57 protein-coding genes and 1 tRNA gene are annotated in these 56019 nt (G+C 61.7%); 9 read left to right on the plus strand and 49 right to left on the minus strand.

All coding sequences use genetic code 11. The features are described 5' to 3' along the window. Positions 1–328: 328 nt before the first annotated feature. From ACYCCG_RS24230 to trmJ, 21 genes are all read right to left on the minus strand, one after another. On the minus strand, positions 329–1120 hold the full coding sequence (locus ACYCCG_RS24230) for an amidohydrolase (protein ID WP_209967916.1): 792 nt from the start codon (positions 1118–1120) through the stop codon (positions 329–331). Continuing rightward, positions 1108–2256, minus strand: a complete 1149-nt coding sequence (locus ACYCCG_RS24235) for a pyridoxal phosphate-dependent aminotransferase (RefSeq protein WP_176685537.1) — start codon at positions 2254–2256, stop codon at positions 1108–1110. Before ACYCCG_RS24235 ends, ACYCCG_RS24230 begins: the two co-directional genes overlap by 13 nt. A gap of 151 nt (positions 2257–2407) precedes the next feature. Further along, positions 2408–3871 (minus strand): ribosome biogenesis GTPase Der, encoded by a 1464-nt coding sequence (der, locus tag ACYCCG_RS24240; protein ID WP_339444427.1) that lies wholly within the window; start codon positions 3869–3871, stop codon positions 2408–2410. Between the two features lie 113 nt (positions 3872–3984). Then, entirely contained in the window at positions 3985–5127 is a 1143-nt protein-coding gene (gene bamB, locus ACYCCG_RS24245) for an outer membrane protein assembly factor BamB (protein ID WP_021781779.1), read from the minus strand. Beyond that, positions 5128–5769, minus strand: coding sequence for a tetratricopeptide repeat protein (locus ACYCCG_RS24250; protein ID WP_176685535.1), 642 nt, complete (start codon positions 5767–5769; stop codon positions 5128–5130). Positions 5770–5808: 39 nt separating this feature from the next. Then, positions 5809–7098, minus strand: coding sequence for a histidine--tRNA ligase (hisS, locus tag ACYCCG_RS24255; protein ID WP_003248516.1), 1290 nt, complete (start codon positions 7096–7098; stop codon positions 5809–5811). 25 nt (positions 7099–7123) lie between these two features. Then, positions 7124–8233 carry a flavodoxin-dependent (E)-4-hydroxy-3-methylbut-2-enyl-diphosphate synthase gene (ispG, locus tag ACYCCG_RS24260; RefSeq protein ID WP_021781776.1) on the minus strand — a complete coding sequence of 370 codons (1110 nt, stop codon included), beginning with the start codon at positions 8231–8233 and terminating at the stop codon, positions 7124–7126. Positions 8234–8236: 3 nt separating this feature from the next. Continuing rightward, entirely contained in the window at positions 8237–9241 is a 1005-nt protein-coding gene (locus ACYCCG_RS24265) for a RodZ domain-containing protein (protein ID WP_459672033.1), read from the minus strand. Continuing rightward, positions 9238–9996, minus strand: a complete 759-nt coding sequence (pilW, locus tag ACYCCG_RS24270; RefSeq protein WP_176685532.1) for a type IV pilus biogenesis/stability protein PilW — start codon at positions 9994–9996, stop codon at positions 9238–9240. Before pilW ends, ACYCCG_RS24265 begins: the two co-directional genes overlap by 4 nt. A gap of 14 nt (positions 9997–10010) precedes the next feature. Beyond that, positions 10011–11156, minus strand: a complete 1146-nt coding sequence (gene rlmN, locus ACYCCG_RS24275; protein ID WP_021781773.1) for a dual-specificity RNA methyltransferase RlmN — start codon at positions 11154–11156, stop codon at positions 10011–10013. A 28-nt stretch (positions 11157–11184) separates the two neighbouring features. Further along, entirely contained in the window at positions 11185–11610 is a 426-nt protein-coding gene (ndk, locus tag ACYCCG_RS24280) for a nucleoside-diphosphate kinase (RefSeq protein WP_459672034.1), read from the minus strand. An 88-nt stretch (positions 11611–11698) separates the two neighbouring features. Continuing rightward, positions 11699–11899, minus strand: coding sequence for a Fe-S cluster assembly protein IscX (gene iscX / locus ACYCCG_RS24285; protein ID WP_003248529.1), 201 nt, complete (start codon positions 11897–11899; stop codon positions 11699–11701). 10 nt (positions 11900–11909) lie between these two features. Continuing rightward, a complete protein-coding gene (gene fdx, locus ACYCCG_RS24290) occupies positions 11910–12251 on the minus strand; it encodes an ISC system 2Fe-2S type ferredoxin (RefSeq protein WP_252459017.1) in 342 nt (113 codons plus the stop codon). Positions 12252–12254: 3 nt separating this feature from the next. Then, the gene (gene hscA / locus ACYCCG_RS24295) at positions 12255–14117 is read right to left on the minus strand and encodes a Fe-S protein assembly chaperone HscA (RefSeq protein ID WP_021781771.1); all 1863 of its coding nucleotides are present in this window, start codon (positions 14115–14117) and stop codon (positions 12255–12257) included. Between the two features lie 43 nt (positions 14118–14160). Beyond that, positions 14161–14682, minus strand: coding sequence for a co-chaperone HscB (hscB, locus tag ACYCCG_RS24300; RefSeq protein ID WP_209967925.1), 522 nt, complete (start codon positions 14680–14682; stop codon positions 14161–14163). 8 nt (positions 14683–14690) lie between these two features. Then, on the minus strand, positions 14691–15014 hold the full coding sequence (gene iscA, locus ACYCCG_RS24305) for an iron-sulfur cluster assembly protein IscA (protein ID WP_003248536.1): 324 nt from the start codon (positions 15012–15014) through the stop codon (positions 14691–14693). Between the two features lie 28 nt (positions 15015–15042). Beyond that, entirely contained in the window at positions 15043–15429 is a 387-nt protein-coding gene (iscU, locus tag ACYCCG_RS24310) for a Fe-S cluster assembly scaffold IscU (protein WP_003248539.1), read from the minus strand. Positions 15430–15475: 46 nt separating this feature from the next. After that, a complete protein-coding gene (locus tag ACYCCG_RS24315) occupies positions 15476–16690 on the minus strand; it encodes an IscS subfamily cysteine desulfurase (RefSeq protein WP_003248541.1) in 1215 nt (404 codons plus the stop codon). 45 nt (positions 16691–16735) lie between these two features. Beyond that, entirely contained in the window at positions 16736–17227 is a 492-nt protein-coding gene (iscR, locus tag ACYCCG_RS24320; protein ID WP_003248542.1) for a Fe-S cluster assembly transcriptional regulator IscR, read from the minus strand. Between the two features lie 179 nt (positions 17228–17406). Then, on the minus strand, positions 17407–18192 hold the full coding sequence (cysE, locus tag ACYCCG_RS24325) for a serine O-acetyltransferase (protein WP_209967927.1): 786 nt from the start codon (positions 18190–18192) through the stop codon (positions 17407–17409). A 3-nt stretch (positions 18193–18195) separates the two neighbouring features. Further along, the gene (gene trmJ, locus ACYCCG_RS24330; RefSeq protein WP_176685529.1) at positions 18196–18951 is read right to left on the minus strand and encodes a tRNA (cytosine(32)/uridine(32)-2'-O)-methyltransferase TrmJ; all 756 of its coding nucleotides are present in this window, start codon (positions 18949–18951) and stop codon (positions 18196–18198) included. Positions 18952–19102: 151 nt separating this feature from the next. Here trmJ and suhB point away from each other — a divergent pair, with 151 nt between their 5' ends. Further along, entirely contained in the window at positions 19103–19921 is an 819-nt protein-coding gene (gene suhB, locus ACYCCG_RS24335) for a type III secretion system regulator SuhB (RefSeq protein WP_003248548.1), read from the plus strand. A gap of 169 nt (positions 19922–20090) precedes the next feature. Here the strand turns inward: suhB and ACYCCG_RS24340 are convergent, their stop codons facing one another. The 6 genes from ACYCCG_RS24340 to queA form a co-directional block, all read right to left on the minus strand. Beyond that, complete coding sequence (locus tag ACYCCG_RS24340; protein WP_010952063.1) at positions 20091–20633, minus strand: glycine zipper 2TM domain-containing protein; 543 nt, start codon at positions 20631–20633, stop codon at positions 20091–20093. A 119-nt stretch (positions 20634–20752) separates the two neighbouring features. Next, on the minus strand, positions 20753–21661 hold the full coding sequence (secF, locus tag ACYCCG_RS24345; RefSeq protein ID WP_209967929.1) for a protein translocase subunit SecF: 909 nt from the start codon (positions 21659–21661) through the stop codon (positions 20753–20755). A 10-nt stretch (positions 21662–21671) separates the two neighbouring features. Beyond that, entirely contained in the window at positions 21672–23534 is a 1863-nt protein-coding gene (gene secD / locus ACYCCG_RS24350; RefSeq protein ID WP_209967932.1) for a protein translocase subunit SecD, read from the minus strand. Positions 23535–23597: 63 nt separating this feature from the next. After that, positions 23598–23933 (minus strand): preprotein translocase subunit YajC, encoded by a 336-nt coding sequence (yajC, locus tag ACYCCG_RS24355; RefSeq protein ID WP_003248556.1) that lies wholly within the window; start codon positions 23931–23933, stop codon positions 23598–23600. A gap of 42 nt (positions 23934–23975) precedes the next feature. Beyond that, positions 23976–25091, minus strand: coding sequence for a tRNA guanosine(34) transglycosylase Tgt (gene tgt / locus ACYCCG_RS24360; RefSeq protein WP_014589748.1), 1116 nt, complete (start codon positions 25089–25091; stop codon positions 23976–23978). A gap of 14 nt (positions 25092–25105) precedes the next feature. After that, the gene (gene queA, locus ACYCCG_RS24365) at positions 25106–26155 is read right to left on the minus strand and encodes a tRNA preQ1(34) S-adenosylmethionine ribosyltransferase-isomerase QueA (protein WP_021781763.1); all 1050 of its coding nucleotides are present in this window, start codon (positions 26153–26155) and stop codon (positions 25106–25108) included. 105 nt (positions 26156–26260) lie between these two features. Between queA and ACYCCG_RS24370 the strand changes: the two genes are divergently transcribed. The 3 genes from ACYCCG_RS24370 to ACYCCG_RS24380 all read left to right on the plus strand — a co-directional run bounded on the left by ACYCCG_RS24370 (position 26261) and on the right by ACYCCG_RS24380 (position 27904). Continuing rightward, positions 26261–26345: transfer RNA gene (locus ACYCCG_RS24370), tRNA-Leu, on the plus strand. A 261-nt stretch (positions 26346–26606) separates the two neighbouring features. Next, positions 26607–27254 (plus strand): trypsin-like peptidase domain-containing protein, encoded by a 648-nt coding sequence (locus tag ACYCCG_RS24375; protein WP_209969919.1) that lies wholly within the window; start codon positions 26607–26609, stop codon positions 27252–27254. Positions 27255–27424: 170 nt separating this feature from the next. Beyond that, complete coding sequence (locus ACYCCG_RS24380; RefSeq protein ID WP_209967934.1) at positions 27425–27904, plus strand: GNAT family N-acetyltransferase; 480 nt, start codon at positions 27425–27427, stop codon at positions 27902–27904. Positions 27905–27914: 10 nt separating this feature from the next. On the opposite strand, the gene ACYCCG_RS24385 is transcribed toward ACYCCG_RS24380, so the two are convergent. Beyond that, positions 27915–28211: an addiction module antidote protein gene (locus ACYCCG_RS24385; RefSeq protein WP_459672045.1), complete on the minus strand. Its 297-nt coding sequence runs from the start codon at positions 28209–28211 to the stop codon at positions 27915–27917. Next, positions 28196–28453, minus strand: a complete 258-nt coding sequence (locus ACYCCG_RS24390) for a type II toxin-antitoxin system RelE/ParE family toxin (RefSeq protein WP_459672047.1) — start codon at positions 28451–28453, stop codon at positions 28196–28198. Before ACYCCG_RS24390 ends, ACYCCG_RS24385 begins: the two co-directional genes overlap by 16 nt. A 270-nt stretch (positions 28454–28723) precedes the next feature. Here ACYCCG_RS24390 and ACYCCG_RS24395 point away from each other — a divergent pair, with 270 nt between their 5' ends. Then, the gene (locus tag ACYCCG_RS24395) at positions 28724–29617 is read left to right on the plus strand and encodes a bestrophin family protein (RefSeq protein ID WP_459672049.1); all 894 of its coding nucleotides are present in this window, start codon (positions 28724–28726) and stop codon (positions 29615–29617) included. 37 nt (positions 29618–29654) lie between these two features. On the opposite strand, the gene phnE is transcribed toward ACYCCG_RS24395, so the two are convergent. The 4 genes from phnE to ACYCCG_RS24415 are packed head-to-tail and all read right to left on the minus strand — an operon-like array spanning position 29655 to position 32900. Further along, on the minus strand, positions 29655–30422 hold the full coding sequence (gene phnE, locus ACYCCG_RS24400; RefSeq protein ID WP_176685523.1) for a phosphonate ABC transporter, permease protein PhnE: 768 nt from the start codon (positions 30420–30422) through the stop codon (positions 29655–29657). Then, positions 30419–31246 carry a PhnE/PtxC family ABC transporter permease gene (locus ACYCCG_RS24405; RefSeq protein WP_209967936.1) on the minus strand — a complete coding sequence of 276 codons (828 nt, stop codon included), beginning with the start codon at positions 31244–31246 and terminating at the stop codon, positions 30419–30421. The genes phnE and ACYCCG_RS24405 overlap by 4 nt, the downstream gene beginning before the upstream one ends. Beyond that, positions 31240–32049 (minus strand): phosphonate ABC transporter ATP-binding protein, encoded by an 810-nt coding sequence (locus tag ACYCCG_RS24410; protein WP_459672051.1) that lies wholly within the window; start codon positions 32047–32049, stop codon positions 31240–31242. Before ACYCCG_RS24410 ends, ACYCCG_RS24405 begins: the two co-directional genes overlap by 7 nt. Continuing rightward, positions 32046–32900 (minus strand): putative selenate ABC transporter substrate-binding protein, encoded by an 855-nt coding sequence (locus ACYCCG_RS24415; RefSeq protein WP_209967941.1) that lies wholly within the window; start codon positions 32898–32900, stop codon positions 32046–32048. Before ACYCCG_RS24415 ends, ACYCCG_RS24410 begins: the two co-directional genes overlap by 4 nt. Positions 32901–33026: 126 nt before the next feature. Here ACYCCG_RS24415 and selD point away from each other — a divergent pair, with 126 nt between their 5' ends. Together selD and mnmH are read left to right on the plus strand one after the other, a co-directional pair. Further along, positions 33027–34061: a selenide, water dikinase SelD gene (gene selD / locus ACYCCG_RS24420; RefSeq protein WP_209967943.1), complete on the plus strand. Its 1035-nt coding sequence runs from the start codon at positions 33027–33029 to the stop codon at positions 34059–34061. Continuing rightward, a complete protein-coding gene (gene mnmH, locus ACYCCG_RS24425; protein WP_339444416.1) occupies positions 34061–35173 on the plus strand; it encodes a tRNA 2-selenouridine(34) synthase MnmH in 1113 nt (370 codons plus the stop codon). Before selD ends, mnmH begins: the two co-directional genes overlap by 1 nt. A gap of 134 nt (positions 35174–35307) precedes the next feature. On the opposite strand, the gene ACYCCG_RS24430 is transcribed toward mnmH, so the two are convergent. The 16 genes from ACYCCG_RS24430 to hmpA all read right to left on the minus strand — a co-directional run bounded on the left by ACYCCG_RS24430 (position 35308) and on the right by hmpA (position 52129). Next, positions 35308–35694: a lysozyme inhibitor LprI family protein gene (locus ACYCCG_RS24430; RefSeq protein WP_209967947.1), complete on the minus strand. Its 387-nt coding sequence runs from the start codon at positions 35692–35694 to the stop codon at positions 35308–35310. A gap of 20 nt (positions 35695–35714) precedes the next feature. After that, positions 35715–36254 carry a hypothetical protein gene (locus tag ACYCCG_RS24435; protein ID WP_176685516.1) on the minus strand — a complete coding sequence of 180 codons (540 nt, stop codon included), beginning with the start codon at positions 36252–36254 and terminating at the stop codon, positions 35715–35717. Between the two features lie 67 nt (positions 36255–36321). After that, entirely contained in the window at positions 36322–38847 is a 2526-nt protein-coding gene (locus ACYCCG_RS24440; RefSeq protein ID WP_339444414.1) for a TonB-dependent siderophore receptor, read from the minus strand. Positions 38848–38923: 76 nt separating this feature from the next. After that, positions 38924–39895, minus strand: a complete 972-nt coding sequence (locus ACYCCG_RS24445; RefSeq protein ID WP_176685514.1) for a FecR domain-containing protein — start codon at positions 39893–39895, stop codon at positions 38924–38926. Further along, a complete protein-coding gene (locus ACYCCG_RS24450; RefSeq protein ID WP_012051229.1) occupies positions 39892–40419 on the minus strand; it encodes a sigma-70 family RNA polymerase sigma factor in 528 nt (175 codons plus the stop codon). Before ACYCCG_RS24450 ends, ACYCCG_RS24445 begins: the two co-directional genes overlap by 4 nt. 56 nt (positions 40420–40475) lie before the next feature. Continuing rightward, positions 40476–41039: a GNAT family N-acetyltransferase gene (locus tag ACYCCG_RS24455; RefSeq protein ID WP_176685513.1), complete on the minus strand. Its 564-nt coding sequence runs from the start codon at positions 41037–41039 to the stop codon at positions 40476–40478. Between the two features lie 267 nt (positions 41040–41306). Further along, positions 41307–41690, minus strand: coding sequence for a YkgJ family cysteine cluster protein (locus tag ACYCCG_RS24460; protein WP_016393961.1), 384 nt, complete (start codon positions 41688–41690; stop codon positions 41307–41309). Positions 41691–41850: 160 nt separating this feature from the next. Next, positions 41851–42978: a hypothetical protein gene (locus ACYCCG_RS24465; RefSeq protein WP_209967953.1), complete on the minus strand. Its 1128-nt coding sequence runs from the start codon at positions 42976–42978 to the stop codon at positions 41851–41853. Between the two features lie 113 nt (positions 42979–43091). After that, a complete protein-coding gene (gene alaC, locus ACYCCG_RS24470; RefSeq protein WP_021781745.1) occupies positions 43092–44300 on the minus strand; it encodes an alanine transaminase in 1209 nt (402 codons plus the stop codon). Between the two features lie 308 nt (positions 44301–44608). Next, positions 44609–45496 carry a heme o synthase gene (gene cyoE, locus ACYCCG_RS24475; RefSeq protein ID WP_003248596.1) on the minus strand — a complete coding sequence of 296 codons (888 nt, stop codon included), beginning with the start codon at positions 45494–45496 and terminating at the stop codon, positions 44609–44611. An 11-nt stretch (positions 45497–45507) separates the two neighbouring features. Further along, a complete protein-coding gene (gene cyoD / locus ACYCCG_RS24480) occupies positions 45508–45840 on the minus strand; it encodes a cytochrome o ubiquinol oxidase subunit IV (protein ID WP_003248599.1) in 333 nt (110 codons plus the stop codon). Beyond that, a complete protein-coding gene (gene cyoC / locus ACYCCG_RS24485) occupies positions 45840–46463 on the minus strand; it encodes a cytochrome o ubiquinol oxidase subunit III (RefSeq protein ID WP_019436939.1) in 624 nt (207 codons plus the stop codon). Before cyoC ends, cyoD begins: the two co-directional genes overlap by 1 nt. Before the next feature lie 3 nt (positions 46464–46466). Beyond that, positions 46467–48485, minus strand: a complete 2019-nt coding sequence (cyoB, locus tag ACYCCG_RS24490; RefSeq protein ID WP_003248603.1) for a cytochrome o ubiquinol oxidase subunit I — start codon at positions 48483–48485, stop codon at positions 46467–46469. A gap of 3 nt (positions 48486–48488) precedes the next feature. Then, positions 48489–49430: a ubiquinol oxidase subunit II gene (gene cyoA, locus ACYCCG_RS24495; RefSeq protein ID WP_176685511.1), complete on the minus strand. Its 942-nt coding sequence runs from the start codon at positions 49428–49430 to the stop codon at positions 48489–48491. Between the two features lie 559 nt (positions 49431–49989). Next, positions 49990–50496 (minus strand): disulfide bond formation protein B, encoded by a 507-nt coding sequence (locus ACYCCG_RS24500; protein ID WP_176685510.1) that lies wholly within the window; start codon positions 50494–50496, stop codon positions 49990–49992. Positions 50497–50950: 454 nt separating this feature from the next. Continuing rightward, complete coding sequence (gene hmpA / locus ACYCCG_RS24505; protein WP_176685509.1) at positions 50951–52129, minus strand: NO-inducible flavohemoprotein; 1179 nt, start codon at positions 52127–52129, stop codon at positions 50951–50953. A 154-nt stretch (positions 52130–52283) separates the two neighbouring features. Here hmpA and norR point away from each other — a divergent pair, with 154 nt between their 5' ends. Together norR and ACYCCG_RS24515 are read left to right on the plus strand one after the other, a co-directional pair. After that, positions 52284–53840 carry a nitric oxide reductase transcriptional regulator NorR gene (gene norR / locus ACYCCG_RS24510; protein ID WP_339444412.1) on the plus strand — a complete coding sequence of 519 codons (1557 nt, stop codon included), beginning with the start codon at positions 52284–52286 and terminating at the stop codon, positions 53838–53840. Between the two features lie 189 nt (positions 53841–54029). Further along, the coding region (locus ACYCCG_RS24515; RefSeq protein ID WP_459672061.1) for an Ig-like domain-containing protein at positions 54030–56019 on the plus strand (1990 nt) is incomplete at its 3' end.

The raw sequence follows: 56019 nt of genomic DNA on the forward strand, positions 1-56019 counted from the left end.
TCGCGGGTGAACCCGCTCCTACACGACGGCCTGAGTCCGACCCCAGATGCGTGTCCACCTCCGATCTGCGTAGGAGCGGGTTTACCCGCGAATACGGTGGCGGCGGCAACGGTGAACGGCGGGTGGAAATTGGCCAGCAGGGCCGGCCTCTTCGCGGGTGAACCCGCTCCTACACGGCCTGAGTCCGACCCCAGATGCGTGTCCACCACCGATCTGCGTAGGAGCGGGTTTACCCGCGAATACGGTGGCGGCGGCAACGGTGAAGGGCCAGGGAGATTGGCCACCAGGCCCTTTCGCGGGCAGGCCCGCGAAGAAGCCGGCGCTGCTGTCAGTGCAGCTCGAAGGTATCGGCATCCAGGTTGGCCGGGAACTTGGCCCGGTACGCCGCCAGTTCCGACGCGCTCAGTACTGCAGTAAACACCCCGTCCGCCTCCCCGGCACTGAGCAGGCTCTCACCCTGGAAATCCAGCACCTGGCTGTCACCAGAATAAGCAAAGCCTTTACCGTCCGTGCCCACCCGGTTCACCGCCGCCACATAGCACAGGTTTTCGATGCCCCGCGCCGGCAGCAGACGGTTCCAGTGCTGGCGGCGCGCGGCCGGCCAGTTGGCGGTATACAGCAGCAGGTCAGTGTCCTGGGCGTCGCGGCTCCACACCGGGAAGCGCAGGTCGTAGCAGATCAGCGGGCGAATCCGCCAGCCCTTGACCTCGAACTGCACCTGCCGCTCGCCTGGGGTGTAATGTTTGTGCTCACCGGCCATGCGGAACAGGTGGCGTTTGTCGTAGTGCAGAATCTCGCCGTCCGGCCGCGCCCACAACAGGCGGTTGCGGTGGCTGCCATCGGCCGCCTGGATGATCACACTGCCGGTAATCACCGCGTTGTGCTTCTTTGCCTGGGCCTTCAACCATTTGTAGGTCGGACCGTTCTCCGGCTCGCACAGGCTTTCCGACTGCATCGAAAAGCCGGTGGTGAACATTTCCGGCAGGATCACCAAGTCCACCTCGCCCACCTGCTCCAGCAGCACCTCGAAATGTGCGTAGTTGGCCTCGCGGTCGTGCCAGGCCAGGGTGGTTTGCACCAGGGCGACTTTCAGGTTCGGCAGTGTACTCAAATCGCGCATAGTCTTTCCGCTGCCTGACGCAGCGTCTCCTCTCGTTTGGCAAAGCACAGGCGCACCAGGCGTTGCTCGGGGATGGGTTGCTGGTAGAACACCGATACCGGGATGGTCGCCACGCCGTGCTCACGCGTCAGCCACAGCGACATGTCGACGTCGTTCAGGTCCGGGCGGATTTGCGAATAGTCCACCAGTTGGAAATAAGTGCCCGTCGTGCGGGTAAAGTTGAAACGCGAGCCTCCCAGCAAACCGCAGAACAGGTCGCGCTTGGCCTGGTAAAAGGCCGGCAACTCATCAATATGCTCGGGGTGCTCGGCCATGAAATCGGCCAAGGCACACTGCAGCGGCGTCACCCCACAGAAGTTGACGTACTGGTGCACTTTGCGCAGCTCGGCGCTCAGGGCAGGCGGTGCGATCACGTACCCGGTCTTCCAGCCGGTAACGTGGTACGTCTTGCCGAACGAACTGACCACGAAGGCACGCGAGTACAACTGCTCATGGGCCAGCACGCTGGCGTGGCGTACGCCGTCGTAGACCAGGTGCTCGTACACTTCATCGCTGACCAGGTAGATATCGCGGTCGGCAATAAGCGCGGCCAGCTGGTCGAGGTCTTCGCGAGTGATCAGCGCGCCGCTGGGGTTGTGTGGCGAGTTGAGGATGACCATGCGCGTGCGCGGGCTCAAGGCATCGCTGAATTTCTGCCAGTCGATACGGAAGGTGCCGTCGCTCAACTGCACATGAACACAGCGGCCACCGGCCAGCTCCACCGACGGCTCGTAACTGTCGTAGCAGGGGTCGAAGACGATCACTTCGTCACCGGCATGTACCACCGCCTGGATGGCACAGAAAATAGCCTCGGTGGCGCCGGGGGTGATAGTCACTTCCTGATCGGCATCCACCCTGGCCCCATACAGCCGCTCGACCTTGGCCGCTACCTGCTGGCGCAAGGCCGGCAGGCCGGTCATCGGCGAATACTGGTTATGCCCGGCAGCCACGTGCCGGCCCACTGCATCAAGCAGGGCCTGCGGGCCATTGAAGTCAGGAAAACCCTGGGACAGGTTGAGCGCGCCAGCCTGCACGGCGAGCTGGGACATGGTGGTGAAGATGGTCGTGCCGACATTCGGCAGTTTGCTGCGGATCATGGAGCCCTCTTTCCTGGGGTATATCCGGCACGGGGTGGAGTCCGAGCATAGCGGATCAAGCGGTCAGGAAAAAGGTTGAAACAATAGGGGGATTGCTCTGGATCAAGGGGCGTCTGTGGGGGCGACCTTGCCCGCCCCCACATGGCGCTACTTAACGTTTGTCGCGACGCTTCTTCTCGGCCTTCTTGTGGTGCGACATCAGGCGGCGCTTCTTGTTGACCTGGCGATCGGTAAGGGTGTTCTTCTTGCCCTCGTACGGGTTCTCACCCCCCTTGTACTCGATACGGATCGGCGTACCGACCAGCTTGAGCACCCGACGATAGGTGTTTTCCAGGTAACGCGAGTACGACTTGGGAATGCTGTCGGTCTGGTTGCCGTGGATCACGATCAGCGGCGGGTTGGCACCGCCGAGGTGGGCATAGCGCAGCTTGATGCGGCGACCATTGACCATCGGCGGCTGGTGCTCACTCACGGCATCTTCGAGGATTTGCGTCAGGCGGCTGGTTGGCCAACGGGTAACCGCGGACATGAACGCAGCCTGTACCGACTTGTACAAGTTGCCCACGCCCGTGCCATGCAGCGCGGAAATGAAGTGGATGTCGGCAAAGTCGACGAAGAACAGCCGGCGCTCCAGCTCGGTCTTCACGTAAGCACGCTCACCTGGCTCCATGCCATCCCACTTGTTCAGGGCAATGACGATGGCGCGACCGGCTTCAAGGGCGAAGCCCAGCAGGTTCAGGTCATGGTCGACCACACCTTCGCGGGCATCCATGACGAAGATGACGACGTTGGCGTCCTTGATCGCCTGCAGCGTCTTCACTACCGAGAACTTCTCGACTTCCTCGTGGATCTTGCCCCGCTTGCGCACCCCGGCGGTGTCGATGAAGGTGTACTTCTCGCCATCGCGCTCGAACGGGATGTAGATACTGTCACGGGTGGTGCCTGGCTCGTCGTAGACCACCACACGCTCTTCGCCGAGCATGCGGTTGACCAGCGTCGACTTGCCAACGTTCGGGCGACCGATGATGGCGATCTTGATGCCATCCTTCTCGCTTGGGCCAGGAATGCGCACGGCTTCCTCACCTTCAGCGACGTCCTGGTCGAGGGCTTCCTCTTCGGCATCGCGCGGCAAGTGGCCGAGCACGGCTTCCATCAGGGCACTGATACCACGGCCCTGGGAGCCCGCCACCGGGATGGCGTTACCCATGCCCATTGGCGAGAATTCGGCGCGGGCAACGTCGGGGTCGATGTTGTCGATCTTGTTGGCAACCAGGATCGCCGACTTGTTCCGCTTGCGCAGGTGCTCGGCGATCATCTGGTCGGCTGCGGTCATGCCCGCACGGGCATCAACCAGGAACAGCACGTAGTCGGCTTCTTCGATGGCCATGAGCGACTGCTCGGCCATTTTCTCGTCCATGCCCACTTCGTCACCGGTGATACCACCGGTGTCGATCAGGATGAAGGAGCGACCCTGCCAGCTGGCATCACCATACTGGCGGTCACGGGTCAGGCCCGACAGGTCACCGACGATGGCATCGCGGGTCTTGGTCAGGCGGTTGAACATGGTGGATTTGCCGACGTTCGGGCGGCCCACCAGGGCAATTACGGGAACCATCGGCTCTCCACTCTCGAATTCTTGAAAATGCAAAGGCCGCTGCAAGGCAGCGGCCGGAGTACGGGCGGCGCGTACGCCGCGACTTGAAGCCGGTCAAGGCTTCAAGCATAGCTTCAGCGGATGGTCAGTGCCTCGAGCTTGCCGCTGTTGCCAAAGACATAGATGGTGTCGCCGACCACAAGCGGGCGGGCGCGCAGGCCATCGCTGTCGATGCGCTCACGGCCGACGAAACGACCATCGACCTGGCTGAGCAAGTGCAGGTAACCTTCGAAGTCCCCTACCGCTACGTAGCTGGAGAACACTTCAGGCGCGGTCAGTTGGCGACGCGCCATCGAGTCGTTGGTCCACAGGGCACTGGAAGAACGCTCATCGATACCCTCGACCGAGCCAGAAGCCTCGCTCACATAGACGTTACCGAAGCCCTGGGCGACACCCACGTAGCTGGAGGCATCGCGCTGCCACAGCTCGCGGCCGCTTTCCAGGTCCAGGCCAGCAACGCGTCCCTGGTAAGTGCTGACGTACAAGATACCACCGGACAGCAGCAGGCCGCCGTCAATGTCGACCACACGGTCCAGCTCGGAACGGCCCTGCGGGATGGCCACGCGGCTTTCCCACACCGGCACACCATTGTTGATGTCCACCGCCACAACCTTGCCGGTAGACAGGCCGGCAACAGCCAGGCGGTTGGTGGCGATCGGTGCACCGGTGCCACGCAGCGTCAGCACGGCCGGGGAGTTCTCGTAGATCCAACGGCGGTCGCCAGTGGCGGCATCCAGGCCAATCAGGCGGTCGTCCTGGGTCTGCACCACCACCACGTCACCGTTGTTGGCAGGCGGGGCCAGCACTTCGCTGGTCACGCGCGAGCGCCAACGCTCTTCACCGGTGCTGGAGTCCAGGGCAATGACTTCACCCTTGAGGGTACCGAGCATGACCAGGCCGTAGCCCACGCCAACTGCGCCGGAAACCTTCAGCTCCAGGTCCTTCTTCCACACCACGTCACCGGTGATGCGATCAAGGGCATAGACTTCGCCGTTGACGTCGGAAGCGTAGATGCGGTCGTTCTCGATGGCCGGGACCAGGGTGTTGTAGGTTTCACCCTGGCCGTCACCGATCGAACGGCTCCACTGCTTCTTCAGCACCACTTCCTCGGTGAACTTGGTCAGCTCGGCCGGGGGCAGTTCCTTCTTGCTGTTGCTGCTGCAACCCGCGGCCAGTACGGCCAGGGTCAGCACTGCTGCATGTTTCCAACCGATCACTTACGCGTCCCCTTTAGCCAGGTCATCCAGCTTCAATTGCAAGCCACCGACCGCCGCGTCATCGGACAGCGCGGCCTTGGCTTTTTCGTAAGCGCTGTGTGCGTCGTCGGCGCGACCCAGCTGAACCAGCAGGTCACCCTTCAACTCTTCACGGCTGGCCAGAAAAGCTTTGTCGGCGTCGCCGTCGAGCAGCTTCAGGGCATCTTCGGCCTTGTTCTGGGCTGCCAGTACGCGCGCCAGACGCTGACGCGAAATCTCGCCCAGGGTGACGTCGGCCGGATTGTCCAGCACGCTTTTCAGCTCCGCTGCGGCGTCATCGAGCTTGCCGCTGTCGACCGCGACCTTGGCCACGAACAGGCTGCCGTACTGGGCGTAAGCGGTGCCGCCAAACTCGCTCTTGAGCTTGCCGGCCAGCTCCGCGACCTTGGTGGTGTCCGGCTGGCCGGTCGGTGTCAGGCTGGTTTCAATCAACGCCTGATACAACTGCGAGGCACCTTGCGACTGGTTGTTCTGGTACTTGTGCCAGGTATTCCAGCCCAACACCACCACGCCAGCCAGCAATGCGCCGGTCAGCAGCGGCTTGCCGTTGCGGCTCCACCAGTCCTTGATCCCTGCCAGGTCATCATCATCGGTACTCGACACCCCAATACTCCTTTTCGCCTATTCGCTTGTTGAACCGCGTTACGCCTGCGCGATCGCGGTTTCCAGGTGCTCTGCAAGAGCATCCCAGGCAATGTTCTGTTGTTCGCCCTGGCCGCGCAGGGGCTTCAAGCCGATTTCTTGCTTGGCCAGCTCGTCGTCGCCGAGGATCAGGGCGAACAGTGCACCGCTCTTGTCGGCTTTCTTGAACTGGCTCTTGAAGCTGCCACCACCGGCGTTGACGGCCAGGCGCAGGCCCGGCAAGCGGTCGCGCAGGCCTTCGGACAGGCGCAGGCCGGCCAGCTCCGCCTGCTCGCCAAAGGCGCACAGGTACACGTCGATCTGGCGGCTGATGGACTCCGGCACTTTGCCCAGGGTTTCCAACAGCAGGATCAGGCGCTCGATGCCCATGGCGAAACCAACGCCAGTGGTCGGCTTGCCACCCATCTGTTCGACCAGGCCGTCGTAACGGCCACCCGCGCACACTGTGCCCTGGGCGCCGAGCTTGTCGGTTACCCACTCGAACACGGTCTTGCTGTAATAGTCCAGGCCACGTACCAGCTTGGTGTTGATCACGAACGGAATACCGGCGGCATCCAGGCGGGCCTTGAGGCCCTCGAAGTGCACGCGCGATTCTTCGTCCAGGTAGTCTTCCAGCTTCGGCGCGCCGACCAGCACCGCCTGGGTGTTCTGGTCCTTGCTGTCGAGGATGCGCAGCGGGTTGCTCTTCAGGCGACGCTGGCTGTCTTCGTCCAACTGCTCCAGACGCGCCGAAAGGAACTCGACCAGCGCGTCACGGTAGCGTGCGCGGGCTTCACTGGTGCCCAGGCTGTTGAGCTCGAGCTTGACCGCGTCCTGGATGCCCAGCAGGCCCCACAGGCGCCAGGTCAACATGATCAGCTCGGCATCGATGTCCGGGCCGTCCAGGTTGAACACTTCCACGCCAATCTGATGGAACTGACGGTAACGGCCCTTCTGCGGACGCTCGTGGCGGAACATCTGGCCGATGTACCACAGCTTCTGCACCTGACCGTTGCCGGTGATGCCGTGCTCGAGCACCGCTCGCACGCAGGCAGCGGTGCCTTCAGGACGCAGGGTCAGCGAATCGCCGTTGCGGTCCTCGAAGGTGTACATCTCTTTTTCGACGATGTCGGTCACTTCACCGATCGAGCGTTTGAACAGCTCGGTGAACTCGACGATCGGCGTGCGGATCTGGCTGTACCCGTAGGTGTCCAGCAGACCGGCCACGGTGCCTTCGAAGTAGCGCCACAGCGGCGACTGTTCTGGCAGGATGTCGTTCATGCCACGAATGGCTTGCAGCGATTTGCTCACGAAAAGTCCTTACGAATTCGGTGTGTCAGCCACGGACGATCAGCGCCGCGTCGGCTTCGGCCTTTTCGGCCGCTTTCTGGCGGATGAGCTTTTCCAGCTCATCGACCAGGTTGTCATTGGTCAGTTTCTGGGCAGGCTTGCCGTCGATGTAGATCAGGTTCGGCGTGCCGCCGGTCAACCCAACATGGGCTTCCTTGGCTTCACCCGGACCGTTGACCACGCAACCAATCACCGCCACATCCAGCGGCACCAGCAGGTCTTCCAGACGCCCTTCCAGCTCGTTCATGGTCTTGACCACATCGAAGTTCTGCCGCGAGCAGCTCGGGCAGGCGATGAAGTTGATACCACGCGAACGCAGATGCAGCGACTTGAGGATGTCGTAGCCGACTTTCACTTCTTCGACCGGGTCGGCCGCCAGCGAGATACGGATGGTATCGCCAATACCTTCGGCCAGCAGCATACCGAGGCCGACGGCGGACTTCACCGTCCCCGAGCGCAGGCCGCCGGCTTCAGTGATGCCCAGATGCAGCGGCTGTACGATCTGTTTGGCCAACAGGCGGTAGGCTTCGACAGCCATGAACACGTCCGAGGCCTTGACGCTGACCTTGAAGTCCTGGAAATCCAGGCGGTCGAGATGCTCGACGTGACGCAGGGCCGACTCGACCAGCGCAGCCGGGGTCGGTTCGCCGTACTTCTTCTGCAGGTCTTTTTCCAGCGAACCGGCGTTGACCCCGATACGAATCGGAATGCCACGGTCGCGGGCGGCATCGACCACGGCGCGCACACGGTCTTCACGGCCGATGTTGCCCGGGTTGATACGCAGGCAATCAACACCCAGCTCGGCAACGCGCAATGCGATCTTGTAGTCGAAATGGATGTCGGCGACCAGCGGCACGCTGACCAGTTGCTTGATCTTGCCAAAAGCTTCGGCCGCGTCCATGTCCGGCACCGAGACCCGCACGATGTCCACGCCGGCATCGACCAGACGCTGGATTTGCGCCACGGTGGCAGCGACATCGTTGGTGTCGGTGTTGGTCATGCTCTGCACCGCGATGGGCGCATCACCGCCCACCGGCACATTGCCAACCCAGATTTTGCGGGATTCGCGACGCTTGATCGGAGATTCGCCGTGCATGACTTACTGTCCCAACTTCAGGCGAGCAGTCTCGCCACTGGTGAACGGAGCAACATCGACGGCCTGGCCGTTGTAGCTGACCTGGGCGCCCCGGGCAAAGCCCAGGCGTACCGAGAAAGGCGGCTTGCCGGTCAGCTCGAGGTTGTCCCCCTTGCGCTTGATGGCGCTGAACAGCACCTTGCCGTTGCCGTCGCTGACCTGGGTCCAGCAATCGGCGGTGAACTGAATGGCGACCTTGGCACTGCCAGTCGGCACCGCGGCAGGCTCAGCGGCGGCCGGTGCAGGTGCAGCAGCGGCCTGTACCGGGGGCGTAACCGGAGCAGGCGAAGCAGCAGGTGCGGGTTGCGCAGGCGCTTGCTGTGCCGGAGCAGGCGCTGCGGCAATGGCTGGCTCCGAGCTTACCGGCGCCTGTTCAGCGGCAGCAGGCTGCTCGGCAGCGCCTCGCTCCAGCGCCAGCGGTGCACTTTCAGCTTGCTGGCCAACGGAAACGGCCTGGTCTTCAGGCTCATCGAGCGGGTGAATCTGTGTCGTGCCGTCGGCGCTTTCGACCTCGACGTGCTCCAGGGCAATCTTGGCCAGCTCCTTGCCCCGCAGGCTGCCCTGGTCCTGCCACCAGAAAAAGCCACCACCGACAACAGCCACCAGCAACAACAGGCTGACGCCGCGCAGGATGTTGTGCGACAGCCGCACAGGCTCTTCGATACGGCCCAGCGAATGCACGTCGCTGCCTTTGGCGTGGGTACCGGTGTAGCGGTCGAAGGCATCTACCAGGGCGGCCTGGTCGAGGTCCATCAACTTGGCGTAGGCACGAATGTAGCCACGAGCGAAAGTATGCCCGGGCAGCTTGTCGAAGGCGCCGGTTTCCACATGGTTCAACGAACTGACAGTGAGGTTGAGCTTGCGGGCCACCTCGGCTTGAGACCAGTCCCGTTTCTCACGGGCCAGGCGCAAAAGCTCACCGGGGTTCTGGCCAGGCGCTACTGCTACTTCGGGATGCGCGGCGTTCATCGTTGCTCCGACAGGTATTGCTGGTATTCCGGCGTACCGGGATAAAGTCGTTGTAATTGCTGGCCCAATTCGGCCAGTGCGCCCTGCTCGTCGAACACCCTGGCAAGGCGGCTGCCCAGCAGCAGGCTACGGGCGTCGTGGTCGCTCAACTGGCTGAAACGATCGTAGTAGTCCCGGGCCGGCACATAATGCCTGTTTTCGTAGGACAACTCAGCCATTTCCAGCAACGCTTTTGGTTGGTGCTGGTTGAGTTGTAACGCTTTCAACAGATACGCGTGCGCCTGATCGCGGCGTTCGAGCTTCAGGGCGGTCAGGCCCAGATTTTCGTACACGCGTGAGCGCTCAGGATACAGGGTATCGGCACTGGCCAGGCGAAACATCTGCTTGGCCTCGGCAAATCGCCCCTGAGCATAAAGGAAACTGCCGTAATTGTTGCGAATTCGCGTGTCACCGCGACTTATCAGCAAGGCCTTGCGAAAGTGTGCTTCGGCCAGCGCCGGCTCACCTTCGGCTTGAAACACTACCGCCAGTGCCGCGTGCGCGTCGACATCCTGGTCATCCAGTGCCAGGGCCTTGCCCAGCGGCGCCTTGGCCTGTTCGGTCAAACCTTGTTGCAAATAACCCAAGCCAAGCTGTACATAAGCCCGCCCCGCCTCCACTCTGCCCTGGCGGCTGGCCAAGGGGTCGCTCGCGCCGCCTGACACGCAGCCGGCCAGCAGCGAAAGCGCAAGGATCGACGCGGCGCGCAGGCTCATGGGCAAGGTACCTGTCAGTGGCTGGCGGCGCTGTCTGGCAGTTCGACGTCCGCAGAAAGCTGGCGAACAGCGATATAGCGCTCACTGCGGCGGGTACGGTCATTGACCTGACCGACCAGTTGGCCACAGGCAGCGTCGATGTCGTCGCCGCGCGTGGTACGGGTGGTGACGTTGAAGCCACCGTGGTGCAGCAGATCCTGGAAGCGACGAATGGCGTTGTTGCTTGGTCGCTCGTAGCCCGAATGCGGGAACGGGTTGAACGGGATCAGGTTGATCTTGCAGGGTACATCGCGCAACAGTTCGATCATCTGCGCGGCATGCTCGGGTTGGTCGTTGACGTCCTTGAGCAGGGTGTACTCGATGGTGAGCACGCGCTTGCCGCCCAAGGTGGACATGTAGCCCATGCACGATTCCAGCAGCATCTTCAGCGGGTACTTCTTGTTGATCGGCACCAGCTTGTTGCGCAGTTCGTCGTTCGGCGCGTGCAGCGACAGGGCCAGCGACACGTCGATGTGCTTGGCCAGCTCGTCGATCATCGGCACCACGCCCGAGGTGGACAAGGTGACACGACGCTTGGAAATGCCATAGCCAAGGTCATCCATCATGATTTTCATGGCGGCAATGACGTTGTCAAAGTTCAGCAAGGGCTCGCCCATGCCCATCATGACCACGTTGGTAATCGCGCGGTCGACTTTGGCAGGAACGGTCCCGAAGGATTTGTTGGCAAGCCACACCTGGCCGATCACTTCGGCGGCGGTAAGGTTGCTGTTGAAGCCTTGCTTGCCGGTGGAGCAGAAGCTGCAGTCCAGGGCACAGCCGGCTTGCGACGATACGCAGAGGGTGCCGCGGTCGTCGGTTGGAATATAGACGGTCTCGACGCAGCTGCCGGAGGCAACGCGGATCACCCATTTGCGGGTGCCGTCGGCGGAAATGTCTTCACTGACCACTTCCGGCGGGCGAATCTCGGCAACGGCCTCGAGCTTTTCGCGCAAGACCTTGCCTACGTTGGTCATGGCCGCAAAGTCGGACACGCCAAAATGGTGAATCCATTTCATCACCTGGCCGGCACGGAAGCGCTTCTCCCCGATAGAGTCGAAGAATTGTTCCATTTCCGGCTGGGTCAGACCCAACAGGTTGATTTTGCCAGTAGATGTCGTCATGGATTCACCCTCACCCGTAAGCTTTCGCTTAGCGAGTGGTTACCTCGGTAGCAGCGAAGAAGTAAGCGATTTCGCGAGCAGCAGCAGCTTCGGAGTCCGAACCGTGAACGGCGTTGGCGTCGATCGACTCGGCGAAGTCAGCACGGATGGTGCCGGCAGCAGCTTCTTTAGGGTTGGTAGCGCCCATCAGCTCACGGTTCTTGACGATGGCGTTCTCGCCTTCCAGAACCTGGACAACGACCGGACCGGAAGTCATGAAGGCAACCAGGTCACCGAAGAAGCCGCGCTCGCTGTGCTCAGCGTAGAAGCCTTCGGCTTCGGCTTTGGACAGTTGCTTCATTTTCGAGGCAACGATTTTCAGGCCGGCTTCTTCGAAGCGAGTGGTGATCTTGCCGATGACGTTTTTGGCAACAGCGTCAGGCTTGATGATGGAGAAAGTACGTTGAACAGCCATGGAAAACTCCAGAATATGAGTGTTACGAAAAATTAAACCCGCGAATTATACGCGGGTTCCGGGGGATTGCCTAACCTGCAAGTGACGCTTAGTCGGCTTCGTCGATCCAGGCGGCCTGGATTGCCTCGAGCACTTTCTCACCGCCGCGTGACGGATCGTCGCTGAACTCGGGCAATGCCAGCACCCAGCGGTGCAGGTCCACGAAATTCACATAACGAGGATCGACCTCAGGCTTGCTTTCTGCAAGCTGGATTGCGATCTCAAGTACATCAACCCATTTCAGACTCATGTACAGGCCCTCAGTGCGGTGCTTCGGCAGCGTGGTTGAGCGAATACTTGGGGATCTCGATGGTCAGGTCTTCGTCAGCGACGACCACCTGACAGCCAAGGCGCGACTGCGCCTCCAGGCCCCAGGCTTTGTCCAGCATGTCCTCTTCCAGTTCGTCAGCCTCTTCGAGCGAATCGAAGCCCTTGCGCACGATGCAGTGGCAAGTAGTACAGGCCTTGACGCCGCCGCAGGCACTTTCCATCTCGATGTGATGGTCGTGGGCCAGCTCCAGGATGTTGGTCCCGGGCTTGACCTCCACGGTCAGCCCCTCGGGGCAGAACTTCTCATGCGGCAGGAATGTCACCAGCGGCATCGATTACTCCTCGATCTCATTCAGGTTGCGCCCGGCCAGTGCGGCTTTGACCGTCGAATCAAGGCGACGGGCGGCAAATGCATCGGTCACCTGCGACAGACGCTTGGTCTGTTGCTCGATGGCTGCGCCATCGGTGCCGGCCAGCAAATCACGTAGTTCTTGCATCTGGAATTCGATGGCGTCGCGCTCGTCACTGCTGAGCAGGCGCTCGCCGTCGGCGTCCAGGGCGCCCTGTACCGCTTCGAGCAGCCGCTCGCCATCTACCTGATGCTCTCGCAGCTGGCGGGCGTGCTTGTCGGAACCGGCGTGTTCGAAGGAGTCCTTGAGCATGCGGGCGATTTCGCCGTCGGTCAGACCGTAGGACGGCTTGACCTGAATGCTGGCTTCCACGCCCGAACCCAGCTCGCGGGCAGCGACGCTGAGCAGGCCATCGGCATCCACCTGGAAGGTGACGCGGATTTTCGCAGCACCGGCAACCATGGCAGGAATGCCGCGCAGCTCGAAGCGGGCCAGCGAACGGCAGTCGCTGATCAGCTCGCGCTCGCCCTGCAGCACATGGATCATCATGGCCGACTGGCCATCTTTGTACGTGGTGAACTCCTGAGCGCGGGCCACTGGAATGGTGGTGTTACGCGGGATCACCTTCTCCATCAGCCCGCCCATGGTTTCAAGACCAAGCGACAGCGGGATGACATCGAGCAGCAGCAGCTCGCCACCTTCGCGGCGGTTGCCGGCCAGGGTGTCGGCCTGGATGGCGGCACCGATGGCCACCACCTGGTCCGGGTCGATCGAGGTCAGCGGGGTGCGCCCGAACAGCGCGCCCACGGCCTCACGCACACGCGGCACGCGGGTCGAACCACCGACCATGACCACGGCGCTGACCTCTTCCAGCTCAACACCACTGTCGCGCACGGCGCGGCGGCAAGCCTTCAGGCTGCGGGCAACCAGTGGTTCGATCATGGCTTCGAAGGCGCTACGGGTCAGCTCACCGTGCCAGGCACCGTGGCTGACGTTGACCACGTCAGCATCGGTCAGGGCTTCCTTGGCGGCGCAGGCGGTTTGCAGCAGCGCGCGCTGGGTAGCCGGGTCCAGATCGGACGACAGGCCAGCCTGCTCGATGATCCAGCCAGCAATAGCATGGTCGAAGTCATCACCACCCAGAGCGGTATCACCGCCGGTGGCCAGCACTTCGAATACACCAGCGGTCAGCCGCAGAATTGAAATATCGAAAGTGCCGCCGCCCAGATCATAGATGGCCACCACGCCTTCGGCGTTCTGGTCCAGGCCGTAGGCTACGGCGGCCGCAGTCGGTTCGTTGAGCAGGCGCAGCACGTTCAGGCCGGCCAGACGCGCAGCGTCTTTGGTAGCCTGACGCTGGGCGTCATCGAAATAGGCCGGCACGGTGATCACCGCGCCCACCAACTCGCCACCCAAGGTGGCTTCGGCACGCTCGCGCAACACCTTCAGGATGTCGGCAGACACTTCCACAGGGCTTTTCGGCCCCTGCACAGTGTCGATGAACGGCATATGCGATTCACCACCCACAAAACGGTATGGCAGTTGCTCGCCCAGCTGCTTGACGTCGGCCAGGCCGCGCCCCATCAGGCGCTTGACCGACAGCACGGTGTTAAACGGGTCGCTGGAGGCAGCATCACGCGCGGCCTGCCCCACTTCGATGCGCCCTTCGAGGTAGCGCACCGCGGACGGCAGAATGACGTTACCCTGCGCATCGGGCAGGGGCTCGCTACGGCCGCTGCGCAAAGCAGCAACCATTGAGTTGGTGGTGCCCAGGTCGATCCCAACCGCCAGGCGGCGCTGGTGCGGCTGAGGGCTTTGACCGGGTTCGGCAATCTGCAGTAGGGCCATGCTTATCTGAATACCTTAGGTGCCATCACGGGCAGCACCGGGGTTAATCGTCGAGGCGCTCTTCCAGTTGGCGCACTTCTTGGGCGAGCTTGTCGAGGAACTGCATGCGGCGCATCAGGCGTTCAGCCTTGTCGCGCTCGCCTGGGGCATCCCAGCAGCCGGCAAAGTCCTCATTCAGCGTGTCCTGGGCAACCTTCAGGCGCTTCTTGAACACGCCTACACCATCAAGGTCGGCTTCATCCTGCAGTTCTTCGAGCTCTTCACGCCACTGCATCTGCTGCAGCAGGAAGTCAGGGTCGTGGACCGTGACTTCCTGAGGCACTTCGTGGCCGCTGATGGCCAGCAGATAGCGCGCGCGACGCGGCGCACTGCGCAGCGTCTGGTAAGCGTCGTTGAGGGCCGCGGATTTTTCCAGCGCTATACGCTGCTCACGCTCGGAGGCGTCGGCAAAGCGGTCAGGATGGACTTCGCGGGCCAGCTCGCGATAGCGAGTGGCCAGCTTGTCGAGATCCAGACGGAAGCTTGGCTGGAGGTCAAACAATGCGTAATGACAAGGAGTACCCACAGCCAGCCTCAAACGTTGAAGCTTTCGCCGCAGCCACACTCACCGCGCACGTTGGGGTTGTTGAACTTGAAGCCTTCGTTCAACCCTTCCTTGACGAAATCCAGCTCGGTGCCATCGAGGTAAACCAGGCTCTTGGGATCGATGATCACCTTGACGCCATGGTTCTCGAACACCTGATCTTCGTCCGCCAGTTCGTCGACGAATTCCAGCACGTAGGCCAGACCCGAGCAACCGGTGGTGCGCACGCCCAGGCGAATGCCCTCACCTTTGCCGCGCCCGTCGAGGGAGCGGCGAATGTGGTTGGCGGCGGCTTCTGTCATGCTGATAGCCATCAGAACTCCTTACCTTGCAACAGGCGACTTAGATCAAGCCTTTCTTCTGCTTGTAGTCGCGTACGGCTGCCTTGATGGCATCCTCGGCGAGTACCGAGCAGTGGATCTTGACCGGCGGCAACGCCAGTTCTTCGGCCAGTTGGGTGTTCTTGATGGTTTCGGCCTCGTCCAGGGTCTTGCCCTTCATCCACTCGGTGGCGAGGGAGCTGGAGGCGATGGCCGAACCGCAGCCGTAGGTCTTGAACTTGGCGTCTTCGATAACGCCCTGCTCGTTGACCTTGATCTGCAGGCGCATCACGTCACCGCAGGCCGGGGCGCCGACCATGCCGGTGCCGACATCCGGGTCTTCGGCATTCATCTTGCCGACGTTGCGCGGGTTTTCGTAGTGGTCGATGACCTTTTCACTGTATGCCATGGTGCAATTCCTTCCTCATCAGGGAGCCGCTCTTGCCGGCGACTGCTTAGTGGGCGGCCCACTCGATCTTGGAGATGTCAACGCCGTCTTTGTACATATCCCACAGCGGCGACAGTTCACGCAATTTGTTGACAGCCTCGCAGACTTTCTGCGCGGCGTAGTCGACTTCTTCTTCGGTGGTGAAACGGCCGAAGGAGAAGCGGATCGAGCTGTGCGCCAGCTCGTCGTTGCGGCCCAGAGCACGCAGTACGTAGGACGGCTCGAGTGACGCGGAGGTACAGGCCGAACCGGACGATACAGCGATGTCTTTCAGCGACATCAGCAGCGATTCGCCTTCGACGTAGTTGAAGCTCAGGTTCAGGTTGTGCGGTACACGTGCAGTCTGGCTGCCATTGACGTACAGCTCTTCAAGGTTCGAGACCTGCTTGAAGAAGCGGTCGCTAAGGGCCTTGATGCGTGCGTTTTCTGCAACCATTTCCTGCTTGGCAATGGCGAAGGCTTCGCCCATGCCGACGATCTGGTGGGTCGGCAAGGTGCCCGAACGCATGCCGCGCTCATGACCGCCGCCGTGAATGATGGCTTCCAGGCGTACACGCGGCTTGCGGCTGACGTACAGTGCGCCGATGCCTTTCGGGCCATAGACCTTGTGCGCCGAGAACGACATCAGGTCGACCTTCAGCTTTTGCAGGTCGATTTCGACCTTGCCGGCCGACTGGGCGGCGTCGACATGGAACAGCACGCCGCGCGAACGGGTCAGTTCACCGATGGCGGCAATGTCGTTGATCGAGCCGACTTCGTTGTTCACATGCATCAGCGAGACCAGGATGGTGTCGTCGCGCAGCACCGCCTCTACCATGGCCGGGGTGACGATACCGTCTTCGCCCGGTTCCAGGTAGGTGACCTCAAAACCTTCACGCTCCAGCTGGCGAGCGGTATCCAGGACCGCCTTGTGCTCGATCTTGGAGGTAATGATGTGCTTGCCCTTGGTCTGATAGAAGTGCGCGACACCTTTGAGTGCGAGGTTGTCGGACTCGGTGGCACCGCTGGTCCAGACGATTTCACGCGGATCGGCGTTGATCAGCTCGGCAACCTGGCGGCGACCGTTTTCCACCGCTTCCTCGGCTTTCCAGCCAAAGACGTGGGAGCGCGAGGCCGGGTTACCGAAGTTTCCGTCGACCAGCAAGCAGTCGGCCATCTTCTGGGCCACGCGTGGGTCGACCGGAGTGGTCGCAGAGTAATCGAGGTAGATCGGCAACTTCATTTGTCTCTCCTATCAGGCGGTGGCGTCGCTCGTCGTCCCAGGGGGTCAATCGACGGCAGACGTCTCAATCTTGTCCAGCTGGGCGGTTCGTCCTGCGACACGCCGCAGGTCCTGGCGCTGGGCGACTTCCTGCACATCACGGCGCTTGACGAGGTCGGCCAGGCTTATACCGCTGAGGAATTCATGGATCTGCTGGCTGAGGTCGCACCACAGGTGGTGGGTCAGGCAGGTATCACCGGCATGGCAGTCCCCGAGGCCCTGGCAACGGGTGGCATCGACCGATTCGTTGACCGCATCGATGACCTGGGCCACCTGGATGGTTTCCATGCCCCGCGACAGCTGGTAGCCACCGCCCGGACCGCGCACGCTGGAAACCAGGCTGCTGCGGCGCAGCTTGGCGAACAGCTGCTCCAGATAAGAGAGGGAAATGCCCTGGCGCTCGGAAATATCGGCCAAAGACACCGGCCCATGCTTCGCGTGCAACGCCAGGTCGAGCATGGCGGTCACAGCGTATCGGCCTTTGGTAGTCAGTCGCATGGCTATTGGGTACCACGGGAGTTTCGGGATGTGTGCGAGTATGCGATTCCCGAGCATTTAAGTCAACTATTAGACCTACTGCTTTAGTCGGGTTTGCATCGGGGAGGCGGGCGCGATTGTAGCAGACGAGGGGCGTGAGCACACGCCCCGCATGTCACCATGATTTCAGTGCGGCGCAATCAATGCGACTGGGTGTCGCGCTGGACCACCTGGGCAACCTCGGTGAAGTCGTCCTCCGGCAAGGCCGGCAGTTCCTTGGCACAATAGTCACTGCCCATCTTGGTCAGCGCGCCACACATACCCTCCAACCGTTCGTCGACAGCCTGCAGATGGTCGAGCATCTGGCCGATGGCGCGCGCCACCGGGTCGGGCATGTCGCCGCTGACACCATAGGCGTCAAAGCCGATCTTCTCGGCCATTGCCTTACGCTTGGCTTCGACTTCGGTGTCCTCGCTCTTGACGATGATCCGCCCCGGAATGCCCACCGCCGTAGCCCCTGCCGGCACCGCCTTGGTGACCACCGCATTGGAACCGATCTTGGCCCCGGCGCCGACGGTGAAAGGCCCAAGCACCTTGGCTCCCGCCCCTACCACCACGCCGTTCTCCAAGGTGGGGTGGCGCTTGCCTTTGTTCCAGCTGGTGCCACCGAGCGTCACGCCCTGGTACAGGGTGACGTCATCGCCGATCTCGGCGGTTTCGCCAATGACGATACCCATACCGTGGTCGATGAAAAAGCGCCGGCCAATGGTGGCGCCCGGGTGGATTTCGATACCGGTCAGCCAGCGGCCGAAATTCGACACCAGCCGGGCCAGCCATTTGAAATCACGCCTCCACAGGGCATTGCCCAGGCGGTGCAGCCAGATGGCATGCATGCCGGGGTAGCAGGTGAGCACCTCGAAGGCATTGCGCGCAGCCGGGTCACGGTGGAATACGCTTTGAATATCTTCACGCAGGCGTTCGAACATCTGTCAGTCCTTCCGTTTATGCGGCTCGCCCCGGACCACTTTCTGGGTCTCGGTGAGGATGCCGCGCAAAATGCTCATTTCCGAACGCTCGACCGCCACCCGCCCATACAGCCGGCGCAGGCGCGGCATCAGGTGCTTGGGCTTTTCGGGGTCGAGGAAGCCAATGCCCACCAGGGTTTTCTCCAGGTGGTCGTAGAACAGCTCCATTTCATCCATGGTCGCCAGCTCAGTGGCATCAATCTTCTCGACTTTGCCCGGCACCTCGCCGGCAGCCAGCCAGGCCATGCGCACCTCGTAGGAGAGCACCTGCACGGCAGCAGCCAGGTTCAGCGAGCTGAAGTCGGGATTGGAGGGAATGTGCACATGGAAGTGACATCGCTGCAGTTCTTCGTTGGTCAGGCCGGCGTGTTCGCGCCCGAACACCAGGGCGATTTCCTCGCCGCCATTGGCATGTTCCACCGCCTTGGCACCGCACTCACGCGGGCCGATCAACGGCCAGGGAATGCTGCGCTCGCGGGCGCTGGTGCCCATCACCAGGTTGCAGCCGACCAGCGCCTGTTCGAGGCTGTCGACCACCTGGGCGTTATCCAGCAAGTCGTCGGCGCCCGAGGCACGGGCACTGGCATCCAAGGCGGGGAATTCTTTCGGCTGCACCAGCACCAGACGCGACAAGCCCATGTTTTTCATGGCACGCGCAGCGCCGCCGATGTTGCCGGGGTGGCTGGTATTGACCAGAACAACACGAATATTTTGCAGCAAGGTGTTGTGCTCACAGATGCAGGAATCAGGGCCTTCGATCTTACAGAACCGACAGACGTAACGCCATGAAAGCAAATGTGACACTTCTGCCGCCAAAGTTTTCTGCTAGAATGATCGGCTTTCTTCTTTAACATCTCCAGGTGACCCGCCCATGCAGCCTATGCTGAATATCGCCCTGCGCGCCGCTCGCAGCGCCAGTGAACTGATTTTCCGCTCCATCGAACGCCTGGATAGCATCAAGGTCGATGAGAAAGAGGCCAAGGACTACGTTTCCGAAGTCGATCGCGCCGCCGAGCAAAGCATCGTCAACGCCCTGCGCAAGGCCTACCCGAACCACTCCATCCAGGGCGAGGAAACCGGTCTGCACGCGGGTAGCGGCGAAGAAGGCAAGGATTACCTGTGGATCATCGATCCGCTGGACGGCACCACCAACTTCCTGCGCGGCATCCCGCACTTCGCCGTCAGCATCGCCTGCAAGTACCGCGGTCGCCTTGAGCACGCCGTGATCGTCGACCCGGTTCGACAGGAAGAATTCACCGCCAGCCGGGGCCGTGGCGCCCAACTCAACGGCCGCCGCCTGCGCGTCAGCTCGCGTACAAGCCTGGAAGGCGCCCTGCTGGGCACCGGCTTCCCATTCCGTGATGGCCAGATGGCGGACATGGACAACTACCTGGGCATGTTCCGCGCCTTGACCGGCCAGACCGCCGGCATCCGCCGCGCCGGCTCCGCCAGCCTGGACCTGGCCTACGTGGCCGCTGGCCGCTTCGACGCCTTCTGGGAGTCGGGCCTGTCCGAATGGGACATGGCAGCTGGCGTGCTGCTGATCCAGGAAGCCGGTGGCCTGGTGAGCGACTTCAACGGCGGCCACGACTTCCTCGACAAAGGCCACATCGTTGCAGGCAACATCAAGTGCTTCAAGGCGGTACTGACTGCCATCCAGCCACACCTGCCAGAAAGCATGAAGCGCTAAGCGCAGATTGCCGGCAAACAAAAAGCACCTCTCGAGGTGCTTTTTTTGTGCTTGGTGGTTTTGCGTGGCCTGTGCCGGCCTCTTCGCGGGTAAACCCGCTCCTACATGGATCGCATTGCCCCTGTAGGAGCGGGTTTACCCGCGAAGAGGCCCGTACAGACAACGCAAATTACTGACCAGCTTCGCTCAGGATCAACTTGCCATTCTTGTCCAACGGAATGGTCGACCCCGGTTCGCGATCCATCTTCACCTTGCCTACCTGATCACCGATGGAATAGGTCACGTTGTAGCCCACTACCTTCTCGCTGATGTCGTTGACCGTGTTGCAGCGGGTTTGCGTGGTTGTGTAGGTATCACGCTCCTGCATGCCTTCCTGCACCTTGTTACCCGCATAACCACCACCGACCGCACCGGCCACCGTGGCAATCTTCTTGCCGGTACCGCCACCAATCTGGTTACCCAACAGACCACCTGCCAACGCACCGACTACGGTACCGGCAATCTGGTGTTGATCCTTGACCGGCGCCTGCCGCGTCACAGTCACGTCCTTGCAAACTTCACGCGGGGTTTTCACCTGCTGCTTGATCGGCTGCACGTCAGTCACCTGGGCGACTTCAGGGCCTTTGTTCACCAAGCTGTAGGTCGCCACAGCACCTCCGGCAGTTACACCGACAGCACCCAGCACCGCACCCACCAGCATTGATTTATTCACGTGAACCTCCTGATCGTACCAGCGGGCAAGAACCCGCGCTTCTCCCAGCCTTGGAGCAAAAAAAAAGGCGCGAGTTCAACACTCGCGCCTTTTCACCGCCAGGCGGCGCAGGGAAGAACTTACGGACGTTCGTCCACACCCTCGGCCTTGACCGGCGGAATGAGATCTTCGCTGCTCAGGTTCAGCCAGATCAGTACCACGTTGGCGATATAGATCGACGAGTAAGTACCGGCCATGACACCAATGAACAGTGCCAGTGAGAACCCGAACAGGTTGTCACCCCCGAAGAACAGCAATGAGGCGATGGCCAACAGGGTCGAAACCGAAGTGGCGACGGTACGCAGCAGGGTCTGAGTGGTGGAAATGTTGATGTTCTCGATCAACGAGGCCTTGCGCATCACGCGGAAGTTCTCGCGCACCCGGTCGAACACGACAATGGTGTCGTTCAGCGAGTAACCGATGATCGCCAGTACCGCCGCCAGCACCGTCAGGTCAAAGGTGATCTGGAAGAACGACAGGATACCCAGCGTTACCACCACGTCGTGGATCAGCGAAACGATCGCCCCCACGGCGAACTTCCACTGGAAGCGGAACGCCAGGTAGATGAGGATGCCGCCCAGGGCCAGAAGCATGCCCAAGCCGCCCTGGTCACGCAGCTCTTCACCCACTTGCGGGCCGACGAACTCGACACGCTTGACCTTGGCCGGGTTGTCGCCGCCAACCTTCTGCAGGGCTTCGGCCACCTTGTTACCCAGCATCGGGTCGTCGCCCGGCATGCGTACCAACAGGTCGGTGGTAGCACCGAAGCTCTGAACCACGGCTTCGTGGAAGCCGGAATTGACCAGCTCGGCACGCACAGCCTTGACGTCGGCCGGGCGTTCGTAGGTCAACTCGATCAGCGTGCCCCCGGTGAAGTCCAGCCCGAGGTTCAGGCCCTTTTGCCACCAACTGAACAGCGCCAGCACGGTGAGGAGCACGGTGACGGCGAACGCGACTTTGCGCACACCCATGAAATTGATGGTTTTCATCGCAGCTCCCTCAAACCCACAGCTTCTTGATGTCACGCCCGCCACAGGTCAGGTTGACCAATGCACGGGTCACCATGATGGCAGTGAACATCGAGGTGAAAATCCCGAGGGACATGGTGACAGCAAAGCCTTTGACCGGGCCGGTACCCATGGCGAACAGGATCCCGCCGACCAACAGAGTGGTCAGGTTGGCGTCGACGATTGCCGAGTAGGCGCGATTGAAGCCTTCGTGAATGGCGCGCTGCACCGACATGCCAGCAGCGATCTCTTCGCGAATACGCGAGAAGATCAGCACGTTGGCGTCCACCGCCATACCCATGGTCAATACGATGCCAGCGATGCCCGGCAGGGTCAGGGTCGCCCCCAGCAGCGACATCAACGCCAGCAGCAGCACCATGTTGCCCGCCAGGGCGATGGTGGCCAGCACGCCGAAGGCGCGGTAGATGGCAATGATGAACAGAGAGACAAACAACATGCCCCACAGCGAGGCGTCGATACCCTTGGTGATGTTGTCGGCACCCAGGCTTGGCCCAATGGTACGCTCTTCAGCGAAGTACATTGGCGCGGCCAGGCCACCGGCACGCAGCAGCAGTGCCAGCTCCGAAGATTCGCCCTGGCCGTTCAGGCCGGTAATGCGGAACTGGCTGCCCAGCGGCGACTGGATGGTCGCCAGGCTGATGATTTTCTTCTCTTCCACAAAACTTTGTACGGCAACGTCCTTCTCGACGCCACCGACAGTCTGCTTGACGTAGCGGGTCACCGGCTTCTGCTCGATGAAGATCACCGCCATGCTACGGCCGACGTTGCTACGGGTAGCACGACTCATCAGCTCGCCACCGTGACCATCCAGGCGGATGTTCACCTGCGGGCTACCATGCTCGTCAAAACTGGCCTGGGCGTCGGTAACCTGGTCACCGGTGATGATCAGGCCACGCTCGACGGCAGCGGAGCGGCCGCCTTCACGGAACTCGAACACCTCGGTGGTGGCCTTGGACGCGCCCGGCTCGGCACCGAAGCGGAACTCAAGGTTGGCCGTTTTACCAAGGATACGCTTGGCTTCGGCAGTGTCCTGCACACCTGGCAGTTCGACCACGATACGGTTGGCGCCCTGGCGCTGTACCAGCGGCTCGGCCACACCCAGTTCGTTTACGCGGTTGCGCACGGTGGTGAGGTTCTGCTTGATCGAGTATTCGCGGATCTCGGCGACTTTCGCCTGGGTCAGCGCCAGACGCAGCACCGCAAGCTCGTTGCGCTCGGTGGTGGTCAGGTCGAAATCATTGAAATTCTTGCGGATCAGGGCACGTGCCTGTTCGCGGGCAGTATCGTCAGCGAAGCCCAGCATGATGCCGCCATCCTGCTGAGGCAGGCTGCGGTAGCGGATGCGCTCTTTGCGCAGCAAGGTCTTGACCTCGCCTTCGTAGACTTTCATGCGGGCAGTCATGGCCTTGTCCATGTCCACTTCCAGCAGGAAGTGCACACCACCGGACAGGTCCAGGCCCAGCTTCATCGGGCTTGCGCCCAGGTTGCGCAGCCATTGCGGGGTAGTCTGAGCCAGGTTCAGGGCCACGACGTAATCATCGCCCAGTGCCTTGCGCACTACATCCTTGGCTGGCAGCTGGTCTTCCTGATTGGTCAGGCGGATCAGCCCGCTACCCTTTTCACCCAGGCTTGCGCCCTTTACAGCGATCTTGGCATCGACCAGCGCCTTGCTGACGCGATCGAGGTCGGCCTGATTCACCTGCAGCGCCGAACTGGCACCGCTGATCTGTACCGCCGGGTCATCCGGGTAGAGGTTGGGAGCGGAATAAATGAAACCGACCACCAGTACCAGCACGATCAGTGCATATTTCCACAGAGGATATTTGTTCAGCATCACGCCGCCCGTTCAAGACGCGGGGCGCGTTGCGCGCCCCGACTGGAAAATAAAACCGGTAACTCAGATAGCCTTGAGCGTACCTTTTGGCAGGGTCGCAGCAATGGCACCCTTCTGGAACTTCAGCTCGACAGTGTCGGACACTTCCAGCACCACGAAATCATCGGAAACCTTGACGATCTTGCCGGCGATGCCGCCGTTGGTGACAACTTCGTCACCTTTCTGCAAGTTGCTCAGCAGGTTCTTCTGCTCTTTCGCGCGTTTGGCCTGCGGGCGCCAGATCATCAGGTAGAAGATGACCAGGAAACCGACCAGGAAAATCCACTCGAAGCCGGTACCGGCTGGGCCAGCGGCAGGTGCTGCAGCGTCCGCGTATGCGGCGGGGATGAAGAAGCTCATTGGGCACTCCTAATGTAATTTTCTAATAATGGATGCGGACAGTCAGTCCAAGGGCGGTACAGGAAGCCCGCGCTTGGCGTAGAAGGCGTCGACAAAGGCGGCCAATTTACCCTGTTGAATAGCCTCGCGTAAACCGGCCATCAAGCGCTGATAATGGCGCAAGTTGTGGATGGTATTCAGCATGCTGCTCAGCATTTCGCCGCATTTGTCCAGATGATGGAGATAGGCGCGCGAGAAGTTGGTGCAGGTATAGCAGTCACAGGTCGGGTCCAGCGGCGATTCATCGTGACGATGGAACGCGTTGCGGATCTTGATCACCCCTGTATCGACGAACAGATGACCGTTGCGCGCGTTACGCGTCGGCATCACGCAGTCGAACATGTCGACGCCGCGGCGCACACCCTCAACGAGATCTTCCGGTTTGCCTACCCCCATAAGGTAACGAGGTTTGTCAGCAGGCATCTGGCCCGGCAGGTAATCCAGCACCTTGATCATTTCGTGCTTGGGCTCGCCCACCGACAGGCCGCCGATGGCCAGGCCATCGAAACCGATATTCTCCAGGCCTTCCAGCGAGCGCATGCGCAGGTCCTGGTACATGCCACCCTGGACAATGCCGAACAGCGCGGCGGTGTTGTCGGCGTGGGCGTTCTTCGAGCGCTGGGCCCAGCGCAGCGACAGCTCCATGGAAGTGCGTGCCACATCGTGCTCGGCCGGGTACGGGGTGCACTCGTCGAAGATCATTACCACGTCCGAGCCCAGGTCACGCTGCACCTGCATCGACTCTTCCGGGCCCATGAACACCTTCGAGCCATCGACTGGCGAGGCGAAGGTCACGCCCTCTTCCTTGATCTTGCGCATGGCACCCAGGCTGAACACCTGGAAACCACCGGAGTCGGTGAGGATCGGGCCTTTCCACTGCATGAAATCGTGCAGACCGTTGTGCTTCTTGATCACCTCGGTGCCCGGACGCAGCCACAGGTGGAAGGTGTTGCCAAGGATCATCTCGGCGCCAATGGCCTCGATATCGCGTGGCAGCATGCCCTTGACCGTGCCATAGGTACCCACCGGCATGAATGCCGGGGTTTCCACGGTGCCACGTGGGAAGGTGATGCGACCACGACGGGCCTTGCCGTCGGTGGCCAGCAGTTCGAAGGACATTCGACAGGTGCGACTCATGCTTGATCCTCGGGCCCGCGTGGCGCCGGATTGCGGGTGATGAACATGGCATCACCGTAACTGAAGAAGCGGTACCCGTGCTCGACCGCCGCTGCATAGGCAGCCATGGTCTCGGGGTAGCCGGCGAAAGCCGAGACCAGCATCAGCAGCGTGGACTCCGGCAGATGGAAGTTGGTGACCAGGGCATCGACCACATGGAACGGGCGGCCCGGGTAGATGAAGATGTCGGTGTCGCCACTGAAGGCCTTGAGCACGCCATCACGCGCGGCGCTTTCCAGCGAACGCACACTGGTGGTGCCAACCGCGATCACCCGACCACCACGGGCCCGGCAGGCCTCTATGGCATCGACCACGTCCTGGCCCACTTCGAGCCACTCTTTATGCATGTGGTGGTCTTCGATCTTGTCGACCCGCACCGGCTGGAAGGTGCCGGCGCCCACATGCAGGGTGACGAAGGCGCGTTCGACACCCTTGGCTGCGATCTTTTCCAGCAGCGCCTCGTCAAAGTGCAGGCCTGCAGTAGGTGCGGCGACCGCACCGGCGCGCTGGGCGTACACGGTCTGGTAGCGCTCACGGTCGGCGCCCTCGTCCGGGCGGTCGATATAGGGCGGCAACGGCATATGGCCGACACGGTCGAGCAACGGCAGCACCTCTTCGGTGAAGCGAAGCTCGAACAGCGTGTCATGACGCGCGACCATTTCGGCCTCGCCACCGCCATCGATGAGGATGACCGCGCCTACCTTGGGCGCCTTGCTGGCGCGCACATGGGCCAGCACCCGGTGGCTGTCGAGCACGCGTTCGACCAGTACCTCCAGCTTGCCGCCGGAGGCTTTCTGGCCAAACAACCGCGCCGGGATCACCCGGGTGTTGTTGAACACCATCAAGTCGCCGGGGCGCAGATAGTCGAGCAAGTCGGGGAATTGCCGGTGCGCCAGCGCGCCGGTAGGCCCATCGAGCACCAGCAGACGGCTGCCATGGCGCTCGGCCAACGGGTGGCGGGCGATCAGGGAATCAGGGAGTTCGAAGGAAAAATCGGCGACGCGCATGATGATGTTCGGTTCGGCAGGGCCGGGAAGTTTAGCCCAATGTGTGAAAATTGACCATGAAAGCCGATTGACCGACCAGCGGCACCTCTTTATACTGCGCGCCACGCCCTGATGGCGGAATTGGTAGACGCGGCGGATTCAAAATCCGTTTTCGAAAGGAGTGGGAGTTCGAGTCTCCCTCGGGGCACCAAATCCGGAAAAAACCGACCTTACGGTCGGTTTTTTTGTGCCTGCGATTCACGCCCGTCATTGACGCCGCCCCCCTGACTCCCACGCCTCCCCCCATACCTGCATTCTATTGGCCGCGCCTCGCAGTAGCACTTAAGCTGTCATTCGTCAGATATATTCCGAAAGTATTGTTAGAGTAATGGCACTTCGCCATAGTGGCGCTCCCCTTTCTCCACGCAATGTGTGTCCCATGAAAACAATCGCGCCCTGCATGGCGGCAATGATGCTGCTCAGTGGGTGCAATGGAGTGCCAACGTCGTACGTTTCAGATCCCGTCTACAGCCAGGCGTTCGTGGTTACCTCAGGTGCCCCGCTGCCCATGTTGCTGATGGCCAGCGCCATCCAGTGGAACGAGGATTACGCTGTAACCGCCAAACACACCCCCTTCCTGCGCAACGTGGTCCACGAGGGCCTCGGTGACGTAGTGTTCTTCAAGCACAAAGCCAGCAGCGTGCCGCACTGGCGCCAGTACGTGCCTGGGGAAGCCGTGACGGCGGTAGGCTTCAACAGTTTCATGATGCCGATGCAGGGCAAGGGCCATGCCCTGTCGTCGCTGGTACGGCTTGAAGGTACGCCTGGCAGTGTCTTCTACTCAGTACATGACGGCCCGATCACCAAGGGCATGTCGGGTGGGCCTGTGTTTGCCGATGACGGCAAGGTGGTAGGCATCAACGTCGCCATCATTCCCACCAGCGAGATCGACGCCGGCAAGCGCCCGGACCTGGCGGGCAAGGCGCGCATCAGCGTATTCATGTCATTCAACGAGATCGACAAGGAATGGCGGCGCTATCAGTACCTGTTGGCACACAAGGCCAAGCCGAGGGCGCCGGCTGCGGTCAAAGGCTACGTGGCGGTGGCCGCCAAGCCGTGAATCGGGGCGCGGTGTTGGATGGAAAGCGGCCTATGATGTGAGGCTGATGGCCTCTTCGCGGGTAAACCCGCTCCCACAGGGCCTGCACAGGATTTGAGCCTTGTGCAGTACCTGAGGGAGCGGGTTTACCCGCGGAGAGGCCCTGCCAGCCAACGCGAGAAGGACCTGCCATGCACCTGACCCACCGCCCCATCCGGCCAGAAGACATCCCCGTTATCTGCAGCTTCCCGCAGAGCCCGGACGAACTGTTCTACATGTTCCCCAAAGCCACCTACCCCCTCACCCCCAACCAGCTGAGCGACGCCATAGCCCAACGCAGCGGCTCCACGGTAGTGGAAGGTAACGGCGCTGTCCTGGCCTTCGCCAATTTCTACAAAGCCGAACATGGCGGCCTATGTGCCCTGGGCAACGTAGTGGTGGCCCCCAGCGCCCGCGGCCTTGGTGTAGCGCGTTATCTGGTAACGGCCATGATCGACCTCGCCCGCCAGCAGTACAGCGCCCGGGAGGTTTGGGTGTCATGCTTCAATCACAACACCGCCGGCCTGCTGCTTTATCCACAGCTGGGCTTCACACCGTTCGGCATAGAGAAGCGGCAGGCGTGGGACGGCACGCGGGTAGCGTTGGTGCAGATGAAGCAAATACTGGCTTAACCGAGCTGGATCAGCGGGTCATTACATGCGGCTGAACGAGAAGGTCCACCCCCAGAGCACGAATGACCCTCAATACAGTGTCAAAACGAGGCTTCGCGCCAGGGCTCAGCGCCTTGTACAGGCTTTCTCTACCCAGCCCACTCTCCGTAGCAATATGTGTCATGCCCCGTGCACGAGCGATATGGCCAAGTGCTCGAATGATTTCCTCGGTATCGCCATCTGATAGCACCTGGCTAAGGTATTCACTGATTGCCTCATCGCTGCTCAACAAGGCTGCCATATCAAACGGGATCAATTTTTCGCACATTTCATCTCCTTCAGCAGCTTTCTGGCTTTGAGGATGTCGGCGGCCTGGGTGGACTTGTCGCCGCCGACCAGCAGTAAAACCAACCTCTGCCCCTTTTGCGTGAAATAGACGCGATAACCGGCAGCTATGTCGATGCGAAGCTCACCAATACCGCCTCCAAGCCACTTGAAGTCACCAAGATTGCCCGCCGCTGCTCGCTCCAGCCTACGACCTATCGCCAGCCTGGCCCTCAAATCTCTCAAGCTCGATAGCCAAGCGGCAAAGCTTTCCTCTGTTCAACGAGAAACATCAAGTGGTCACCCAGTCGTGTCCTTATGGATACACCCATTCAAGGATTGAAGCGGCCCACTCTGTCGTTTTTGAGCTGAATCAGGAATTCAGGCACATCTGATAGGCCGGTCGGATTTTTCCCTTCGTTTCAGCTACAAAATCCCTTGCAACATTCAACCCTCGAACCTTCGACGAGCCTCGGCGTCCCATCCTGCATCCCCCGCGTTTCGAGGTGCCCCCGCGTGAAAGACGTCATCGCCCGCAAGTACCGCCTGGTGGTGAAGACCATCGGCTATATCGGCTGGTCGCTGTTCTGGCTGCTGATCTGGGATGTGCTGGTCACCCTCGACTTCATGCTGTTCTTGAACAGCAAGTTCACCCTGCCACTGATCCCGCTGACCCTGCTGGGCTCAGCCCTGGTGGTGCTGGTGAGTTTTCGCAACAGCAGCGCCTACAACCGCTGGTGGGAGGCTCGTACCCTGTGGGGCGCGCTGGTGAACAGTTCGCGCAGCTTCGCCCGGCAGACGCTGACGCTGATCGATGACCCGGATGACGGCCTGAACCCGGTCAAGGCCACCCTGCTGCGCCGGCATATCGCCTATGTGAACTGCCTGGCGGCGCACTTGAAAGGCGAAAGCTGCCCGGAGGAACTGATGGCCTTCATCCCCCCGGCGGAGTTCGAACGGCGCAACCGCTCGAACAATTTCGCCAATGACATCCTCAGTGGCTCTGCGGCCTTGCTCGCGCGGGAGTACCAGGCCGGGCGGCTGGACAGCATTCGTCTGGCGCGGCTGGAGTCGACGCTGGTAGACCTGTCTAACGCCCAGGGTGGCATGGAGCGGATTGCCAATACGCCGCTGCCCTACCCCTATGTGTATTTCCCACGGCTGTTCATCACGCTGTTCTGCCTGATCGTGCCGGTGGGGCTGGTGGAGTCGCTGGGCTGGTTCACGCCGCTGGCGTCGACGGTGGTAGGGTTCATGTTGCTGGCTATCGAGCGCATCGGCACGGATTTGCAGAGCCCGTTCAGGTTCAGCGAGCATCAGATCCAGATGGATACCATCTGCGAGACGATCGAGCGCAACCTGGAGTCGATGCAGCGGGAGGCGCAGTGTGCCGAGGCCATAAGCGTCTGAGAGATTTTTGGGGATGCCTTGCAACCCCGCCTACCCATCAGGCCCGTACATAACGCTGACGCAATACATCACTCAACAGATCCACAAACAACACCAACACCAACATACCGATGATCACCGTGCTGGCCTGGGCCTCCTGGAACAGGCTCAAGGTGGTGTACAGCATCTGCCCCAACCCACCCGCCCCGACGAACCCGAGCACGCTGGCCATGCGGATGTTGTTCTCCCAGCGGTACAAGCTGTAGGCCAGTAACTGCGGCCACAGGTTGGGCAGGGTGCCAAAGCAGAACGCCGCCACCTGGCTGCCCCCCTGCAAACGGATCGCCGCCGCCGGCTCGGGCGGGGCGTTCTCAAGCGCCTCGGCAAACAGCCGCCCCAGCACGCCAGCGGTGTGCAACGCCAAAGCCAGGGTACCGGCATTCGGCCCCAGCCCGGCCGCCAGCACAGTCAGCGCTGCCCACACCAGTTCAGGAATGGCACGCAAGGCATTCAGCAGCAGACGCGCCGCCCCTTGCAACGGCCAACCGAAGCGGCCCGCCGCCGGCAGTGCCAGCAACATTCCCAATACCATTGCCAACAAGGTGCCCATGCCAGACATGGCCAGGGTTTCCAGCGCCCCGCGCCACACTGCCTTGAGGTGGCCGGTAGACAGATCCGGCTGCAAGAAGCGCCCGGCGTACTCGCCCATCTGCCCCAGCCCGCCATTGCCGACCAGTGCGTGCAAGTCCAGTTCCAGGTATGCGAACGAGGCCGCCACCGCTACCGCGAGGGAGCCCAGCAGGAGCAGGTTGATTACCCGGTTCATGCCAGCCTCCAGCGCAGCAGGCGGCTGAGCAGGTCGGCCAGGATCACCAGCAGCAGGAACGTCAACAGCATGCTTGCCACTTGCGCACCCGCAAACATGCGCATCGACAGGTCGATCTGCTGGCCAAGCCCGCCAGCACCGACGAAGCCCATCACCACCGAAGCCCGCACCGCGCACTCCCAGCGGTATACGGTGTACGACACCACTTCGCTGGCGGCATTGGGCAGGATGCCGTAGAAAAACGCCGCCAGCCGGCCACTGCCCGCCTGCAACAAGGCATGCGCAGGGCGCTGGTCGACTGACTCGAATATTTCGGCGTAAACCTTGCCGAGCATGCCACTGTAGGTGATGGCGATAGCCAGTACGCCCGCCGTCGGCCCCAGCCCCACGGCGCGCACGAACAGTAACGCCCAGACGATCTCCGGCACGCTACGCAGGAAAATCAGCAGCCCGCGCACCGGCAGGCGCAACATTCGCGACCAGAACCCGGCCCGCCCGCCGCGTGAAGCGGCGCGCAAGGACAAGGCACGGCTGGCCAGCAAGGCAGCCGGGATCGCCAACAACAACGCCAGCGCCATGCCGGCAGTCGCCACGGCCAGGGTCTGCAAGGTGGCCTCATACAGTAGCGCAAGAAAATCGGCATCATGTGCCGGCGGCCAGAAGGCGCTGGTGAAGCTGGCAATCTGCTGACGGTTGTCCGCCTGCAGCAGCACCCAAGGGTTCAGTTCGCTTGACTGGATAGCCGGCCAGAGTACTGCCACCGCCAACAGGGCCAGCAACAACCGCGGCAGCAGCGCCGGGTCGCGGACGTCAGCCTTCAGCATCGCGGAATCTGCACGGTCAGGGTCGGCTCCTGGGTTGGCGGCGGAGCCAGTTGCTCGTTGGCGTATAGCGCTTCCAGCAGCTGTTCGGTGACGGCTTCCGCCGGGCAGTCGAACACAACCTGCCCTTCACGAATACCAATCACCCGCGGAAAATGCGCCAGCGCCAGCTCTACGGCGTGCAGGCTCGCCACCAACGTCACGCCAGTGGCTTGGGCATGGCGATTGAGCAAGGCGAGGCTGTGGTCGGCCAACACCGGGTCCATGGCCGACACCGGTTCATCGGTCAGCAGCACCTGCGGCCGCTGGTACAACGCCCGAGCAATGCCCACCCGCTGCAACTGGCCACCGGACAACTGCCCACACTGCACGAACAGCTTGTCGGCCAGGCCCAGTTCGGCCAACGCCTCGCGCGCCCCCGGCACATCGCTGGGATACAGCAGGTTGAGCAAGCCGCGCAGCGTACCCCACTGCCCCAGACGACCCGCCAGCACTGCGGTCACCACCCGCTGACGCGGTGGCAAAGGCGGCGACTGATGCACCAGGCCAACCCTCGCGCGCAGGCGCTGGCGTGCCCTTGCCGACAGTGCCCAAGGCTGCTCGCCAAGCAACTCAAGGCGCCCACTGCTGGGCTGAACGGCCGTGGCCATCAGGTGCAGCAAGCTGGACTTGCCCGCTCCCGACGGCCCGATGATGGCCACACGCTCGCCCTGCGCGACACGCAGGCTCACCGCATCAAGCGCGCGTACCTGGCCATGGCGCAGGCTGGCACCGTGCAGATGGATTGCCACATTCGAAGCTGTCACTTGAGCAGGCCGGCCTCGCGTGCAGCTTGTTCGGTGCCCTTGTAGTTCTCAGGCTTGGTCTCGATGAAACGACTGGCGGCCTGCAGGTCAAGGATGGCCTTGTGCTCCGGATTGCTCGGGTCAAGGTCCAGGAAGGCTTTCTTGATTTTCTGTTTCAACGCCGGGTCCATGTTGCCGCGCACGGTCCAGTTGTAGTCGAAGTAGGTCGGGGTGGTGGCGAACACCTTCACCTTGGTGGTATCGACCTTGCCGGCATCCACCAGCTTCTGCCACACGCTGGCGTTCAGCACGCCACCATCGACCTTGCCAGCCTGCACCCAGGCCACGGTGGCATCGTGGGCGCCGGAATAGGCCACGCGGCTGAAGTAATCTTCAGGCTTGATATTGTCCTGCTTGAGCATGAAGTAACGCGGCATCAGGCTGCCCGAAGTAGACGAAATGGAACCGAAGGCAAACGACTTGCCCTTCAGATCGCTCAGGCTTTTCACGTCGGGGTTGGCGGTGATGAACTTGGACGTGAACTGTGCGTCCTGCTCACGCTGTACCAGTGGCGTGGCGGTCGGGTCCTTCAGGTGCACCTGAACGAACGTGAAGCCCCCCAGCCAGGCCAGGTCGAGGCGGTCTGCGGCCAGCGACTCGACCACCGCCGGGTAGTCGGCCACGGGTACGAACTTCACCTCCATGCCCAGTTGCTTGGCCAGGTACTCACCCAAAGGCTTGAACTTGCGCTGCAGTTCGGTCGGCGCTTCGTCGGGGATGGCGCTGACCCGCAGGATTTCGGCGGCCTGAACGACAACAGCACAGCAAGACAGCACGAGGCCGGCGGCGAGCGCCAAGGGGCGTTTGAGCATGGGTGTTCTCCGGTTCAATAGCGGGGAAGTGCCGACACATTTGCCGGCACCGGGAATTATAAGAGGCAAGGGCCCAAAGGCCAGCTTTGCTACAATCGCGCAACAATTTGACCTGCAGAGGTGCATATGAGCGAGCCGATTCGCCTGACCCAGTACAGCCATGGCGCCGGCTGTGGTTGCAAGATATCCCCCAAGGTGCTGGACGTGATCCTCGCCGAAAGCGGCACCCAGGCCCTGGACCCGAAACTGTGGGTCGGCAATGCCTCACGCGACGATGCAGCAGTGTACGCGCTGGACGACGAGCGCGGCGTGGTTTCGACCACCGACTTCTTCATGCCGATCGTCGATGACCCTTACGACTTCGGCCGCATTGCCGCCACCAACGCCATCAGCGACATCTATGCCATGGGCGGCGACCCGTTGATGGCCATCGCCATCCTTGGCTGGCCGGTCAACGTGCTGCCACCGGAAGTCGCCCGCGAAGTCATCCGCGGCGGCCGTGCGGTATGCGCCGAAGCCGGTATCCCGCTGGCCGGCGGCCACTCGATCGACGCGCCCGAGCCAATCTTTGGCCTGGCCGTCACCGGCGTGGTCAATAAACGTCATCTCAAACGCAACGACACCGCCAGCGCAGGCTGCCAGCTGTACCTGACCAAGCCCCTGGGCATCGGCATCCTCACCACTGCCGAGAAAAAGGCCAAGCTGCGCGCGCAGGACCAGGGCCTGGCCCGCGACTGGATGTGCACCCTCAACACGCCCGGCAGCCGCTTCGGCAAGCTGAACGGGGTCAAGGCCATGACTGACGTCACCGGCTTCGGCCTGCTCGGCCACCTGGTCGAGCTGGCCGAAGGCAGCGGCCTCACCGCGCACCTGGACTACGCCGCCGTGCCACGCCTGCCTAGCGTCGACCACTACCTGGCCGAGGGCTGCATCCCCGGTGGAACCCTGCGCAACTACGACAGCTACGGACACAAGATCGGCACCCTCAGCGACGACCAGAAGCATCTGCTGTGCGACCCGCAAACCAGCGGTGGTTTGCTGGTAGCAGTGGCCCCGGAGGGTGAAGCCGAGTTCCTTGCCGAGGCTGCCGAACTAGGCCTGAAACTGTCCCCGATCGGCAAGCTGGTCGAGCGACAGAGCCATGCGGTCGAGGTGATCTGATGCGCCACGACTGCACCGACTTCCGTCAGCTGTTCCTCGACGACGTGCCAATGATGGACATGCGCGCCCCCGTCGAATTCGCCAAAGGCGCCTTCCCTGGGGTGGTAAACCTGCCGCTGATGACCGACCAGGAGCGGCAGAAGGTCGGCACCTGCTACAAGCAACAGGGCCAGGCCGCCGCCATCGCCCTGGGCCACCAGTTGGTCAGTGGCGCCACCAAACAGGCCCGTCTGGAGGCCTGGGCGGCGTTTGCCAAAACCCACCCTGAGGGTTACCTGTACTGTTTCCGTGGCGGCCTGCGTTCGCAGATCGTGCAGGGCTGGCTGCGCGATGAGGCGGGTATTCAGTACCCGCGTGTCAAAGGCGGCTACAAGGCCATGCGTACCTTCCTGCTGGAGACCACCCAGCAAGCGGTGGAGCAATGTGATTTCGTGCTGGTCGGTGGCCTGACCGGTACCGGCAAGACCGATGTCCTGCACCAACTGGACAACGTGCTCGACCTTGAAGGCCACGCCAACCATCGCGGCTCCAGTTTCGGCAAGCGCGCCACTGCGCAACCGGCGCAGATCGACTTTGAAAACCAGCTGGCAATCGACGTGCTGAAAAAGCGCGACCGCGGTATCGAGCAGTTCGTGCTGGAAGATGAAGGCCGCATTGTCGGCAGTTGCACGGTGCCACTGGAGTTGTACCAAGGCATGCAGCATTACCCCCTGGTGTGGCTTGAAGACAGCTTCACCAACCGCGTGGAGCGCATCCTGCGCGACTACGTGGTCAACCTGAGCGCCGAGTTCAAGGCCGTGCATGGCGAGGAAGACGGTCCCCGGCTGTTTGCCGAGCGCATGCTGCAGAGCATGGCCAATATCTACAAGCGTTTAGGTGGAGAGCGCCATCAGCGCTTGTCCGAGATGCTGCGCGAAGCCTTGCAAGAGCAGCAGCGCAGCGGCGCGGTAGACCTGCACCGGGGCTGGATCGAAGGCTTGCTGAACGAGTACTACGACCCGATGTATGCCTACCAGCGCGCAGCCAAGGCCGAGCGCATCGAGTTTGCCGGGGATGCCGTGGAAGTACGCGAGTACCTCAAGGCCCGGGCGCTGCGCCAACCGCGCAAATAGAACCAGCACCTTGCAGTCCCTGTAGGAGCGGGTTTACCCGCGAAGAAGACAACCCGGTGCATGACACCGGCAAAGCCGGTGTTCGCGGCTAAACCCGCGCCTGCAAATGTGGGCCAATCATGCCCGAACAGGCGCTACTGCCCAGGGCTAAGCACCCGCTCCAGCTCCGCCGCGCGGGCGCGGGTCATGTCCATCATGCAGGTGCCACCTTCCAACTGCGCCAGGGTCCCGCCACTGGCCTGTACATGGAACTGGCAATTGCCATCACGGTAAGTCAGCCACTTGCGTTGCACATCCCTCAGGCTCTTCTGCTGCCCGGAATCCAGCTTGCCCATCAATTGCTTGTACACCCGGTTCAACCGCTGGTCCTGCACTTGCGTTTCAGCCCCGATGCACGCGTTCATGGCCACGGTGCTGGAAGCCTTGTCCATGCACTGCCCGTAGGCCGCCGTGTAATCGTCCGCCATCGCTACCGGTAGCACGCAGGCCAGTGCCAGGCCGGCCAGGTAATGCTTGATCATGCTAACCCTCCTTGTGGGTTTCAAAGCGTCTGCGGCTGCTCCGGGGGCATCAACACCTTGCCTGGCTCGAAGCGCAGCGATGGCATTTGCGTCGCTGCATACAACGTTACCCCCAGGGCCGCAATCAAGGCGACATCAAGCCAGTTCCAGCCTGGCACGTCGTCAGCCCTTCGCGCCCTCCAGCAAAACCAGGCTTGCCCAAGGCAAAACACCACCATCGCTGCCAGCCACAGGTAGAAGCCTGCACCAAAGCCGGTAAGGTCATGAAACTCGTAGCTGCGGTTATCCGGCAAGCGGTCGATGCCAAAACTGCTGGCAGCCAGATACGCCGCGCCAAGCCCGGCCAGCAAGGCCAGCCGGCGAAACCGCCGATGGGCAAGGATGGCCAGGGCCAGCAGTGGGTTGGCGAACCATTGGTACAAGCCGAATGGCATACCCCATGGCCCGTACAGCAGCATCTGCAGGGCCGGCATGTGACGCTCGCCGCCCATCAGCGCACCATCGAAGAACAGGGCGAGCAGATACAGCAGCAGGCTGATACTCAGGTAGAAAACGGGCAAAGGGGATTCCTGAGAGAAACGGGACAGCCTACGACCTTAACCCAGGCCCTGCCCCGCTTCCAAACCCTCAATAGGTGCCGCGCAGGGTCACCATGAAGTTGCGTGGCTCACCATAGTAGTTGCCATAGGTCGAAGTACCCACGGTTTCGTAGTACTTCTTGTCGAACAGGTTGTTGCCGTTGAGCGTGACGTTCCAGTGATCATCGACACGGTATTCGACCAATGCGTTCCAGATCGCATAGCCGCTCTGGTCGAAGTCGAACGGTACGTTTCGCTCAACCAGCGCGCCGCTGCTGTCGTAGCGATTCACTGTACCGCTCATGTACGTGGCGCTTTGCACCTGCACGCCGCCGCCGACCTTGAAGTCGCTGAGGATACCCGGCAGCCGGTAGGTGCTGTACAGCTTGAACAGGTGCTTTGGCATCACCGTGCTCAGCGGTGCATCGGCGCTGCGGTTGCGGTTCAGGTTGAAGGTGTAGCCCCCCACCAGCATCCAGTCCGGCAGCAGCTCGCCAGACAGCTCCATGTCGATGCCCTTGCTCACCACCTTACCGTTGGACACATAGCAGCAGCTGCCCGAGAAGCCGGCGCTGGTGGCCAGGAAGTTCGGGTCTTGCACCGCTTCGTTTTCGCGGGTGCTGTAGTACAGCGCCACGCTGGCGTTGAGTGCGCCGTTGAACAACTCACCCTTGAGGCCGGTTTCGTAGGTTTTGCCGGTCATGGGCTCAAGCGGCGAACCGCTTTGCGCAGGGCCGCTGATTCGGCTGGACTGCGGTTTGTAGATTTCCGAATAGCTGACGTATGTCGACCATTGATCGTCAAGGTCGTAGACCAGGCCACCGAACGGGGTGACCTTGGTGCCTATACGCTGCTCCGGGCTGGAGATACTTGCTGGCGAGGTCAGGTTGTTGGTGTAGGTCTGCCAAAAGTGGAATCGCTGTGCACGCGCCCCGACAATCAGGTGCAGGGGTTCGGCCAGCTGCAAACGCAGGCTGCCGTACAGGCCGTACTGGCGTTGCGAGTTGGGGCTGTAGTCGCGCTTGTAGTCACGCCCGTTGCCGGGGTCGTCGAACGCCGAGCTGTCGGGGTCGAACACGTTGGCCGGCGCGCCCGATGCGGCATAAGGCGCAGTGCCCAGCCACCGGCTGTCGATCTTCTGGTAGTCGGCACCGAAGACCACTTCATGGTCCAGACCAAAGGCCTGGAAGTGGCCAGAGACGTTACCGTCATACAGGTGCTGCTCGTTCTCCTGGCGGGTCGAGGTGCCGTACCAGGTCGCCCCGGTATTGGTCACCGGGTCTACTGCATTCAGGGTGGTCGCCGTCTTGAACAGCCCAAGGTCCCAAGTGTTGGTGTAGCTGAGGTTGAGCTTCCAGTCGTCGTTGAATCGGTGGTCCACCTTGGCGAAGTACTCGCGTGCGGTGGCGTCGAGGTAGGCCCAATTCTTGGTCAGGCCGGTATGCCGTGGCAGGTTCAGGTCAGCACCATTGCTGTAGCGCGGCACCGCGCTGTTGCTGCCGGTTTCGTGGGACTTGTTGTAGCGAGCACCGAAGGTGAGCATGGTGTCGTCCGTAACGTCCGCCTCCAGCACGCCATACACCAACGGGCGCTCGGTGGCGCGGTTGTCGGTGAAATACTGGCGATCGGTGTTGGACATCACCAGGCGACCGCGCAGGCGGCCATCCCAGCCCAGCGGGCCGGACAGGTCGAACTCCTGGCGATAGTTGTCCCAGCTACCGGCCGACAGGGTCAGCTTCAGCTGGTTAAAAGAAGTTGGCCGCTTGCGCACCATGTTGATGATGCCACCCGGGTCACCCGAGCCACCATACAACGCAGCAGTACCGCGCAGCACCTCGATGTGGTCGAACTCGGCCAGTTCGAAGATGTTCGACGAATAGAACGAACCCATGGCAGTGCCCAGCGCCTGCGGTGCAGCGCCGTCGATCTGCAGGTTCTGGATGCTGAAACCACGCGAGAGGAAGTCCTGGGTGCGGAAGGTGGTGCTCTGGGTGACGATGCCCGGCGTCACTTTCATCGCCTGGTTGATGTCGGTCAGTTGCTGGTCTTCAATCAGCTGGCGAGTCACGGTCGACACCGATTGCGGCGTCTGGCGCAGGCTGGTCGGGGTCTTGGAGCCAACGCTGATCAGGCCCGGCGCGTAGGAGCCGGTGTTCTCGGTACTCTGGCCCATGCCCTGCCCGGCTACTGTGGTCACGCCGAGTTCCATCGCGTCACTGCTCACCGCCGCTTGCGGCTCGGCCACCAGCCGGTAGCCGTTATCGCTACGCTCTACCCGGTAACCACTGCCGGCCAGCAGCACGGCAAAACCGCTGTCCACCGAATACAGGCCATGCAGGCCTTTGCTTTGCAGGCCGGCCAGTGCTTCGGGGGTGAAGGCCAGCGACACGGCGGCTTGCTGGGCATAGCTACCAAGCGCCTGGGCCAGGTTGCCGGCGGGCACTTCGAAGCTACGGCGGGCGGCCTCCTCGGCGACGGCCGGCAGGGCCGCAACGGATAGGGCCAAACCGGCACAGGAAAGGCGCAAGGCCAGGGCTAGCGGGCTGAGGACGGGGTGGCCAGGGAATCGGCGCATGGTGGATCGGCTCCTTGTTCTTGATCGGTTGGCCTCTTGTCTGACGGGCCACTGCGCAGAAGCGGAACCACCTGGGTCAATTTTCTTGTGAGACGGGCTCGACCGTGGTCCACCAGCGGCCAACGCCGCCGATACGAATCGGCAGTGCCTCGGCCAGCAGGCGCAGGGCCCGCTCGCTGTCATCCAGAGGCAGTACCGCCGACACCTTGATCGCCCGCATTGCCTGGCGGTCGAAGCGCAGCACGCCACGGCGTTGCTCGGCCAGGGCATCGAGCACCTGGTCGAGCGGTACGCCGTCGGCCACCAACTGGTGATGCTGCCAAGCCCGATCGACCCGCGTCGGGTCGATGGCCGGCAACGGACCAAGCCCGTCACGCGCCACCCATGCCCGCTCGCCCTGGCCGACGACCAACTGATCGCCGGACACGGCACTGCGCGCCTCGACCCGGGACTCAAGCATGGTCAGTTCGCTGCGGGCACGGCCTTGGCTGACCACGAAACGCGTACCCAGGGCCTTGAAACTGCCTTCGTCGGTCTGTATCACGAAGGGTCGCGTCGGGTCATGGCTGACATCCACCAGCACCTGTCCATGCAGCAGGCGGATGCGCCGCTGGCCAGTGCTGAACTCCACATCCACGGCAGAGTTGCCCGCCAAGGTCAGCTGCGAGCCATCTTCCAGGGTTTGGCTGCGCCACTCGGCCGGCGCGGTATGCAAGTCGGCCAGCCAGTCCCGCGGCGTACCACCGGAAAGGCTCAGTGCGCCCAGCAAGGAGATTGCCAGGGCCACACCGAGCAAAGTGTGCCGTGCGCCCGAGCCTGGCGCCGAAACCCGTACACCGGCGCGCAGCCCGGCGCCCACCGGGCCGCGTTGCTCGCGCAGTGCCTGCACCTGGCTGATCACCCCTTGCATGCGGCGCAAGGTGGCGCCGTGGCGTGGGTCGGCCTGCAGCCAGGCGTCGAACTCACCTGCCTCGTCGGCATCCAGTTCACCCTCGCCCAGGCACAGGGCCCATTCGGCAGCTTCCTGTTCGATACGCGAGGGGTTCACGGTTCGGCAATGTCCAGCGTGCGGTGGCAATGGATCAGGGCCTGGGCCAGGTACTTGCGCACCATGCGTGGGGAAATCTGCAGGCGTTTGGCAATCTGCGGCTGGGTCAGGTCGTCCAGGTAGTAACCGACGAAAGCCTCGCGGGCATTCACGTGCAGGCCTTCCAGCAGGAAAGCGATCTGCTCCAGCGCTTCGAGGGTGATGAGGATGCTTTCGGGAGACTGGTGCCCCTCCAGCGCCTCGGCAGCCAAGGCAAGTTCGCTGAGATAGGCCTCTTCGATTTGCTGTCGACGCACCCGGTCGATCAACAGGCGGCGTGCAGTGGTACTGAGGTAGGCGCGTGGCTCGCGCATGCCCAGCAAGGCATCACGCGAGGCCAGGATGCGCACGAAGGTGTCCTGGGCGAGGTCGGCTGCGCTGTGCGAGCAGCGCAGCTTGCGACGTAGCCAGCTAAATAGCCAGCCATGGTGCTCACTGTAAAGCTGTTCAAGCGGGTACGGGCTCGGTGAGTCGGCTACGGGCATGGGGCACCGGGACACAAGTGAGAATTGTTCCCGAATAGTAGCTATTCGCCGTAAGCCTATGCAACAGGTGGTTCGAGCAACAAGCCGTAGATGCCAGAGTCGGACAGCTCACCTGCCACGCACCAGCGCGCTCGCAACGTGCCCTCCAGCACGAAGCCCTGGCGCTCAAGGGTGCGTGCCGAGCCTTGGTTGCGCGGATCGATTTCGCCTTCCAGGCGACGCATGTGCAGGGTGTGGGCGAGGTAGTCGATGAAGCAGGTCAGTGCTTCGTCCATGTAGCCCCTGCCCTGCATGGCGCTGGCCAGGCAGTAGCCGATTTCGCCACGGCGGGAAATATCGTCGATGTTGAACAGCTGGACCATGCCGATCAGTTCGCCGTTGTCGCGGCGGTACATGCCGAGCTTGAGCTGATCGCCATTGGCATAGGCTTCGCGGTCGGCGGCCAGGGCGCTTTCGGCCTCGGCCAGGTCCTGCCAGGGTGCATGGTGCCAATAGCGCATGACCTCGGGATCGGCCATGATCGCCAGCCACTGCGCGGCATCGGCATGGCGCATGGGGCGCAATTGCAGGCGCGGGCTGTCGAGGCAGAGGTCACTGGGGAAACTGCGGGGTGGGGTCACACCGGATCTCCTGTCCATTGCTGGGGAGATGACAGTTTAACGTCATGTGCTGGGTTCAGGCATCTCGGGGCTGCTTTGCAGCCCGTCGTCGGCAGGTTCACCACAGACCAGTAGCCTTGCACGATACCTGTAGGAGCGGCCTTGTGTCGCGAAAGGGCCACAAAGCGGCCCCGGCATTATTTGCATCGACGCTGAAACCCCGGGGCTACTGTGCAGCCCTTTCGCGACACAAGGCCCCACATTGACCGCGTCAGGCCGATCGATACTTCACGCCACCTCAGCCCCATCATCCGGCCAATGCGGCTCGTTCGCCCCCGGCGGAGTCAACGGTGGCAGCCCATACGCCGCCCGCGCATCATCGCAGCTCGGGTTATGAACCCCACCCTCCCAGGACGCCTCGAACTCGCGGCAAGGACTGGAACGGTTGGCGTAAATGGTACAGGCCACTTCCTTTCCGATCTCGCCCTGAAGGCTGACACAGCGGCAAGGCTTGGCATCGGTGCCGATCATGGCAACGCGGGTGGGGTTGATCTGCACCACCAGGTCGTCCGGCACAAGGCCCCCGGCAGACTGGCATTCGCCCCAGAAGAAGGACACACGGAAGTACCCGCAGCAGGCGCCGCAGTCAAGGCAAGGGTTATATTCAGACATGATGTCACGGAGGGAAGGTTGTTGTTATCGGGGCTGGCCCGCGGCGCCATTTTTAATCCAAGCGGGGGCCGCTGGATAGAGGGGGAATGAAAAAAAAATCACCGCTGATCCGGCCGCTGAACAAGGACGACCAATGCCTTCGCTGGTCGCCCCCTTGCAGTTAGCAGATGGGCTGATAAGTTTCAGCATCCCAGCGTTGCAAACCAAGGCCTGCGCTCGGCTCGTAGCCACCTCCCTGCACCTTGCTGAACTGCGTCTGCACGTCGCCACAATGCACCAGACGATCGCTTTTATCGCCCTCGGTGAGCACCGTGTAGGACTCACTACGCATCGCTTGGTACTGCCTGTCGGCAGCCGCCATGACCTGGTGATAGTTCATCAACTGGCTGCTGCTCAAGGCCAAGCGTTTCTCCAGTTGCACGCCCCAGCGGGTCAGGCAAACCTCGGCAAAGTGGCGAACGACCAGCCCGGGTTCGGCCAGCACCTTGCCATCGCCTGCGCCATCAGCCGAGGCGTTGCCTACCAGCGTGGCATGACGGCCCGGTATCGGATAAACGCATATCCGCGTCCCTTTGGCGACCGAAGGGATCACGCAGGCAAAACCTTTGGAGCGCTCATCCCTCGAGTAGAAGCCTACGTATTCTTTGACGTTATCCGCCAACGTTACGCGCTCGGCTTGCACGTTACCGACCCCAGGCACCGGGTCGATGGCAAATATGTTCACCGGTATGCCCCGCAATACCGGGTCTTGCGCCATGGCATTGGCCAGCATGTGGCAACTGATCCCTCCCCTGCTCCAGCCCACCAGGTTGACCTGGGTTGGCAGGCGCGGTTTGCGGAACATGCTGATGATGCGCTCCTGCAGTTCCTGCGGGGTTGGGTGGCGATCGCCGTAGTCGTAGGTTCGCCAGAACCATGAGGCGGAGGAAGCAACATCCGGAATCGGCACGCCGGCAGCTTTCAGCCGCTCGTATTCTTGCTCACTGAGTTTGGTGCGCCGCCAGTTGCTTTCGCCCTTGATGACCTGCAGTACATGGCTGACGTTCTCCTCCCAACCGCGACCAAACAGCTGGCCGGTCCAGTTGAAATAGCCGCCGGGTTCGACGAACAGGTTGTCATCCTGAAGGTTGCCGCTGCCTGGGCCGTCGACGGCGATCCAGTGGGCAAATTCCCGGCTCTGGTCGTTGCTGGCCAGGGTCGAGACCAGCTCGCCATTCCAGAAGTTGGGATTGGCATCGTCGAAACGGTGCGAGCCAGTGCCGCAGAAGTAGGCGGTGAAGACACTCATGGGGGATCTCTTTGGTGAGAAATGAGTGCTGAAGGTAGGCGTACGGGTAACCAGAAGGCAGGCGGAAAGCTCACCCAAGAGGCAGAAGGGGCTGCTTCGCAGCCCCAATGGGCTTACTTGCGAGCCAAACCGTCAGCCCGGAACATTTGCCGGATTCCGCGGATGGCCTGGCGAATACGGTCCTGGTTCTCGATCAGAGCAAAGCGCACATGGTCGTCCCCATAGTCACCAAAACCGATCCCCGGCGACACACAGACCTTGGCCTCGGCCAGCAGCTTCTTGGAGAACTCCAGCGAACCCAGATGCGCATACTCCGGCGGGATCTTCGCCCACACGTACATCGACGCCTTGGGGTTCTCGACCATCCAGCCCAGTTCGTGCAGCCCTTTGACCAGCAGGTTGCGGCGCTGGCGATACTGCTCGGCAATGTCGCGGACGCACTGCTGGTCGCCTTCCAGCGCGGCAATGGCCGCGACCTGTAGCGGGGTGAAGGTGCCGTAGTCGTGGTAGCTCTTGATCCGCGCCAGGGCGCTGACCAGCTCAGGGTTGCCGACCATGAAGCCGATGCGCCAGCCGGCCATGTTGTAGCTCTTGGACAGGGTAAAGAACTCCACCGCAATGTCCTTGGCCCCCGGGACCTGCATGATCGACGGGGCTTTCCAGCCATCGTAGACGATGTCGGCATAGGCCAGGTCATGCACCACCAGCACGTCGTACTGCTTGGCCAGGGCCACCACTCGCTCGAAGAAGTCCAGTTCCACGCACTGGGCGGTGGGGTTGGACGGGAAGCCGAGGATCATCATCTTAGGCTTGGGGATGGACTCGCGGATGGCCCGCTCAAGCTCGTTGAAGAAGTCCACACCCGGTACCAGCGGCACCGAACGCACCTGGGCACCGGCGATCACTGCGCCGTAGATGTGGATCGGGTAGCTGGGGTTAGGCACCAGCACTGTGTCGCCCTGGTCGAGGGTGGCCAGCATCAGGTGGGCCAGGCCCTCTTTCGAGCCGATGGTAACGATGGCTTCGCTTTCCGGGTCGATGTCGACCTCGTAGCGGTCCTTGTACCAGTTGGAGATGGCCCGGCGCAGGCGCGGGATTCCGCGAGAGGTGGAGTAGCCGTGGGTGTCTTCACGTTGGGCGACCTGTACCAGCTTCTCGACGATGTGCGGCGGGGTGGCGCCATCGGGGTTGCCCATGCTCAGGTCGATGATGTCCTCGCCACGACGGCGGGCAGCCATCTTGAGCTCGGCGGTGATGTTGAAGACGTAGGGGGGGAGACGATCAATGCGCGCAAAGCGGCGCGGCGAACCTGGGTTGGCCATGGCTTCCTCTGATTACGTAAGCGCCCGGAACCGTCCGAGCGACGCTGGCCGATGTGGCGGCCTGAGTCAGAAGATAGTGCTGAAACAGGATACCTGTAAAGGATAATTTCCTGTTTTTTTAGAACTTTTCAGATCTATTGTTTGAAAATCAGAGATTTATATTTTCCTGGGCTGGCCTCTTCGCGGGTAAACCCGCTCCTACAGGAACCTTGTAGGAGCGGGTTTACCCGCGAAGAGGCCAGCCCAGGAAAAACATCAAAAAAAAACCCGGCGCAGAGGCCGGGGTTTTCGTGAAACAGGCAGCAGTTTCAGCGAGCGTAGGTCATCAGCACGTCCGCAGCAGTCTGGCTGTCCACACCCATCATCACGCTCAGGGCAGTAACGGTGAGGATGGAGAAGCCGAACACCTTGCGGGCCCACTTGCTGTCGTCCTCGGCCTTGTAACCACCCCAGGCCATGTACAGCCAGTACAGGCCCATGGCTGCTGCCACGGCCAGGTAGCCGAGGCCGGCGTAACCGCCGAGGGTAAGCATCAGGGTGGCGAGCACGAAGGCCAGCACGTACAGCACGATCTGCTTTTTCGCCGCGAGGATGCCACGTGCCACCGGCAGAACCGGAATGTTGGCAGCGCTGTAATCCTTGAAGCGGAAGATCGCGATGGCAAAGCTGTGCGGCATTTGCCAAAGGCTGAACATCACCAGCAGGGTTACCGCAGCCAGGTCGAAGCTGTTGCTCACGGCGCAGTAGCCGATCACCGGAGGCATGGCACCCGACAGGCTGCCGACCAAGGTGCCGTGCACCGACTTACGCTTCAGCCACAGGCTGTAGAAACCGACGTAGACGACAAAGCCAATCAGTGCGCAGAACGCAGACAGCGGGTTGGCCTGGACATACAGCAGGCTGAAACCCGCCACCCCGAGCAGGGTGGCGTAGATCAGCGCGAGGGGCAGCGACATGCCGCCCTGAACCATGACTCGGTTTTTGGTGCGCTCCATCTTGTGGTCGATGTCACGGTCGATGCAGTTGTTGAACACGCATCCGGACGCAACCACCAGAGAAGTACCGATCACCACCGCCAGGAACAGGGCGAAATCCACATGGCCCTTCGAGGCAAGGAAGAAACCGCCTGCCACGGAAAGCACGTTACCGAAAATGATCCCCGGTTTGGTGATTTGGATAAAGTGCTTAACGGACATGCAGTCTTACCTCACTTGGCCAACATTTCGAAGTGGATGCTGAACATGATCCACAGCGACAGGCCGACAAGCAGAGCGATCACCAGGGTGGTGAACAGGAACGTCGAAACGTTGTTGCGTTGCTCTTTCGAGCGGTCCATGTGCAGGAAGTAAACCAGGTGAACAACCACCTGGATCACGGCCATGGCAACAATGATCAGAACGGTCAGGTTCTTCGGCAGGCTGGCGGTCATGGCCAGGCCGAACGGGATCGCAGTCAGGATGATCGACAGTACAAAACCGATCATGTACGACTTGACGCTGCCGTGATTACCTTCGTGATGAGTGTCGTGTGCGTTAGCCATTACAGAACCCCCAGCAGGTAAACGACGGTGAATACGCAGATCCAGACCACGTCCAGGAAGTGCCAGAACAGGCTCAGGCAACTCATGCGGGTCTTGGCGGTCGGCGTGATGCCGTGCTTGTTGATCTGGTACATCATGATTGCCATCCAGATCAGACCAGCAGTCACGTGCAGACCGTGGGTACCTACCAGGGCGAAGAAGCCCGACAGGAAGCCACTGCGCTGCGGGCCGAAGCCCTCGCTGATCAGGTGATGGAACTCATAGATTTCCATCGCGATGAAGCCTGCACCGAACAGGAAGGTCACAGCCAACCAGCCCAGTACGCCAGCTTTCTTGCCATCGAACATCTTCAGCATGGCGAAGCCGAAGGTGATCGAGGACAGCAGCAGGAGCAGCGTTTCAACAGCTACGAAATCGAGCTGGAAGATGTCATGACCCGACGGGCCGCCGGCAAAACTGCCGGACAGCACCGCGTAGGTGGCGAAGAGCGACGCAAACAGGATGCAGTCGGTCATCAGGTACAGCCAGAAGCCCAGTACGGTCATCTGGCCCGAGTCGTGGTGGTGGTCGTCGTGCCCATGGTCGTGACCATGAGCAGCGCCGTGCATTACTTGACTGGACATTGATTACACCCGCTCAAACGATTCGACACGTGCGCCGGCAGGCAGAGCACCTGCTTTGGCCAGCGCTTTCATACGCTCGCCTTCGATGCGCGCCACTTCTTCGGCCGGAACCATGTAGCCCTGGTCGTCACGCGCAGCGTGGCGAACGAAGACAGCGATGGTTGCAACCAGGCTCGCGCCAACCAGCCACCAGATGTGCCAGATGAAGGCGAAGCCGAAGACGGTCAGGAACAGGCCCATGAACAGACCGGTAGCGGTGTTGCTCGGCATGTGAATGGCTTCGTACTTGGCCGGAGCCTTGTACGCAACGCCTGCTTCCTTGGCTTCGTGCCAGCAGTCCAGGCCAACTTTCTCAGGCATGTGAGCGAAGTTGTAGAACGGAGGTGGCGAAGAAGTCGACCATTCCAGGGTACGGCCGCCCCATGGGTCGCCGGTCACGTCCAGGTTCTGGTTGCGGTCGCGGACCGAAACGAAGATCTGGATCAGCTGGCAAGCGATACCGAACAGGATCAGCACGGCGCCGACAACGGCTACGTACAGGTAGGGTTCCCACAGTGGGTTGTCGGAGTGGTTCAGACGACGGGTCATGCCCATGAAGCCCAGGGCGTACAGCGGCATGAACGCAACGTAGAAGCCCGACAGCCAGAACCAGAAGGCAGCTTTGCCCCACTTCTCGTTCAGGGTGAAGCCGAAGGCTTTCGGGAACCAGAAGGCGAAACCGGCGATGTAGCCGAATACCGCGCCACCGATGATCACGTTGTGGAAGTGCGCAATTACGAACAGGCTGTTGTGCAGAACGAAGTCAGCACCCGGAACGGCCAGCAGTACGCCAGTCATGCCACCGATGGAGAAGGTGACCATGAAGCCCAGGGTCCAGAGCATCGGTGCGGTGAAGCGCACACGGCCTTGGTACATGGTGAACAGCCAGTTGAACAGCTTCACACCGGTCGGAATGGAGATCAGCATCGTCGCCAGGCCGAAGAAGGTGTTGACGCTGGCGCCGGCACCCATGGTGAAGAAGTGGTGCAGCCATACAGCAAAGCCGAGGATGGCGATCGCGCCCGATGCGTAAATCATCGAGTGGTGGCCGAACAGGCGTTTGCCAGAGAACGTCGAAGTTACTTCCGAGAACACGCCGAAGGCCGGCAGGATCAGGATGTAAACCTCAGGGTGACCCCACGCCCAGAACAGGTTGACGTACATCATCGGGTTCCCACCAAGCTCGTTGGTGAAGATGTGGAAGTCCAGATAACGGTCAACAGTCAGCAGAGCGAGTGCAGCAGTCAGGATCGGGAACGAAGCGACGATCAGTACGTTGGCCCAGGTGCAGGTCCAGGTGAAGATCGGCATGTCCATCAGCTTCATGCCAGGTGCGCGCATCTTCATCACGGTGACGAGGAAGTTCACGCCGGTAAGCGTCGTACCCAATCCGGATAGCTGTAGCGCCCAGATGTAGTAGTCGACACCCACCCCAGGGCTGTACTGAATGCCCGCGAGCGGCGGATAGGCAACCCAGCCGGTCTTGGCGAATTCACCAACGCCCAGCGAGATGTTGACCAGCAGCACGCCTGCCAGCAGCAGGTAGAAGCTCAGGGAGTTCAGGAACGGGAAGGCAACGTCACGTGCACCGATCTGCAGAGGAACCGCCAGGTTCATCAGACCGGTGAAGAACGGCATCGCCATGAAGATGATCATGATCACACCGTGAGCGGTGAAGATCTGGTCATAGTGTTCAGGCGGCAGATAGCCTTCGGAGCCGCCGGTTGCGGCAGCCAGCTGGGTACGCATCATGATGGCGTCGGCGAAGCCGCGCAGCAGCATGACCATCGCGACGATGATGTACATCACGCCGATCTTTTTGTGGTCGACAGTAGTCAGCCACTCGCTCCACAAGTAGGTCCACTTGCGGAAATAGGTGATAAGACCGACGACAGCGATACCGCCGAGCGCGATCATGGCAAGCGTCACCATGACTATCGGCTCGTGATAGGGTATCGCCTCCAGGCTTAGTTTACCGAACATCTCTTACTCCTCTGCACCGGCAGCTGGTTGCATACTCGATTCCACACCCTTGGTTGTGGCCAGATCTGTGCTGCCTGCTTCTTCGTGGCTACGACCGCGGTTCATGCCTTCGTACTTGTCGACGATCAGCTGGAACTGCTCAGGCGAAGCCTCGCTGTACAGCGCGACCGGGTTGTTTTCGCTTGGTTTGGCCAAGGCGGCATATTCGGCCTTGTCCAGCTTCTTCGGCGACTGCTTGACTTCAGCGACCCACTTGTCGAAGTCTTCCTGAGAGGTGGCAGTAGCCTTGAATTTCATGCCGGTGAAGCCAGCACCGCTGTAGTTGGCGCTGATACCGTCGAATTCGCCATTTTCGTTGGCGATCAGGTGCAGCTTGGTGGTCATGCCGGCCATGGCGTAGATCTGGCCGCCCAGGCCCGGGATGAAGAACGAGTTCATCACGGCGTCGGAAGTGACGCGGAAGTTGACCGGGGTATTAGCCGGGAAGACGATCTTGTTGACCGTGGCAATGCCCTGCTCCGGGTAGATGAACAGCCACTTCCAATCCAGCGCGACCACGTCGATCTGAACCGGCTTCACGTCCGAATCAAGCGGACGATAAGGGTCCAGCTTGTGGGTGGAGTGGTAGGTGACGTAACCCAGGGCGATGATGATCAGGATCGGGATGATCCACACCGCGGCCTCGATCTTGGTCGAGTGCGACCAGTCAGGGGTGTAGGTGGCTGCCTTGTTGGAAGCACGGTACTTCCAGGCGAACGCCAGGGTCATGATGATGACAGGAATTACCACCAGCAGCATCAGGCCGGTAGCGATCAGGATCAGGTTCTTTTGCTCAATGCCGACCTGGCCCTTCGGGTCGAGCAGGGTCCAGTTGCACCCACTGAGTAAAAGCATGCCTAAAAAGGGCAATATGCCAAACAGTCTGGGGTAACGCTTTTTACTCATCTCACGACCTCTAGATCAGCTTGCTTCAATGCAATTTGTGTTTTGGTAGCCAACACTTCGTCCTGCCAAGTGAGGCATTTCGCGCCCGTACTCACTCCTGCCTGGGGTCCGACTGCAGGACCTTGGCTTCAAGCGGGTTAGCGGTGCTTATGGTTTCGTAGGCAACAGGCCTGTACTTCAGACCAAGTCCATTTGGTGCGGGAAAACGCGGAGGGGTGTCCGCCCGGTATCGCCGTTGGGCGAAACTTGACGAAGTCAGCAAAAAGGAGCGCTGAGGCTTCCTTCAATCCTGCGACTCGCAAGCAGTGCCGAACGGAAATTGGGGGCGATTGTAGATAGGTCGCCAACCCTTGACTATGACTTATTGAGCAACAGTCTTTTACAGAATCCGTAACAATGATGCTCAAGAATTCAACTTCGCGACAGTTTGTCGCACCCCGCTTGCCAGGCCTCAAAGCCGCATTCTGCAAGGCTTAGGGATTGATCTGGATCAAGCGGTGCGCAACTTTTCCCTCTCCTCATGCGGTGCAAAAGACCCCATGCAATTCGGGACTTTTGTCTAAACCTGGCGTCGGTTGCGGTAGATACCGAGCGGAACCAGGACGGCGGTCAGCACGAACGCCACAAGTGCCCATTGCGCCAGCGACAGACCGAGGATCGGCGGGTAGGGTGTGCTGCAGAAGCCGTCGACCTGAAATGCCAGTGGCCACAGCTTTGCCAGTGGCAGGTCATCCACGATCGGCTGCAAGGTATCGATACCGCAACTGACCATGGGGTTGGCGAGTATATACACATGGTTGCCGGCCGCAACGATTCCGCCAATTGCACTGATCACCACCAGCGCTTCGAAGAAGGTCAGGCTGCGGCGCCCGGGCATCGCCGCCGCGATGAAGGCAAACACGGCAATGAACAGCAGTGCATAACGTTGCAGGATGCACAACGGGCAAGGTGCCTCGCCCAGCACCACTTGCATGTAGAGGGCACCGCCGATCAGCGAGAGGCAGATCAGGCCCAACAGCACCAGAAAGCGCCGTTCCCGATTCAGGCGCGATGTTTGTTCGTTCATTGCCGGTTCCTTCGATGGATAGTGGCAGCGTGGTCCGCCTGCCTGGGCGCAAGTCTACACGCTGGGCAGGGCCTGTGAGCGTGCCGAGGAAGCGGTGCGATAGCACTGCGCAGGACTATCCGGTGTGGCTGAGACCGGCCGCAACGACGTCGGTTCAACGCCAGGCGGCAAAAAACGGCTGCCCAGGTGCCGCGCAGGGGCAAGCCCCTCGACACCCGGGAGTGAAGGATAACGTGATTAAAGGACGATTAAGGATGAAAGCTGCGCAGGTGTTTTCATCTCTTCTTTATATATAGGCAGAAAGGTGTGCTGCAGCGGGGGGCTAGTACGCTATAGGCCTGTACCGGCCCCTTCGCGGGTAAACCCGCTCCTACAGTTACGGCACCCCATTCAAGACCGGTGCAATGCCTGTAGGAGCGGGCTTGCCCGCGAAGAGGCCGGCACAGGCGCTACATCACTCCAGCGCTGCCGCCGGCCCGAAGAACTCGTAGCGGCTCTGCTGCTCCGGCACGCCCAAGCCCTTCAACTGACGCTTGACCGCCGCCATGAAGCCCTTGGGCCCGAGGAAGTAGGCATCCACGTCACGTTCCCGCGGCAGCCACTCTGCCAGCAGGTCTTCACTCAGCAAACCCACCGCATCGGCTGCAGCGCCCCCTTCCGGCTCGGCATAGCAGTAGAAGCGCTTGAGCTGTGGATGACGCGCCGCCAAGCCATCGATCCAGTCGCGGAAGGCATGCACCGCGCCGTTACGCGCACAGTGGATGAAATGCACCTCGCGCCGGGTTTGCAGTGCTGCCTGCAGCATTGCCAGGGTCGGGGTAATGCCCACCCCTCCACTGATCAGCACTAGCGGCTTGTCGCTGGCTGCCAGGGTAAAGTCCCCCGCAGGCGGGAACAGTTGCAGGGTATCGCCCACCACCAGCTCATCGTGCAGGTAGCTGGAGACCTTGCCGCCCGCCTCGCGCTTGACGCTAATGCGGTATTCCTTGCCGTCGCACAGCGCCGACAGGGAATAGTTACGGCGCTGCTCGGCACCGTCAATGTCAAGCTTCAGGCCGATGTACTGGCCAGGTTCTGCCTTGAGCACCGGCATGCCGTCCACCGGGGCGAAGTAGAACGAAACGATCTCGCTGCTTTCCTGCTCACGGCGTACCAGGCGGAATTCACGTGTACCGCGCCAGCCACCCTCGGCCTCTTCCTTCTCTTTATAAAGGTTTTCTTCAGCGCCAATCAGAATGTCGGCCAGCTGGCCATAGGCCGCGCCCCAGGCGTCGATCACCGCAGGGGTGGCAATGTCCTTGCCCAGCACTTCTTCGATGGCGCGCAGCAGGCAGCTTCCGACAATCGGGTAGTGCTGCGGCAGAATCTGCAGGGCAACATGCTTGTTGATGATCTGCCCGACCAGGCCGCCCAGTTGCTCCAGTTGGTCGATATGGCGGGCATACATCAACACGCCGTTAGCCAGCGCACGCGGCTGATCGCCGCTGGCCTGGTGGGCCTGGTTGAACAGCGGCCGTACCTCGGGGTACTCGCTGAGCATCATCTTGTAGAAGTGGGTGGTCAGTGCTTCGCCGCCGCTTTCCAGCAGGGGTACAGTGGCCTTGATGATTGCACGTTGTTCGGCATTGAGCATTGCAACAACTCCTGAGCCTGTGGCTTCAAATGACTGCCCATGCCATTACAGCAATCGTGCCAACTTTTAACGCCAGCAAAATCAGGGGCTTGATGCAGGTCATGTCAAAACGACCTACCCCCGCGTATAGTCATATCGACCCATAGGAGTCCATATGACTACAAAGCCACTGCTCACCGCCCTGCTGCCTCTGGTCAGCGACCTGTCCCGCGATTTGCCCGACCAGGAACGCTACCGCCGCCTGTTGCAAGCCATGCGTGGCCTGCTGCCGTGCGATGCCGCAGCACTGCTGCGACTGGATGGCGAATGGCTGGTACCGCTGGCAGTGGATGGCCTTAGCCCCGACACCCTCGGCCGGCGCTTTCGGGTCAGCGAACACCCGCGTTTCCAGATACTGCTCAGCCGCCCGGAGCCCACCCGTTTCGCCAGCGATTCCGAACTGCCCGACCCCTACGATGGTTTGGTCCACGCCCCCGATGCGGACCTCGAAGTGCACGACTGCATGGGCTGCCCGTTGATGGTCGATGAGCGCCCATGGGGCCTGCTCACCCTCGACGCCCTCACCCCCGGGCAGTTCCAGAGCCTGGAACTGGATGCCCTGCAGGCTTTTGCCAGCTTGGCGGCCGCCACCGTTACCGTGGCCGAGCGTATCGAGCACCTGGCCCTGCGCGCCGAAAACGAGCACCATCGCGCCGAGCTCTACCGCCAGGCCAGCAGCCAGAATAGAGAGCTGATTGGCCAGAGCCCCGCGCACAAACGCCTTGTGGAAGAAATTCGTCTGGTCGGCAGCAGCGACCTGACCGTGCTGATTACCGGCGAGACCGGCGTCGGCAAGGAGCTGGTGGCCCAGGCCCTGCACCAGGCCAGTAGCCGCTCCGACAAGCCGCTGATCAGCCTCAACTGTGCCGCCCTGCCCGACACCTTGGTGGAAAGCGAACTGTTCGGCCATGTGCGCGGCGCCTTCACCGGTGCGCATGGCGAGCGCCGCGGCAAGTTCGAGCTGGCCAACGGCGGAACACTGTTCCTCGACGAAGTGGGCGAACTGCCGCTGACGGTGCAGGCGAAGCTGTTACGCGTGCTACAAAGCGGCCAACTGCAGCGCCTGGGTTCGGACCGCGAGCACCGGGTCGACGTGCGTCTGATCGCAGCGACCAACCGCGACCTGGCTGCCGAGGTGCGTACGGGCAACTTCCGCGCCGACTTCTATCACCGCCTCAGCGTATACCCGCTGCACGTGCCACCGTTGCACGAACGTGGGCGAGACGTGCTGCTATTGGCGGGCTACTTCCTCGAACAGAACCGTTCACGGCTGGGCCTGAACAGCCTGCGCCTGAGCCATGAGGCCCAAGCCGCGTTGATCGCCTACGACTGGCCAGGCAATGTGCGCGAACTGGAACACCTGATCGGCCGCTCGGCCCTCAAGGCGCTGGGCCAGCACCCTGACCGGCCACGTATCCTCACCCTCGACGCCATCGACCTGGACCTGCGCGTGTCGGCAGCGACGCCAGGCACGCTGCCCTCCCCCGCTGCACCGCTGCAAGTGGTCACCCCGCCTGAAGGCGGCTTACGTGAAGCCGTCGATATTTACCAGCGACAGGTGATCGAAGCCTGCCTGCAGCGGCATCAGGACAACTGGGCAGCAGCGGCCCGCGAACTCGGTCTGGACCGCGCAAACCTGAGCCGTTTGGCCCGCAGGCTTGGGCTTCGCTGAGGCTTTTCTACCAAAGGATTAACCCAGAAAGCCATCTGGTTGCTTCCCCACCGGCTGCTATATCTCCCTAACCACCCGTTTGTCGACTGCCTGGTCGAGGCTGTGCGTAAAAACCCTGAGAGGGCTCTGTTACGTCGGTCGTGGCCCAAATGTCGGGCCGGGGGATCCGGATATCAGCAGGGAGCATCCATGGACAACATCGTCGTCGCCGATAAGCAATCCGAAGTCGCCACTCAGAGCGCCTGGGGCAATATCAATCTCAAAGCACCAAGCGTCGTTCAGATACCGGTATCTCCCGACAAAGTGGCCACCGTTACCCAACGCGGGCAGGACCTGATCGTCACCCTGAAGTCGGGTGAAAAAGTCACCATCGGTAACTTCTTCGCCGTGGACCAGGCCGGCGTCGGCAGCGATATGGTCTTCGTCGGCGAAGACGGCACCCTGTGGCATGCCCAGTACGATGCGGCAGCGTTCACCGGTTTCACCTTCGAAGAAGTGGCCTCGCTGGACGAACTGGTTGCGGGCATCGGTACTGCAGGCAGCGCCATGCCAACTTGGGCGATTGCCGGGCTCAGCCTGCTCGGCGTGGGCGGCGCGGCAGCAGCGGCGGACAATGGAGGCGGGGGCAGCAGCGGCGGTTCCGACCCCGACACCAGCGCACCGGCCACGCCGATCGACCTGCTGGTTTCACCGGATGGCCTGCGTCTGACCGGCCGTGGCGAAGCAGGCACCACGGTGAACATCCGCGACGCCGCCGGCAACCTGATCGGCAGCGGCACAGTGGGTGCCGACGGCAACTTCGACGTGACGTTGAGTGCGCCGCAGATCAACAGCGAAAACCTTGATGTCACCCTGACCGACGCCGCCGGCAATGTCTCGGCGCCTGGCACTGTCACTGCGCCGGACGCAACGGCACCACTGGCGCCGACCGACCTGGCTATCAATGAACAGGGCACCACGCTCACCGGTCGTGCCGAGCCCGGCTCGACGGTTTCCGTACGAGGCGCAGGTGGCGTATTGCTGGGCACTGCTGTGGCCGGTGTCGACGGCCAGTTCAGCATCACTCTGCAACCGCCACAAATCGACGGCCAGGCCCTGGAGATCAGCGCCGCAGACGCGGCTGGCAATAGCTCGCCAGTTGCCAGCATCACGGCACCGGACGTCGACACCCCTGATACTACAGCCCCTGAACAACCGACCGACCTGGCCCTGGCCGAAGGCGTCACCTTCACGGGTCGCGGTGAGCCCGGCGCTACCGTGCAGGTACGCGATGCCGGCGGTGCTGTCATCGGTACTGGTGTCGTCGGGGCCGACGGCCTGTTCAGCCTCACCCTGTCGCCGGCCCAGGCCAATGGTGAAGCACTCGACGTGCGTCTGGTGGATGCCGCCGGTAACAGCTCTACCCCACTGCAATTCGATGCGCCGGACATTACCCCGCCCGATGCGGTGAGCAGCATTGCCGTCGACGCTGACGGCCTGGCCCTGAGCGGTCGCGGCGAACCCGGCGCCACTGTCGAAGTGCGCGACGCCAATGGCACCGTGATCGGCACAGGTGTTGTGGGAGCCAATGGCACCTTCCTGATTGATCTGGATCCGGCGGTGCAGCCGGGCGAGCAGTTGAGTCTGGTACAGGCCGACCCAAGCGGCAATGCGTCCGTGGCTACCGAGTACGACGTCCCACTGACCTCCGCGCCCGACAGCCCAAGCAATCTGGCCATCGATGCTGATGGCATCACCCTCACCGGTACCGCGCCAGCCGGCAGCCGTGTGCAGGTGCATGATGCCAACGGCACGTTGATTGGCAGTGCCATTGCCAACGCCGATGGCAGCTTCAGCATCGAACTGAATCCCGCACAAGCCAACGGCGAACTGCTGGACGTGGTCGCCATCGATGACGGCGGCGTTTCCTCACTGCCCACCCAGATCACCGCCCCCGACATCACCGCCCCTGCCGCACCGACCGAGTTGGTGATCAATGCCGACGGCAGCGTGGTCACCGGCCGCGCCGAACCGGGCAGCACCGTACGCGTGCTGGCCGCCGACGGCACCACTGTGCTGGGTAGCGTGGCAGTGGGCGCTACCGGCAGCTTCAGCATCACCCTCGACCCGCCACAGGTAGACGGCGAGGTGCTGCAAGTCACCGCCACCGATGTGGCAGGCAACGCCTCCACCGCCGGCA

Source organism: Pseudomonas sp. VEM90, from assembly GCF_054611535.1.

Bases quoted from the DNA above. Each gene is read 5' to 3' on its own strand.
- ACYCCG_RS24230 (WP_209967916.1), bottom strand. From the start codon at position 1,120: ATGCGCGATTTGAGTACACTGCCGAACCTGAAAGTCGCCCTGGTGCAA.
- ACYCCG_RS24235 (WP_176685537.1), bottom strand. From the start codon at position 2,256: ATGATCCGCAGCAAACTGCCGAATGTCGGCACGACCATCTTCACCACC.
- der (WP_339444427.1), bottom strand. From the start codon at position 3,871: ATGGTTCCCGTAATTGCCCTGGTGGGCCGCCCGAACGTCGGCAAATCC.
- ispG (WP_021781776.1), bottom strand. From the start codon at position 8,233: ATGCACGGCGAATCTCCGATCAAGCGTCGCGAATCCCGCAAAATCTGG.
- ACYCCG_RS24265 (WP_459672033.1), bottom strand. From the start codon at position 9,241: ATGAACGCCGCGCATCCCGAAGTAGCAGTAGCGCCTGGCCAGAACCCC.
- pilW (WP_176685532.1), bottom strand. From the start codon at position 9,996: ATGAGCCTGCGCGCCGCGTCGATCCTTGCGCTTTCGCTGCTGGCCGGC.
- rlmN (WP_021781773.1), bottom strand. From the start codon at position 11,156: ATGACGACATCTACTGGCAAAATCAACCTGTTGGGTCTGACCCAGCCG.
- ndk (WP_459672034.1), bottom strand. From the start codon at position 11,610: ATGGCTGTTCAACGTACTTTCTCCATCATCAAGCCTGACGCTGTTGCC.
- iscX (WP_003248529.1), bottom strand. From the start codon at position 11,899: ATGAGTCTGAAATGGGTTGATGTACTTGAGATCGCAATCCAGCTTGCA.
- fdx (WP_252459017.1), bottom strand. From the start codon at position 12,251: ATGCCGCTGGTGACATTCCTGCCGCATGAGAAGTTCTGCCCCGAGGGG.
- hscA (WP_021781771.1), bottom strand. From the start codon at position 14,117: ATGGCCCTACTGCAGATTGCCGAACCCGGTCAAAGCCCTCAGCCGCAC.
- iscA (WP_003248536.1), bottom strand. From the start codon at position 15,014: ATGGCTATCAGCATGACAGAAGCCGCCGCCAACCACATTCGCCGCTCC.
- iscU (WP_003248539.1), bottom strand. From the start codon at position 15,429: ATGGCATACAGTGAAAAGGTCATCGACCACTACGAAAACCCGCGCAAC.
- ACYCCG_RS24315 (WP_003248541.1), bottom strand. From the start codon at position 16,690: ATGAAGTTGCCGATCTACCTCGATTACTCTGCGACCACTCCGGTCGAC.
- iscR (WP_003248542.1), bottom strand. From the start codon at position 17,227: ATGCGACTGACTACCAAAGGCCGATACGCTGTGACCGCCATGCTCGAC.
- cysE (WP_209967927.1), bottom strand. From the start codon at position 18,192: ATGTTCGAACGCCTGCGTGAAGATATTCAAAGCGTATTCCACCGTGAC.
- suhB (WP_003248548.1), top strand. From the start codon at position 19,103: ATGCAGCCTATGCTGAATATCGCCCTGCGCGCCGCTCGCAGCGCCAGT.
- secF (WP_209967929.1), bottom strand. From the start codon at position 21,661: ATGAAAACCATCAATTTCATGGGTGTGCGCAAAGTCGCGTTCGCCGTC.
- secD (WP_209967932.1), bottom strand. From the start codon at position 23,534: ATGCTGAACAAATATCCTCTGTGGAAATATGCACTGATCGTGCTGGTA.
- yajC (WP_003248556.1), bottom strand. From the start codon at position 23,933: ATGAGCTTCTTCATCCCCGCCGCATACGCGGACGCTGCAGCACCTGCC.
- tgt (WP_014589748.1), bottom strand. From the start codon at position 25,091: ATGTCCTTCGAACTGCTGGCCACCGACGGCAAGGCCCGTCGTGGTCGC.
- queA (WP_021781763.1), bottom strand. From the start codon at position 26,155: ATGCGCGTCGCCGATTTTTCCTTCGAACTCCCTGATTCCCTGATCGCC.
- ACYCCG_RS24375 (WP_209969919.1), top strand. From the start codon at position 26,607: ATGCTGCTCAGTGGGTGCAATGGAGTGCCAACGTCGTACGTTTCAGAT.
- ACYCCG_RS24380 (WP_209967934.1), top strand. From the start codon at position 27,425: ATGCACCTGACCCACCGCCCCATCCGGCCAGAAGACATCCCCGTTATC.
- ACYCCG_RS24385 (WP_459672045.1), bottom strand. From the start codon at position 28,211: ATGTGCGAAAAATTGATCCCGTTTGATATGGCAGCCTTGTTGAGCAGC.
- phnE (WP_176685523.1), bottom strand. From the start codon at position 30,422: ATGAACCGGGTAATCAACCTGCTCCTGCTGGGCTCCCTCGCGGTAGCG.
- ACYCCG_RS24405 (WP_209967936.1), bottom strand. From the start codon at position 31,246: ATGCTGAAGGCTGACGTCCGCGACCCGGCGCTGCTGCCGCGGTTGTTG.
- ACYCCG_RS24415 (WP_209967941.1), bottom strand. From the start codon at position 32,900: ATGCTCAAACGCCCCTTGGCGCTCGCCGCCGGCCTCGTGCTGTCTTGC.
- selD (WP_209967943.1), top strand. From the start codon at position 33,027: ATGAGCGAGCCGATTCGCCTGACCCAGTACAGCCATGGCGCCGGCTGT.
- mnmH (WP_339444416.1), top strand. From the start codon at position 34,061: ATGCGCCACGACTGCACCGACTTCCGTCAGCTGTTCCTCGACGACGTG.
- ACYCCG_RS24430 (WP_209967947.1), bottom strand. From the start codon at position 35,694: ATGATCAAGCATTACCTGGCCGGCCTGGCACTGGCCTGCGTGCTACCG.
- ACYCCG_RS24440 (WP_339444414.1), bottom strand. From the start codon at position 38,847: ATGCGCCGATTCCCTGGCCACCCCGTCCTCAGCCCGCTAGCCCTGGCC.
- ACYCCG_RS24450 (WP_012051229.1), bottom strand. From the start codon at position 40,419: ATGCCCGTAGCCGACTCACCGAGCCCGTACCCGCTTGAACAGCTTTAC.
- ACYCCG_RS24460 (WP_016393961.1), bottom strand. From the start codon at position 41,690: ATGTCTGAATATAACCCTTGCCTTGACTGCGGCGCCTGCTGCGGGTAC.
- ACYCCG_RS24465 (WP_209967953.1), bottom strand. From the start codon at position 42,978: ATGAGTGTCTTCACCGCCTACTTCTGCGGCACTGGCTCGCACCGTTTC.
- alaC (WP_021781745.1), bottom strand. From the start codon at position 44,300: ATGGCCAACCCAGGTTCGCCGCGCCGCTTTGCGCGCATTGATCGTCTC.
- cyoE (WP_003248596.1), bottom strand. From the start codon at position 45,496: ATGTCCGTTAAGCACTTTATCCAAATCACCAAACCGGGGATCATTTTC.
- cyoD (WP_003248599.1), bottom strand. From the start codon at position 45,840: ATGGCTAACGCACACGACACTCATCACGAAGGTAATCACGGCAGCGTC.
- cyoC (WP_019436939.1), bottom strand. From the start codon at position 46,463: ATGTCCAGTCAAGTAATGCACGGCGCTGCTCATGGTCACGACCATGGG.
- cyoB (WP_003248603.1), bottom strand. From the start codon at position 48,485: ATGTTCGGTAAACTAAGCCTGGAGGCGATACCCTATCACGAGCCGATA.
- cyoA (WP_176685511.1), bottom strand. From the start codon at position 49,430: ATGAGTAAAAAGCGTTACCCCAGACTGTTTGGCATATTGCCCTTTTTA.
- ACYCCG_RS24500 (WP_176685510.1), bottom strand. From the start codon at position 50,496: ATGAACGAACAAACATCGCGCCTGAATCGGGAACGGCGCTTTCTGGTG.
- hmpA (WP_176685509.1), bottom strand. From the start codon at position 52,129: ATGCTCAATGCCGAACAACGTGCAATCATCAAGGCCACTGTACCCCTG.
- norR (WP_339444412.1), top strand. From the start codon at position 52,284: ATGACTACAAAGCCACTGCTCACCGCCCTGCTGCCTCTGGTCAGCGAC.